Consider the following 54498-nt stretch of genomic DNA (forward strand, 5'->3'; position numbering starts at 1 on the left):
TCCACCAGCTGCCCGTCAGCTACGAGGCGACTTGGCTCTTACCTCGACCGGACTTTCACCGGCTAGTTGTGCCTAACTTGGCTAGGCGCGCAATCGTCGAGTAAAGGCGGTTTCCCCACGCGGGGAACCGCCTTTTTGCTTGAATCGCCGCGCTGCCAAGCTATCCTTGATCCCGCAACAACCGCTCGCCCGCGATGCCCGGCGTCGTCATCTGCACAGGGTCCAGAATTTCGTCCATCTCCTCTTGCGTCAGCAAGCCGCGCTCCAGAATAAGAGCCTTGACCGTCCGCCCCGTCGCCGTCGCCTCCTTCACGAGCTGCGCCGCGACGTCGTAACCGAGATGCGGATTAAGCGCGGTCACGATGCCGAAGCTCCGTTCGACGTATTCACGGCATCTTTCGCGATTCGCCTCCATTCCTTCCAAGGCGAAGCGGTTAAAGACGTCGAGCGCCCTTTGCAAAATTTGAAGCGACTGAAGCAGATTAAACGCGATGACGGGGCCCATGACGTTCAGTTCGAACTGTCCGGCTTCGCAAGCCATGCAGATCGTATGGTCGTTGCCCATCACTTGGAAGGCGGCCTGGTTCACGACTTCGGCCATGACCGGGTTCACTTTGCCAGGCATGATCGAGGAGCCCGGCTGTCTCGGAGGCAGATTCAGCTCGTTCAAGCCGACATGAGGGCCCGAAGCCATCAGCCGGATGTCGTTGCATATTTTGGACAGGTTCACCGCGCACACTTTAATGGACGCGGACAATTCCGTATAAGCGTCCGTGTTCTGCGTGGCGTCGACGAGATCGTCGGCCGATCTAACCTGGATGCCGAGATCGTCCGCGAGATGTCCGACGACGAGACGAATGTAATCTTTCGTGGCGTTAAGTCCGGTGCCGACCGCCGTCGCTCCCATGTTCACGGACAGAAGCCCTTCGCGCGCGCGTCCGATTCGGCCTATATCCCGCTCCAGCGCGTGGCCGTACGCGCCGAACTCTTGGCCCATCCGGATCGGCACGGCGTCCTGTAGATGCGTCCTTCCCATCTTCAGGACGTCGTCGAACTCGGCTTGCTTGGCCGCGAAGCCCGATCTCACTTCACGCATCGTCTCCAGCAGACGTCCCGTCAACGAATAGGCCGCGACCCGAAGCGCCGTCGGAATGACGTCGTTCGTCGATTGGGACATGTTCACGTGGTTGTTCGGATTACAATGGAAGTACTCGCCTTTGCGATGTCCCATGATCTCGAGCGCCCGGTTCGCGAGCACTTCGTTCATGTTCATGTTCATCGACGTTCCCGCGCCGCCTTGGATCGAATCGACGATGAACTGATCGGCCCATTGGCCTTGCGCCACTTCGTCGGCCGCCTGTACGATCGCTTGACCGATCGCATGGGGAAGGCGATTCAGCTCCATGTTCGCGCGAGCCGCCGCCTTCTTCACCTGCGCGATCGCGATCACGAGCCCCGCATGCATGGGGACGCCGGTAATCGGAAAGTTCTCCACCGCCCGAAGCGTCTGAACGCCGTAATACGCCGATTCGGGCACCTCTTTGCTCCCCAAGGAATCTTTCTCCGTTCGTCCGGCCATCGCGATCGCTTCCTCCCGCACAAGATTATGCTGCCTATATTCTACGCCAATTGGAACGCAAAAAAACCGAATCCGTTTCCCTGTCTTATAGGGAACGAATTCGGTTTATTCAGGTTAATCCTCTTCGTCTTCCAAAGCGCTTATCTGAGCGGCCCATTCGGCCCTGCGCTTCTCTTCCAAATACTCTTGCGTCATCCGGTCCCGCGCGCGCCCCTTCTCCTTCAACCTCTCGATGCCCGGTTGGATGAGCAGGTCGACCTCCGCCTGAACCGTAGCCGCGAGATCGTACCGGCTTTGCGATTCCAGATAAGAGCCCACTTCCATCAGCGCGTTATAACGGTCCAGTTCGTCTCGAGTCAACAGGCCCCGCACTTGCACGCTGCAATGTCTCATTAGAGGAATTTGCCTTTACGCAGCACCAACGGGATACCGCCGATGATGAACAGGTAGCGGATGTCGATCGCTTTTTTGAGCCATGCCGCTACGCGGCCTTTGTATTTTTTGCCGAACGCGATGCCGATCGCTTCGCCTTTGCCGAGCGAAGCTACCGTGCCTTTGTTCGTGAACGCGTATTTCTTGAGCGGTTGGTTGCGAATCGACGCGACCAGGTTGTGCGCGCAATTGACGCCTTGTTGCATCGCCATTTGCGCCGTCGGAGGATAAGGACGTCCCTCCGGGTTGAAGACGAGCGAGTTGTCGCCGAGAATATAGACGTTCTCGTGGCCAGGCGCTCTCAAGAATTCGTCGACCTTAACGCGGCCTCTCATCGTTTCGAAGCCGGCTTCTTCGATCAAGCGGTTGCCGCGAACGCCTCCGGTCCATATGACCGTCTGCGATTTGATCTCTTCGCCTTCGCCGACGACGACGCCGTCCGGCGTGCATTCTTTGATCGCCGTTCCGATGCGGAACGTAACGCCTTTCTTCTGGAGCACTTGCATCGCGTACTCGACCAGCTCGGGGTCAAAGCCCGGAAGCGCGGTAGGCGCCGCTTCGATGTTGACGATTTTGACGATCGACGGATCGACGTCGAATTGCTTGCACAGCTCCGGAATGCGATCGGCCAGCTCGCCGATGAATTCGATGCCCGTGAAACCGGCGCCGCCGACGACGAACGTCAAGTAATCCGTCCGGTGCGGCTCGCGCTTGAAGCGGGCGAATTGGTATTCGATATGCTCGCGGATCAAGCGAACGGAGTTGATGCTGCGAATGTTCATCGCATGTTCGCCGAGTCCCGGAATGCCGAACGTTTCAGGCTCGCCGCCGAGCCCGATGATCAGGTAGTCGTAAGAGAGCGTTCCGTCTTCCAGGATGACCTTCCGGTCTTGGGGACGGATTTGGACGACCGTCGATTTCACGAAGTCGATCTTGAATTCGTCGATCAGCTTGGAAATGTTCACGCGCGCGTTCTCCGGGTTGTCCGTACCCGCCGCCGGCATGTGAAGGTGAGTCGTAATGTAGTGGTAGTCGTGCTTATTCACCAAAGTAACGTCTGCCTCGTTATAATTCAATTCCTTCTGCAAGCGCAGGGAAGTCAGAACGCCCCCGTAGCCCGCGCCCAGAATGACGATTTTCGGTATGCTACTCATCGATGATCCCATCCAATCCTATATCTTTGTTTTTATTTGTGAAAATTCACACAAAGTCCTTCGTTAAGTCGCTAAACGAAGCTCTACAAAATCGATCATATCGGCTTTTCCAACAATTTTCAAGGTTCATTTTCACGAATTAATTTGGACATCCTTACAAAATCCTTTCCATGCCGAAAACGCGAGTTTATAATGGATACGTTTGGTTCCGTATGACGTTAGAGACATTATGACGGAGGTGTCACGTTTAATGAACCCATCCAACGGCACGACGACGACAACGGTAGACGTAGCGATCATCGGCGGAGGACCGGCGGGCATGTTCGCCGCGTTCTATGGCGGCATGAGGCAAATGTCCGTCAGCTTGATCGAGAGCATGCCCCAGCTGGGAGGCCAGCTTGCGGCATTGTATCCGGAGAAATATATATACGACGTCGCCGGATTTCCGAAAGTGACGGCGCAAGAGCTCGTCGACAATCTGAAAGCCCAGATGTCCTTGTTCCAAACCGCTATCTATTTGGAAGAGAAAGTTCTTCGGGTAACCAAGCTCGAAGACCGTCTCTTTGAAATTGTTACCGATAAGCGTTCGCACCATGCACGGGCCGTCATCATTACGGCGGGCGTCGGCGCTTTCGAGCCGCGCAAGTTGGAATTGCCGGAAGCGTCCGCCTTCGAGAAAACGAACCTTCATTACTTCGTCAGCGATCTCGAACGTTTCCGCGGGCAGAAAGTGCTGCTGACGGGCGGCGGCGATTCCGCGCTCGATTGGGCGCTCATGCTGGAGCCGATCGCGGAGCAAGTCATTCTCGTTCATCGCCGGGACAAGTTCCGGGCCCACGAGCATAGCGTCGAGCAGCTCATGCAATCTTCCGTCAAAGTCATTACCCCGGTCGAGATCACCGCGCTGCACGGCGAAGACAGAATCGCCCGGGTTACGCTGACGGACGTCAAGTCGGGGGCGACGACGGACCACGAGGTCGACTCCGTCATCGTCAACTTCGGCTTCGTCAGCTCTCTCGGTCCGATCGCGGAATGGGGCTTGAACATCGAAGGCGGTTCGATCGTCGTCGACTCCCGGATGGAGAGCAGCGTTCCCGGCATCTTCGCCGCGGGCGATATCACGACTTATGCCGGCAAGCTGAAGCTGATCGCCGTCGGATTCGGAGAAGCGCCGACCGCGATCAACAACGCCAAAGTGTACGTCGATCCGGACGCGAAGTTGTCTCCGGGACATAGCAGCAATATGAAAATATAACCGTCAAAAGGGCATCCTACCTTGGACTACCGGAAAAGATCCGGATCCGAGGAGGATGCCCTTTTGTTATGTCCCGTCTGCAACGCGTTGAGCCCCCTAGACGTCTCATGTCCGAACTGCGGTTCCTTCGCCGAAGACGAAGGTCGTTGGAGCGACTGGAGCGGCCCCTACTCTCCCTACGAAAGCACAAGCTTCGAGTCGCCGGATGGCATGCCGTCCGCGAACGGCGGATCTTGCCTCCATGCCGTGCGCTGTACCCGTTGCCAACAATCTTTCACCGCGGTGATCGCCGCCTGGCATTTCTAGATCGACCTTTCTTCGGGCAACGAAAGTCGGCGCCGTCTGATTTCGGATTTCAGCAGACGAAGGAATTCTAGGTCTAGCCTTAGACGCAACGCGTTACTGTAAGCGTCGAGCAACAGATCGTCGGACAATAATGGCAACATCGCCTTCACCCTTTCCCTATTGTTATAGGAAGTTCGTGAGGGCATCATAGCACGCGCCCGATTTTGCGGACAAGCTTGCGGTTATCCACATTCGACTGTGCGTATCTTGTGGGTAAATTGTTGAAAAATGGCTCCAGTCCGCTGTCGGTATTGTGAGAACTGTGGACGAAGTTATACACAGGTTTCGACGTCCATTTCACAATAAACAACTTTCATGACCGCAAAATATTCAATTAGCGGTTTCTATAGAAAAAAGTGTCGCCCTTCGGCGTTTACTGCGGTCGCGTATTGACTTCCAGCATCCAAATATGTCCGTTTCGGTCGATCCCATAGTCGTAGCCGAGCTGGCCGATACCCGGAAAACGGCTCTCCAACAGCTCCGTCGACGCTTTCGTCAAGCTTCGCATTTCGCGTTTCTTCGCGCCGACCAGCTTAGGGGACAAAGATCTCCGAATCCCTTGCGCCGCCGGCATTTGCGTACCTCCCCGGCACAGGTTCGTGACGAACAGTCCCGGTCTCGCCAATCTCCCCAACATGGACCGATACGTCCACACTCCCTTTTCTTTCACGTATTTGACGCGGTAATCGATCGGTCTTCCGCCGATCGTCGCCAACCGAATGCCGCGCTGGATCAAGTAAGCCCTCTTCTTCCGAGTAGCATTCAGCCCTTTCATCAAAGCGTCGAACCCGGCGTAAACGCGCTTGTTCGACTTGTGCGAGAGCCTGTAAGCGGATCCCGATTTTTCGATTTTGATGACGCCAACCCCGCCGCCGCCTCTAACCGGCTTCACCACGACCATGCCATAGCTTGCCAGCATGCTTCGCAAATTCGCCGCGCTAAGCAGCCTCGAGGCCGGAATATGGCGCGCGATATAAGGATTGGACAGCAACGCGTTCGCCTTCAGCCACTTGCTCGCCAGCTGCCGGCTGATCGTAACCTCCATAAAGTCGGGACTCCTTCCCTGAGGGTATATCTATACATACTCCTCCGGGCGGACAGGTTCTTGGATAGATGTCACCCGCTATTCGCCTTTTTCGGCGAATCCCCTTCATGAACGACTGGCTTCGCGAATAAACTCCGATGATGGCCATCGAATACAAGGAGGCTTGCGCGACCATGAACAAGCATCGTCGTTGGAGAATACCGTTACTGATCGCCGCGATCGGCTCGTTGCTGGCGGCGCTCTTGGGAGGTTGCGGTTCGGGCACGGCGAAGAACGCCAACGGACGCGATTTTCCGTTGTCGGACAATCGAGACGGCGTCAAAGTCCAATCGCCGGACGGCGACGTAACGGTCAAGGCGAATGAAGAAGGCGGTACCGTGGAAGTGAACGGAAAGGACGATAACGGGGAAACGTTCAAATACGAGGCGGGATCGTCCGAGTTGCCGGACGGATTTCCGAAGGAGCTGATCCCTCCGGGGAAGTCGACGGTCACGAGCACGCTGAAAACGACGACCGACGGCGGTTTCGGCTATTTCGTCGGGTTCGACTCTGATGCGAGCGTTAAAGAGACGGCGGATCACTATCGGAAGTCGCTAAAGGACAAAGGCTTCGACGTCAGCGAGTTCTCGAGCGAAGGCAACGTCAGCCTGATCGGCGGCAACGACAAAACGAGTTATTTGGTCGGCATCGGACCGAGAGCGGACGGCGGGGACGGCTGCACCGTAACGGTCACTTTCGGGGATAACGGGTAGTTCGCGGATTGTGTAGGGTTAAATCCGATCGTCTTAGTAGCTGCATACCGAAAGATTTATCGCTTCTTTGGCGGGGTACCCGGGAAATCGCCTCACCCATACGGCCGAAGCGCCTTTTTCCGCGTTGACGCATTTCTCGTACTCGTTCAGCAACGTATCCAGCGTTTGCGACAGGCGAAGCACCTCTTCGTCGGCGAGATCCGCGCCGTTCTGAACGAAAGCCAGCATCATTTCCGAACGTGCCCGCTCGATTTTCCTTCGCAACGCTCTCGATTTGCCGGACATCGCGATCCCTCCCTCTCATGCTTTCATCATAAACCGTAAATTTATGGAAAGTTCACGAGAAAAAGTTAAGAAAATGTTAGTAGCCGCGAACGAAAAAACTCCCTAACTGAAGTTCCATTTTTAAGGCCCCGTACAAAAATTAAGTCAATCGCAATCTGACATAACAAAAAAAAGAACGTGTGAAAGCCACACGCTCTTTCCATGTTGATATAATGTAATACTCTTTTAGTACTTCAAATTAGTAAAAGTACCACTTGAATTAATTGTTTGTGGGGAATAATAAGTACTAGTGCCATTTTTCATAATGAATTTAGTTAGATTTTCGGTTCCGGAGTATACGGTTTCGGTGTAAACCGACGTGCCAATTTTATACGTATACGAACCCGTCATATCAATATTTCCAACATTCTCGTATCCAACGCTAGACGTTGGGTTTTCTAGTATATATTCGGTCGCAGAATTGGCGGGATAATTAACCGGAATAGAAATACTTGAATAACTTCCAGTTGTAATGTTGGAAATGTAAATACTTGCGGTTGTTTCGCCTGCATTATACCCAACACTAACGTAATATTTATCCCCACCGTGGGCAGTAAGTCCTGTCAATTTATACGCAGCATCCGGATAGTTTTCATACCAGAAGAAAGGCGTACTAGACCCCGGTTCATTGTCACAAGCACCCGCTTGAATGATGTAGTTATTTGCACTATTCGTTAGCCCAGCCCATGTAGCCGTAGACGTGCTATTGCTTACATTTGTTGGGACATATGTAGTACCTACCGCTTTCGTGTATGTCCGTGCGGTCGTCACTTTGTAACCGGAGTAGTTAACAGTATTTACAGTCGAAGTAACTGCTCCAAACTCCAAGCCGATCTTTTCTACTGTAACATCAACTTTATTTTTTGATTTCACTGCTTCTGCCCAATTATCATATGCCTTTGTTCCTTCCTTGGGTTTTTCAGGTAACCCATAACGTTCCAGTTCGCTTGCAGAGGCGGTGAGTGGATTAAATCCCGCCAATGGTGTGGCGAAGTTTACAGCTTTCGGAGGGACACTTACGTTCGAACTGTTCGGTGCAGCAAAAGCATTTCCCATAAGTAGCAATGAAGCTAAACAACTAGCAGCAATACTCACAACTTTAAAGCCCCTTCTTTTTCCCATAATTCGATCACTCTCCCAATTTTGTTATTAAGTTCTGCACATAGTAAAACACAATCTATAAAACTTGTAAAGAAAATTTTAGGAGATTTCATCACAATTCGTTTAAATTTGTATTTTGTTGTAAAAATAAAACTCAAAAAAGGCGTAGCCGATTAACTAGAGGCTACACCCTTTATTTTTTTATTTCTGATTTTTAATAAAAATTCAGAAATGCATGTCGATTTCTTCGGGCACGACAATTACTCTCTTCGGAGTTGGTGGTGGCGTTTCTTTATTTATGTTCACAACGACTTGTTTCTGATTTGATGTATTTGCTTTTTTGTTACTTATCCCCTGAATCGAAAATGTCAGTCCGAGAACTATTACCAACGCCAATGCAGATCCGATTATTATCTTCATAATATCCCTCCCCGTGAAATTAGAAAAACCTGTATGTTATATATAACAACGAATCCGGGTAATTAGTTGCACAAATTCCAAAAAAAATTTTACTTCTTGGTAAAATCCTCCGAAATAGTCCCTATCGTTCACCCACCATTCAGTTTAAAAAATTCATAATACAAATTCAACAAACTCGGGAGTACGTAAATAACCGGCCTGCGTCCAATTCCGTAATCTAACCCGTGCGGTTATTTCCGGCTTAACGAGAACAAAGTCTTTATTTTCGCTGATCACGAGCGTTTTCGAAACGCCGTAGAATGCCCGTTTATGCGCTGACGGTGCCGTAAACTCGAGGATACCAACTTTTCTGTCCGCGTGTTGAAGCAGACATCCGAATTGATTCTTACGGTATCCGGCAATTTGTACGTTCGCATACGTATAGTTAATGATTTTGAGCCAGTTTGCGTCGCGCCGGCTACGTATTTACTCATTTTCTTTTTGCAGACGATTCCTTCGAGGTTTTTCTCGCGGATCGCGTTATACATGGATAGTCCCGCGCCTTCAACGTTGATTACGCGGCTAAAGTGGCGGTTATCGGAAAGGACGCGCGATAATATTTCCTTGCGCGCCATCAGTGGGCGATTCCGGAGATCCTCGCCCCGCTAGCGGAGAATATCGAATACGAAAAAGACTACAGGTTGCCGGATTGCCGCTTCCATTATCGCCATTGGTTTCTTCGTCATAAACCGTTCCATAACCATTTCGAAATCGATAGTGCCAACCGGATTAATACACGCGACTCGACGTCCAGTACAACGTCTGAATTGTCCGCAATCGGTACTTTATGGAGTTCCGAATTCTGACGAGTGACATCGTTATTATCGCGCGTATATAGTCGTACGATTCCGTTTTCCATGGATAGGATAAGACGGTGGCCGTCAATCTTCGGCACAAATATGTAACGAGCGTCGTCAAACGTTGACTCGCGTTTCTCAAGCAGCGTAGGCGCCAAAATATCCCGCCTTACTTGTCTCTTAATTGTAGCATCGGACGTTGGCGAGATAACCCGGTAAGTTTATGCATAGCAGGAAGCGTGCGAGGCATAATACGTGGTAAATCATGAAGGTGAATAACCCTGGCAGTCAATAATAACAACCAACTCGTAACTTTTCTTCGCCTAGACCGATGGGCAGGTGCGGCCCGTGCTTAATATCCGACTGCCAGAGAGCGTTTCGATACCATTTTTGGAACCGCCGTGCGGCAACGCCTTGGCTCGTGTACATCTGCATTTGACGGGAGCTATACCCGCGCTCGGTTTGCTTCACCTGCAAGGTGCTGCGTTTGATTTCGCTGGGCTTTGCCTTGCATTTCCACACCAGAATCTGAATGATCTAGCTGATGCTACGGCGGGGAACTTCCCGGCGAAGGAGAATTGCTCCTTCCAGCAACTGAGTGGCGCGATGGTTGTTAGGGCGGTCTTTCTTCCTCGCTGTCTTGGCTTAAGTCCCTCGAACTTCTCTGCTTGATACCGAGCTTCCGCTCTCTTAGCGCTTATAACGAGCTCTAGCGCTTGCTCTAGGGGAATCTCAGGGTAAACTTCTCCGTTCGTCCACCGGCCTGTACGCGCCTCTCACGCCTCTTTAACGACACAAAAAGACCTCCATAACGAATTAGTCGCGGACTACTATCGTCATAGAGGCCGTAATCCACAACCCATAAACGTACATTTAAGGGTTGTTAACGTACATGAATCGGGATTGTTAACGTACACTTCCCGCTCAACAATCCGCAATCACCGCATTAGCTAACGTATCGGCTAATGGATAAATCACCGTAGGGCGAACGAACTTGAAAACGTTGATATACCGGGCTCAGCAAGGCTCCGCGGCAGGGTTGCCGGCTTCTGTAGCCGTTCTGAAGCTCGATCCGCAGCCGCAAGTGGCGGTCGCGTTAGGGTTATTGATCGTGAAGCCTCCGCCCATGGCGGATTCCTTCCAATCGATCTGAAGCCCGTTCAAGTATTTCATGCTGTTGCCGTCCACGACGACTTTCACGCCGGAGACGCTGAGCTCGTTGTCGCCTTCGTTCAGCTCGTCATCGAAGCCCATGCCGTAGGAAAAGCCGCTGCAGCCGCCTTCTTGGACGCCGATTCGCAAAAACAAATTCGGCGCTTCCTCCGCGGCCAGCATTTCCTGAATTTTATCCGAAGCGGATTCGCTAATGTTGATCATGTCGGTTCCCTCCCCGTGCGTTTTCTGCCTCTAGTATACTCCAGAGTGCTTTACGCCTCAAGGGAGGCTTCGCCCGTAATTTGCTGTGCGATCGCCTTCAATTCGATTTTGCAGCGAAATTGTCCCGGCTCGTTCTGCAAAAAGTCCGCCAGCCTGCGGAAGACGTGCGCCAGCTCCACGCCCGAGCTTTCGGTATCGAGCTGGTAGCGGAACTGATCGGCGGACAAGCCCCTCGCGCGACCTCGCTCCAAATCCCTCGCTTCCGTCTCCTGCAATCTCTTCCATTCCTTCGACGGCTCGAATTTGTCCGCTTTCCGCACGATTTGTTCGTATATCCGCTGTTTTTTCAACCACATATAATACTGGATCGGATTGGACAGCTGCCATGCTTGAGACAAATCTTTGATCGTGTACGCCGCGCGATACTGTTGAAGCGTTTGGATTTTGTCCGCCTCTTCCAACTTCTCGAGTTCGCTTAGAGGCATGATATCCGGTTTCAATGCCATGCACCGCCTTATCTTCGTCTTTTTTACTACTAACATAACCATAAAATGTTTATTATTCAAGTTCATTCCCGAATTTGCCATCCTTTATACCTTTTCTATTACCAGTTGCCGCGAAAAGGGATGAGGATTATAATATGTTCAGTTGTTTACTCCGGAGAGCACCTGCGCGAACGATAAAGTTATTTTTTTCACAATCGTTGCGCACGGCATTTTCCACCGTTATTATCTATCATCGCATATACGGGAGGCGGCATTCATGACGCTCGTTACGACGCACTCCGATCGTCAAATGGCGGAGATCGCCGATAAAGTCCGAAATGGCGAACGACTTAGCCTAGAGGACGGCATTTTCCTTTATCGCTCCGACGATTTGCTGACGATCGGGCAACTCGCCAACGAAGTTAATTTGAGAAAGAACGGCAAAAAGGTTTATTTCATCGAGAATATGAGCCTTTATTTCACGAACGTGTGCGAAGCGCATTGTGCTTTCTGCAATTTCCGCAAGGACGAGGGCCAAGAAGGCGCCTACACGTTGTCTCCGCGGGAAATGATCGATTACGTGGAGCAGCACATCCATCCGGGCGTGCGGGAGTTCCATATCGTCGGCGGCCATAATCCTAACGTGCCCTTCGACTATTACGTCGAGTCGATTCGCGCGTTGAAGACGAAATATCCGCAAGTAACGATGAAAGCCTACACCGCGGCGGAGATCGATTTCTTCTCCCGCATCTCGGGCCTCGGCTATAAAGAAGTGCTCGAGAAGCTGATCGAAGCCGGCCTCGAGACGTTGACGGGCGGCGGCGCGGAGATTTTGTCCGATCAATACCGCAAAAAAATGCGGGTGAACAAAGCGAACATCGAGCAATATTTGGACGTACACCGGACGGCTCATCAGCTCGGCTTGCGCACGCATACGACAATGCTGTACGGCTCGGTCGAATCGCTCGAGGAGCGCATCCAGCATATGCTGCACATCCGCGACCTGCAGGACGAGACGAACGGCTTCCAAGTGTTCATTCCGCTCTCCATGCAGCCGATCAGCCCGAAAGCGAGCATTCGTCGCCGCAATTCCGCGTTCGACGACTTGAAGGCAATCGCCATTAGCAGGCTGATGCTCGACAATATCCAGCACATTAAGGCATACTTCATCAACATCGGCACGCAATTGACGCAAGTCGCATTGACGATGGGAGCTTCCGACGCCCACGGCACGATCGTCCGCGAGAAAATCAGCCACGCGGCGGGCGCGTTGACGCCGGACGGCATTACGCGCGAAGATCTGGTCTGGTTGATCAAAGGCGCGGGACGCATTCCGGTCGAACGCGATACGTTCTACAACGAAGTCAAAATATACGAGTAACGCCGAGTTCCCGTCGGGTAGACGGGGACTCTTCTGTGTCATACTACAGCTACAAAACAATTTCAAATGGATGTTCGAACTACCACTAAAAGGAGCACATCAGATGAGCAAGGTTGTCGTACTGGGCGGAGGATACGGAGGAATGATGGTCGTTCAGGAGCTTATCGAACAGCTTCCGAGCGACGTCCAAATCTTTCTCGTCGACCGCATGCCTTTTCAAGGACTGAAAACGGAATACTACGCATTGGCGGCGGGGACGGCTTCCGATCTCCAGATCCGCGTTCAATTCCCTTCCCACCCGCAGCTTCGATTGGTTTACGGCGATATTACCGATATCGACCTGGACGACAAAACCGTCCACATTACCGGTAACGACCCGCTTCCTTACGATTCGCTCGTCATCGCGCTCGGTTGCACGGACAATTACCACGGCATCGACGGCGCGGCCCAGCATACGTGCAGCATTCAATCGTTGTCGGCTACGCGAAGGACCTTCCAGCAAATCAACGACATCCGCCCTTACGGCCAATTGACGATCGTCGGAGGCGGTCTGAGCGGCGTCGAAGTAGCGGCCGAGCTGCGGGAAGCCCGCGCCGACATCAACATTCGGATTCTCGACCGCGGCGGTAGCGTCATGTCCGCGTTCCCGGGCAAGCTGCAGCAATACGTCGCCTCCTGGTTCCGCGAGCACGACGTCGAGATGCGATCCCATGTCGGCGTCACTTGTTTCGAGCAAGGCGTTATATTTAACGGGGACGAACCGATCCTGACGGACGTCACTTTATGGACCGCGGGCATACAGCCCGTCGAACTCGTGCAGCGGATGGACCTTCCGAAGGATCCGCAAGGCCGGCTCATCGTCAACCCGTACAATGAGTTGCCGAACGCGCCGCAAGTCTACGTCATCGGCGACTGCTCGAGTCAGCCGTTTTCCCCGAGCGCGCAGCTCGCGGGCGCGCAAGGCAAGCAAGTGGCCGAAATCATTCGCGCCCGCTGGGAAGACAAAGAACCGAAGATCGGCTCCGTCAAGTTGAAGGGGATGTTCGGTTCCTTGGGCAAAAAAGCGGGATTCGGATTAATGGGTTCGACGCCTTTGCTTGGCCGAATTCCGCGGATGATCAAAAGCGGCGTTCTCTGGAAGAGCAAGCGCCACTTCGGTTAAAGGTCGTCCAGCAGCTTGTCGAGCGCTTCCCGGTCGGCTTGCTGCCGCTTGATTTCCTCCACGACGAGAACGGCCAAGCTTTCCGCCGTTTCGGCGACGACGCTTTCTCCGTTCACGAGGGCGTATGGCGACAGGAAACATTCTCCGCAGTTGCCGAGACAGCCGTATTCAATCACTTCGATGTCGAGTTCCGGCAACGATTCCAGCTTCTTCAGCTCGATATCGGTGCCGTGCTGCGCGTTGCTGACGCAGAACTCCACGATGTTCATGGGTTCCACCGTTCCTTTCCGATTCACGTAATGGGCGACGATTAGGGCGTTCGTTACCGGTTTGAAAACTTGACTTTTTGTACTATAATAGAAGGTGAAAGGAGTGGATGATCATGAGTACGAATGCTCCAAGCACGCAGTATGACGAAGTCATCGACGTTCTCGATAAATTGCGTCCGTTCTTGCAACGCGACGGCGGGGACGTTGAGCTGGTCGATATTGAAGACGGCATCGTCAAGCTTCGCCTGATGGGCGCATGCGGCAGCTGCCCGAGTTCCACCATCACGCTCAAAGCCGGCATCGAGCGCGCTTTGCTCGAAGAAGTGGAAGGCATCCAAGAAGTCGTTCAAGTGTTCTGATTTTCTTCTTACGGAGTCAAGCAAAAACGCCTTCGGCGTCCTCAGGTCGCTGAAGCAGCTTTGCGGAGGTATCGGATTGGATAAGCGATATGCGTTAGCTTATCCAATCCGATATCCCGATAGGTCCTGCCCGGAGGCAGGGCTTTTTGTCATTTTTTGAGATGGGTCCGGATCGGATCCAGTCCTCCGGATACGTCGATCGTGTTTCCCGTAATGAAGTCGGATTCGGACAAGCACAGGAACGCGATCATCCTCGCCACGTCTTCTCCCGTGCCCGGCCTTCCCCGCGGCGATTCGTCGTCGAGCACGCCGGCCACGTCCGCGATGCTCTTCTCCTTGTTCCCTCCGCGAATGTCCCCCGGACAGATCATGTTGACCGTGATGCCGTTGGCCGCTTCTTCGACGGCGAGCGTCTTCGTGAACGAGACGAGCCCGACCTTGGCCGCGGCGTACACCGCGCGATGAGGCCAAGACCGCGCTTCCGACGCGTGACCGAAGCCGAAGTGAATGATTCTGCCCCATTGCCGGCTTCGCATGCCCGGAAGCACGCGATGGTCCATCAGCATCGTGCCGACGAGATTGCCGTTCATCAAGTAATGGATTTCTTCCGTACGGTAATCCGCGAACAGTCGCCTTTCCCGGATGAACGGACCGGCGTTGTTCACGAGAATGTCGACGCCCCCCAGCAAGCTTTCCGTCGCGGATACGAGCCTCTCGGCGTCCTCTTCCTTGGCGACGTCCGCTTGTACGGCGCACGCGCGGCGGCCAAGCGCTTCGATGTCGGCGACGAGCCGCTCCGCTTCCTCGCGGCTCGACACGTAATTGATGGCGACGTCGCAGCCGGCGGCGGCTAGCTCCAGCGCCGTCCTTCTGCCCAATCCCTTGGCGCTACCCGTAATGAGCGCCGTCTTGCCCAACAGCTTCACGCGGCTTCCCCCGTCCCCGTTATGCTTTATTCGATATGGCCAGCCATCTGCAAGCGAACCGGAAGGAAGCATCCAGCGAGCCTTTCGCGAAGCTCCAGCTCCCGTCCAGATCGGCCAGGTTCGCTTGCAAATTTTCCAGCGTCCTCGTCGACTGAATCCCGGCCGCCCGTTGGCTCAGATCGTCCCTGAGCTCGGCGTTCATCTGGTGTACCTCGAGATTCCGCCTATCCCGCAGCCGCCTCATCTGATCTTGATGCCGTTCCTTCAGCTCCGTCAACCGGCCCGTCATTTCCGGATGCCAGCCGTTCTCGCGCAAGTGGCGAAGCACCGTATAGTAGGAAAAATGGGCTTTGATCTTCTCCGTCTGCAAGCCGAGCAACCGATTCAGCAGCGTCCCCAGCTTGTCGAGAAGAGCGAATACCCGAATGTAAGCGTTCTTGTCGTAGTAGACGTGGCGGTAATATAGAAGCCTTTCCTCCGCGTCCAACTCGTCCACGTGATCGGTGCGGACTTGCGCGGCGTACTTGCGCGCCGCGTAGATGCTCTGCTCCAGCTCGTCCATCGAGCGAAGCAATCCTTCCGCCCAGATCGCGAGCGTATGGTAAGCCTGGGCCTGTTGGGGTCTCTTCCCGGCGATCCCTCGGGCCAGCAGGACGAACCGTTCCATCGCTTGCACCGTCTCCAAGGACTCTCCCGTCCATTGTCTCGGCTCTTCGCCGAACAATTGCCTAAGCATGCCTGGCTTCCCTCCCCTGCGAACGATTTTCCTAGGCGGACGATCCCGTCCCGTTGGACTCATTTCTCCATTGTAACGCAACGGAGACGGCAAGCTCAACCGATGTTATCGGGTAAACCGCCGTCTCCGCTATTCATGTCTCCAGATGCGAGTCGTGATGTGGATCGTTTTTATCGGGAATATTGTTTCGTTCGAATGGCAAGCAACACGAGCATGCTGAACAATGCCGAGATGATGACCGTATGAATCAAGCCGGTGAAGACGTAGACGTCCTCGTTGCCGAGCGTCAGCGAGAGAAGACCTCCGCTCAGCACTTGCAAGCACACGAGCGCGAGCGCTTTGTTGCCGATCGAGGCGAGCTCCGTCGTCCGTCCCGCCGCGCGGCGGACGTACAGAACGAGAATCGCGATGAGCACGAGAAGCACCAACGCCGCCACTCGATGCGCGAAAGCGACCGCCGTCGAGCCGGACAGCTCCGGAATGACGGCGCCGTTGCAAAGCGGCCATCCGTCGCATGCGCCGCCGGAGCTCGTGTGGCGAATGTAAGCGCCGAGGTAGACGACGCCGTAGCAGTAGACGAGAACCGCGACGATGCTGCGGTACAACGCCTTCGGCACGGTAACGCCGGGAGCCTTATGAGCCGCGGAGGACGAAGCTTTCGCGTCGCCTTCCTGCGTCTGGCGTTTCGCCAGCTTGTAGAGTAACCACGTGCATGTAAAAGCGAACAAAGAAATGCCGAAGTGAAGCGCGAGCACGATGGACGATTGTTCCCAGACGACGGCCATCGCGCCGAGCGCGGCCTGCATGACGGTGAACAGCAGCGCGCCGCCCGCGTACAGCAGGTTTTCTTTATGTTTGGCCGGTTTCCAGAAGGTCGTCGCGAGGAACGTCGCGCCCACGAGCATGCCAACGAGCCCGCTAATGATTCGGTGACTGTACTCCACCATCGATTCTACCGTGTACGCGGGGACGAACTTGCCGTTGCAAAGAGGCCAGTCCGTTCCGCAGCCTCGACCGGAATCGGTATTCGTAACGAGGACGCCCGCGATCAGCACGAGGAACATCCCGATGCACGTTAACAGCGTCATAATTCGATATTTTCGTGAGGTCATGCCCATCCCCGATTTCTTGTGAAAGTAAGCGCAATCTGTCTTCACCCATTATACAGAACCCCGTCAGGCAAAGCCATGTTCAAAATGTGACCGTTTTTTGGGCCACGTAACGGCATAGTTGCCAAGAAGACGGTCAAAAAAGCAAAAAGGGAGTCACTGGCCGTGACTCCGAGAAGGAAATGACACCCCTGTTCATTCCGAGAAACTGCGTTACTAGAATGCAGATCGCGTCTATGAATGACAAATCCCCGCTCTGTTGGGCGGGGAACATTATTTACCGAGGTTTCGATCGATCCAGGAACGAATGATTCCCTTCAATTTGCTTATTCTCATGATCGCAACCGTAGCGCTTTGCTCGTCGATCGTTTCGTTTTTGTCAAAATAAACGACGCCGTGCCGCTCATCGAAACGGCTGATCTTTCGCATATTGACTAGGTTCGTGCGGTCCAGCCGGAAGAAATCCAGTCCTTCCGTCCATTTCTCGTACAGGTTAAGCGACGGAACAAGCGGATAAAACCTGCCCTTGTCGGTATAGAACACGACCGTTCCGTCCTCGGTCTGGATATAACGCACATCCTGCATATCCATCATGATGACTTCGCCCTCGTTGTTTCTATCCCTTGTGACAGGTTGAATCATACACTCCACTCCATCGATTGTTCCCTAGTGGGGAACGGCTGCCGAATCGCTCCGGCAGCCGTTTAGTGCTTACTTCTTTAGCAGTTCGGCCGGTACTTCGGGACGGTGACCCGCAAACAGACATGCCGTTGTGACAAAAACAACGGCGGTCAAACCCAGCCCGAGGGCTAACAAACGAGCCAGCTTTTTACTCATGACGATTCACCCCCTTAATCGAAATAAGTGTAAGCGAAGCAATAAAAAAGGCCGTTGCGATAATATGGGATTGCAGGATCAGATTGGAGGCAGCGAGCACAAAAGCCGAATACTTCATCCATCGCAGCATTGGTTTAGAAATGCGCGTATTTTTCTCGAGATCGGCCGGAGCATATATCCATATTAGAACCAAACTAAAGGCGGTGAACAAATTCGTCAGCGTCTGGGATTCCGGAATAAAGGGGACCAGAGTGATGGCTCCAGTGGAAATCGCAACACATAAAATCGGCGGGCTCAGGTGATGGCCTCCCGCCAAAAATCGTATCGCAACAATGGATGCCAGTGACAGACAGGTTTCTTGAAACTTTCCGTCAAATATACCAATCAGAAGAGTCAAAAGAATAATTAAGCCATTCGTCAAAATGCCGATTAACGCAAACTTCATTACTTCACGGCTTACGTCTTTTTGTTCGTTTTGACGATAGAGATAGCCGCTGACCCGTTCCGATATCGCCTCAATCATCGGCCATTTCCCTTCTATAAGCAAGATTCATAATAATAAGAATGGTTAATAAGCACAATGCTATAATAAGGCTCATTAGCATGCCGCCGCTTAAAAATAAGTTTGCAGCCCCAGTAATAAGAAGACTAGCCGCAATGGAGACGAGGAGTAACATCAGGTTCAAACTCGTTAGCTTTAGTTTTATCCGTGAACCTTCAGGGACAAATGAAAAACCGAGCCTTTTTTGATTTACCCACAAAGCAAGAATTAGGGTAATGGAGGCGCAACCGGTTTGCATCATTTTGACATGGATCAGCGGTGTGACTATTTCTTCTAAAGAAAACCATATCTGCAGAACAAGCATCAACGTTGCTTGAATGACAATGTAAACCAAATAACCGGTTACGGTCATAAGCAATGAATAGAAAGGATGCACACGAAAAAGGAGCCAGAAAAGAACGATAAACAATAGTAGCATGACCAATGACGTATAGCTATATAAATGAAACACCAATCGCATTAGATAGGAAGACTGCGCCATAATGGCGGAAGCTAGAATAGCATAAGACAAATGACTCCTGATCGGGAACCGAAACAAAGCCATGATCAACACATACACGGTAAACGCTTCGTATGTATTTACCGAAAAATCAAGCAAAAAATCGCCCATCCGACTCCCCCGATGCCAATCGGTTGTGTATTCGCTTTCATTTTAACTCTATCTTTTCAAAAATGAAAGATTTTTCATAAAATAACCCAAAATAAAGAAAAAAACGCCTCCATCCCGATTGTCCGGGACAGAGGCGCTCTCGCTATAAACCACCCGTCAAACCGACGAAGACACAGCGGCCGATACCGCGACGGCGCGGTCCAAGAACTGTTCGATCTCCTCGCGGGATTTGCGGAGCTTGCTGACGAACCGGACGACTTCCTTGCCGCCGCGGAACGCGATAAAACTCGGAATGCCGAGAATGTTCAGCTCGCTGCACAGATCCGGCAAGTCGTCACGATCGATCTCGGCCATCGCCAGACGATCCGAGTATGCCGATTCCACGTCGCCGATGAACGGTTCCATGAAGTGGCAGTCCGCGCACCAGGTCGTCTTGAAGACGGCGACCGTCAAGCGGTCTTGGCCCACGAACTCGCGGAATGAAGCTTCGTCTTGAATGCGTTGCATATCGTTACCCCTCCAGTTGCGCTCGTTTATTGCTATTATAGCTCTCTTCCTTGCTTATGCAAGCGCGCGTAGGCGCATATTAGGGGTATCCGCCCGGGAAGGAAGACGACGAATGACGATAAAGAAGGAACGCCTTCGTTCCCTGTCCCGACTCGTTCGGATGCCCGCTAATCTAGCCGCGGGGCTGATCGCCAAAGGCGGAGCCGTCCGCAGCTCGCTTCGCTTGACGCGAAAGGGAAGCGGACTCCCCTTCGGACGGCCTTTGCCGCCGTTCTACTCGGCTTCGCTCCGCGACGGGCTAGTTGCTTCTTCCGACGGGCCGCTTCCGCCGCTGCCCCCCGAAGATGCCGCTCTCGTCGACTTTATCCGTTCGGAAACCGAGAAGCGCAATCGCAATAACATTACCCGAACGGCGGCTTACTTGGACATCTACCTCGCCCGTCCCGAGCTTCATTGGGCGTTGCTCGCCCATCTCGTCTCTCGCAACGGCGGCTGGAGCATGACGGACCTGCAAGGCGAGTGGCTGCCGGAATTGTTGGACACCGGATACCGGGAAGCCGCTTTCGGGTTGCTTGAAGCTTGCAACTCGCTCATATTCGGCGACGCTTATCCGCAATTATTGTTGTACATCGAGTCGAGACGGATCGGACGCGACCTGACGCCGCTTCTTCCCCGGTTCGGCGCGAGCGCGTTCATGAAGCCGTTCTGGCGGCGATTCATCGAGGACGGAAATCCGTTGCCCCTCTCCGAAGCTTTGATCGTGAACGAGCAGCATTTCATTCAATCGCGCGTCGTCGAAGACGAGTTCTTCGCAGAGAATGTGCTGAACGCGCCTGCCTTCCGCTTGCAGCCGCTCCTGCAGACGAACCAAATCGTGCTCCCTTTGCTTCCGGAAACAAACGATAACCGAACGAGCCTAACAAACAAGCCTCTAACGCTCGTAGGGCGCGTACTGGAGAATTTCCCGGACTTGCGGGAGCGCATCGCTTTCGGACGGTGCCTGTACCGGATTCTGTTCGGGTATCCGGCCGTGTTGTCGCGAGCGCTCGCGTTCGCGACATCGACTCCCCATAGCGGTTCGAGAAGCGATTACTGGCCGCTCCGGTTCTCGCCGGCGCCGGCACCGGCGCCGGTCCCGGGAGCACCCGCGAACGAAAAAGCCGGCGTCCCTCCCGTCGCGACGGGTAAGGACGCCGGCGGATCGCCGAACGCCGGATGGCGCAGTCCCCGGCTAGGGGACGCTTGGGAGGATCGGCCGCCGCGACCCTCTCTCGGGGCCGACTGGTTCGTCGGTTTGGAGCAACTGAAGCATCTGCGGCCTTGCCGGATGCCGCGAATCATCGACATGACCCATGAGCATCTGCTCGGCCAGAACAAGTTTCAGACGGCCGTGCTTCTCGAGCGCAGCTTCATGAACGGCGCGAGCAAGCGGCGAACCGGCCGAGGATAGGAAGCGATCTCTTCCGCGCTGACGACGCGCAGGAGGACGAGAAGCGCGGGATACAGCACGATCAGGGCGCACCCCATGACCGCGCAAGAAAGGAAGAACGCGATCTTCTGCGGCATCCCGCCGCAAAGAGCGAGCACCGCCCATTCCAGGAACGCGAGCGCGCCCGCGACGATTCCGCTCGCCGCCAGGAACGGCAACCAGCGATTGCCGAGCAGCTTGAACTTGGATCTCTTTTTCAAACTCAGCAAGTTAAACGAGAGCGCCCAGACGAAACATAGCGTCGTCGCGGCGATAATGCCGTACACGCCGAACAACGGCGCGAACGCGAAGCTCAGGACGACTTTCAGCGCGACGCCGGTAATCGCGTGCATCGTCGCTTTCTTCGGTTCGCCGATGCCGAGCAGGATGGAATTGGTGACCATCATCCCGATCTGGAACAACGTGCCGAGCGTCAGCATGGCGACGATCGAGCTGCCGTTCGCCTTCTCGAATAACAGCCCGTTCACGCTATAAGCGCCGACGCCGAGCAAGAGCACGACGGGCATGCCGCTATACAGCGCGATCCGCACCGCGAGAGATGCTTGGCGGCCGACTTGAACGTCGTCTCCTACCGCGTGGGAAGACGAAATCAAAGGAATGATCGACTGGCTGAGCGCGACGGCGAGAATGATCGGAATGCCGGCGATCGATTGCGCGTTCATGCCGTACACGGCCGCCCAATGGTTGATTTTCTCGAGCTCGAAGTGGCCAACGGTCAGCGACTTGATCATCATATTGTCGAGCGTATACAGCAACTGCACCGTAATCGCCGTCATGACGATCGGTATCGACAGGCTGAACAGCTCCCGGTAGATCGCCTTCAGGCTGACCGTGCGGGATGGATCCCGTTTGCCTTGCGGCTCTGCCTTGTCGCTGGCCTTCAGCTTACGCGCGTAATAGAGCATGACGGCGAACGCGCCGATGCTTCCGAAGACGCTGCCCAGCGAGGCGCCGGACGCGATGCCTTGTTCGTCGGTCTTGTCCATCGAATAGAAGATCGAAGCGATTAATACGGCCGCCACGACCCGAAGGATTTGTTCCGCGATTTGCGAGATGCCGCCCGCGGTCATGAATTGACGCCCTTGGAAATAGCCCCTCATCATGGCGATCAGGGGGAACAGCAAGAGCGACGGCGCGATCGCCCGGATGGCGGACGCCGCGTCCGGCTCCTTCAGGATCGAGTCCGCGATGAACGGCGCGACGATCCATAGTCCGACCGTGATAACGACGCCCGCGACGGCTCCGAACAGCAGAGCCGCCCGGTACACTTGCTGCGCTTCCCCTATGCGTCCGACCGCGTAGCGGCCCGAGACCATCTTGCTGACGGCGCTCGGAATACCCGCGGTCGCGACGACGAGCAGGAGCAAATAAATCGCGTTCGCGTTGTTGTAATAAATATTGCCGAGATCGTCCATCAAATAATCGAGCGGCACCCGTTGGAAAATCCCCAGCGCGCGCGCGACGAGAGCGGCTGCGGCGAGAATGAGCGTGCTCTTCAGTAAAGTGTCTTTTTTCAAAGTAACTCTTTGACCTCTTCCGCTTCGCGAATGACAGCAATTTATTGAATGGGTTCTAACGGCTGATGATTCCCTCGAATCGGACGCGCGCTACCCGAAGGAGCCGCCCACTTCGCTCCGTTGGCGATGACCCTCCGAACGATCGGATGATAATACGTCGGGTACGTCTCGTGACCCGGACGGAAATAAAAGATTTTCCCTTGCCCCCTGCGGAACGTGCAACCGCTGCGGAACACTTCGCCGCCTTCGAACCAGCTGACGAAGACGAGCTCGTCCGGCGCCGGAATATCGAAGTGCTCGCCGTACATTTCTTCCGGCTTCAGCTCGAAATGCTCCGGAATGCCCGCGGCGATCGGATGGGAAGGATCCACCGTCCAGATGCGTTCCTTCTCGCTGGCTTCCCGCCATTTCAAGTCGCAGCCGGTGCCCATCAATTTTTTGAAAATTTTCGAAAAATGACCGGAGTGAAGAACGATGAGTCCCATTCCGTTCAGAACGCGGTCGTGTACCCGGTCCACGACGGCGTCGTCCACTTCACCGTGAGCCATGTGCCCCCACCAGACGAGAACGTCCGTGGCGTCCAACGCTTCTTGCGTCAAGCCGTGCTCCGGCTCGGTCAGCGTCGCGGTCCGAACGTCGAAATCCGCTCCATGCTCGCGAAGCCCTTCCGCGATCGCTTCGTGAATGCCCTTCGGATAGACGCTGCGAACCAAGTCGTGGATATGCTCGTGCCTATACTCGTTCCATACGGTTACGCGGATCATCGAAACCTATCTCCCCTGCGATTTAATAAGCGATCAGCCAGACGACGAAAAGGACGATCATTGACAGCTGGGCGACGATCTTCACTACGGTGCTCGCGAGCAAGCCGACCATCGACCCCCAACCGACAAGCAGCGACCTCTTCATGTCGGACCCGTGAATCAGCTCCCCGAGGATGGCGCCGGCCAACGGCCCGATGATGAGTCCGAATGCCGGAATGACGAACGGTCCAATTAGGATGCCAAGCATGCTTCCGATGACGGACGCGCGCGAGCCCCCGTATTTCTTGACGCCCCAGGCGTTGACGAGATAGTCGGCGCCGAACAGCGCGATGACGATCACCGTCTGAAGAAACCAAAACCAGAAACCGAACGGTTCAAAAGTGAAAAACCATCCGTAAACGAAAAACGCCGCGTATATCGCCAGCGCTCCGGGCAGAATCGGATAGATCGCCCCGGCCATGCCGACGGCGAATAACGCCGATATGATCGTCCAGCCCACAACGTCCACCGCGGATCACGTCCTCAGCACGTATTGTCGGATAGCTTCCGCGACGCCGTTCTCCGTGTTGCTGCCGGTGACGACGTTCGCCGCCAGCTTCACTTCTTCCTGCGCGTTGCCCATCGCCACGCCGAGACCCGACGCGCGGATGGCCGCGATATCGTTCAAGCTGTCGCCCATCGACGCGACCTCGCTCATCTCGTAGCCGAGCATGCTGCATACTTCCATAAGCGCCGTCGCTTTCGATACGCCCATCGGGTTGATCTCGATGTTATACGGCGACGAATTGCTGATCTCCAAGCCTTCGCCTTCGCCGATCTCCCGGAGAATTTCTTGCAGAACCGGTACGTCCTCGGTGTAATAACCGAACTTCAGCCAATCGAGGGAAGGCACGTCGTCCACCCATTGTTCCTTGTTGTGAATGCCTCCGGTCGAATACGCCCAATACCAGACGTCATGGCGAAGGGCGATCTCGCGCAGCTTCGCGACCTTCTCCCAGTCCAGCAGCGTGCGGCGATGGATCTCGTGCGGCTTCGTCCAGATTTCGCCGCCGTTGACCGTGATCATCGGCGTATTCAGGCCGAGCTGCTCCACGATCGGAAGCGCGCTCGGGAAGCCGCGGCCGGTCGACACGCATACGGTCACGCCCGCTTCGGCCGCTCTTCTTACCCATTCCAGATTCGTCTCGCTGATCTCGCTCCGATCGTTCAGCAGCGTCCCGTCCAGGTCCAGCGCCAACAATTTGTAATTCCCCATAACGTCTGCCATTCGTTTCCGTCCACTCCTCGTTGCCGCTACGGTTCGACATATCACCGTCAATTCTAACACATTTGGGCGACGGAATCGAAACGATCATGACGAAGGGGCGGCCGGGAAGCCGCCCCTTCGGTTATACGCAACCTAGAATAGCCGCGGCCGCCAGCAATACCGCGACCCAAAGCAATCGCCTCCAAGGAGGAGGCCATCTTCTCCCCATCGTTCGGCACCGCCTTTCGGTCTTTTGTTTTTAATTTATGCAAAAGAATTTGCCTTGTGCAACACGTGGACTTGCCGATATACGCGAACAAAATAAAGCCCGCCTTCCGCACGCACGCGCGTTCCGATGGCGGGCTTTCCCGGATTACTGCGCTTGATTGCCTTCGTTGCCGTTGGCGCCTTCCGCCGCGTTTCCTTGCGCCGGAACGTTCGACCCCGTATCGGCCGGAGCTTGAACCGGCTTGCGAGGCGTCCCGTACAAGCCGACTTCCGCGTCGTACGCGTCGAAGATTTTTCTTGCGATCGGCGCCGCCCCCCAGCCGCCGTATCCGCCGTCCGGCACGACGACGGCGATCGCGAGCTTCGGATTCTCGGCGGGCGCGTACGCGATGAATACCGCGTTCTCGACGCGCGGCCGTTTGCCGACGTCCTGCTGGGATGTCCCCGTCTTCCTCAAAAACGTGTAGTTCACGCCCTCGAAGCCACTCACTTTAACTTGCGCCATACCGGCTTCGACCGCTTTCCAGTACGATTCCGGAAAATCCACCGTGTTCAGCACCTCGGGCTGGAACGGCTGCGTGACGTTGCCGTCCACGTCGCGAATCTCTCCGACGAATTGCGGCTTCATTCGCTTGCCGTGACTCGCGAGCGTTGCCGCGTATTGCGCGAGCTGCAGCGTCGTATATTTCGCCTGCTGTCCCCAGGAAGCCCGAATGAGCGCCGATTGTATGCTCTCCGTCTTCGCGGATTTCGTATAGTCGATGACGCCCGCCGACTCGCCCGGCAACCCGCTGCCCGTTGTTACGCCAAGGCCGAACATTTTCATATAATTATCCCAAATTTCAATGCCTTCCTGGCCTTTGCTTTTCAATTGGTTGCCGACCATGGCGGACATGAACGCGTTGGAAGACTTGGCGATCGCCTCCGTCGCGTTAATGCGACCGTTTGCCTTGCCATTCGCGTTGCGGATTTTGACCTCGTGGCCTTTTCTCCCGAACTCGAAATATCCGATGTCGTTATAGGTCGTACTCGTCGTGAACAGCTTCTCGTTCAAGCCGACGAGAATCGAAAGCGGCTTCTGGGTCGACCCGAGGTATACGAGCGACGAAGGATGGTTATTTCGCTCTGAATCATTCGCGTATGGCGCTTGCGCTTCCCGGATCGTGCCGTTATTTTGGAAAAACTGGATCGCGTCGTAATCCTTCTTGCTGATGCCGCCTTGCCAGATGGCCGGATCGTAATCCGGCATGCTCGCCATAGCCACGACTTTCCCCGTCTCGACTTCCATCGCCACCGCGTATCCCGTCGTAGGCGCCGTATTCTCGTATTGCTTGCCGGTCGCGTGCTGGACGAAATCGATCTGATCGATGATCGCCTTCTGCGTGACGAGCTGGATGTTCTTGTTGATCGTCAAGTACAGATTCTCGCCTTTGATCGGCTTCGTCAGCTTCATCGGCCCGATGATCTCGCCCAAGCTGTTCACCGGGAATTCCTTGACGCCGTTGCGGCCCCTCAGTTCGTCCTGGTACATCAGTTCGAGGCCGTCCACGCCGACGTCCTCGGAATCCAAGTATCTCAGCGTGTCGTCCGTCAAGTCTTTATTGATCTCTTTGTATCGATTGATCGTGTCCTTGACCCCGCTCAGCCTCTTCATATAGCCGACGAGCTGCACGGCGACCTTGTCTTTGCTGTATTGCCGGATGCTCTCCTCCACGACGTCGATTCCTTTGAAATCCTCGCGATGCTCGGAGAAATACGCGATCTCCTTCTGCGTCAGGCCGGTCTTGATCCGGCGAGGCTGGAACGAATAGTGGACGGCGCCCTTCAAGTCCATGTCGTCGTAGACGTCCTGAACCGTCAACGGCTTGACGGAGTTCGTGCCGAGCATGTTGAACACGCCCACCAGCTTCCCCGCCAGCTCCATGCCCTCATCATCTTTCATCTTCATGTCGAGGGTATAGTACAACGATTGCGTCGATAACGAATAAGCGATGGCGACTTGCCCCGTTGAATCATAGATGTTGCCGCGGATCGGCGGCACCGGCACCGTCTTCGAGCCGATCTCGTGCTCCTTCGCCCGAAGGGACTCGCCTTCGACGAACTGCAAATAGGCGAGCCGGACGATCAACGTCGAGAAAACGAAAAACGTCAAAAAGAAAAAGACGTTCAGGCGAAAACTGAAATGCCTTCTGTTCCGGATTTCCCGCTTCTGGGCTTCTTCCGTCAACTTATTGCTCATGCGGTCAATCCTCCTTGCTTCAAATGCGTATCGGCGAAGCCCGGCGGATCGAACCAATCCCCCGCGTTCGCCCAAGTGCAATCGAGAGGCGCCCAGCGCCCCGCGATACGGATTTCGTTCCATGCGTGCGAACCGTAGCCGCCTCGGCCGTCGTAGCCGAGACCGGTAACGACCCTGACCTCGAGTCCCGCCGCGCGGGCCATCGCCGCGTAGAGCCGCGCGTAATCGATGCAGACGCCTTTGCGCGTTCGGAACGTCGCCTCCGGATCTTGCTCCCGCCATACTCCCTCTTCGACGTAAGCGCGAACTTTATCGTCGTCGTAGGCGATCCGGCTGCCGACCCATTCGTATAACGCCCTGGCCTTCGCTTCTTCCCCCGCGACGTCCTTGGTCACCTCGGCGGCGGCCAGCGCGACGTCCTCCGGCAAGTTCGCGTCGATGACGTCGTACCGCTTCTGCCACAGCTGGCCGAGCTCGCCGGACATTTCCTTCGCGAACACGGGAAGCCGCTCTTCCAGCAGCCCGCCCGTCGCAGGGCGAATGACTTGGGAAGCGACTTCCCTATATAGACCCGATTGCTGAATGTAATCGGACATCGGCGCATTCGGGAAAATCGCGCAGTAAGCGAACAGTACCGCCGTCAGCAGAAGCGCGCGTCCGGCGCCCAGGGCGGCGCCGATCAGTCCTCCCGCCGATTTGCCGGCTGCGCCGCCGGACGGCACGACCGCGAACGGCACCGATACGACCGACGCCAGCGCCTTCGTCGCGAACCCCGTCAACGTCCGAACGATCGAATGAACGATCAGGAATAGCGCGGCGAAGCGCAACAGGGGCAAGTCTCGCAAGCCCGCGAGCACCGTATAACCGAATTGCGACCATTTGGACGCCTCCGGTCCCGGATTGGCCAAGTCCCGTTCGACGAGCCATTGCTGCAGGTGCGGCGACGCTTTCGCGGCGGCGAACGCCGCGAGCGCGATCGCCGCGACCGAGACGACCGCGGAAATCAGAAAAAAGACGAGCTGCTTGACGGAGCCCGAGGCGCCGCGCCGAAAGCCTCTATACATGGAAAAGGCCACCATGGCGAGCAGCATCCAGGTGACGAGATTGCGATCGAACAGCTCTCCCATGCCGTCCACGGCTTACTTCGCCGCGGCCCGGGCTTGGATGACGTATTCCTTTACCGCGCCTTCCATTTTCCAAGTGCCGAGCGATTGTCCGTGGAATTTCACCGATACTTCGCCGGAATTCGGAACGCCCGTCAGCTCCAGGTTCGTCGACTTGATCGAATAAGAGCCGTCCGCGTTGTCGGCGTAAGTCGCCTCGGCCGCTTCGCCCGCCATCGCTTTAATCGCCTGGTCCTTGACCTCGGAAGTCACCTTGTCCCCGATTTTCGTAACTTCCTTCTGAATATCATCTATGGTGTAACCGCCGTAAGCGCCGATTCCGATGACGATGGCCGCCACGAGCATCCATTTCACTACCGTCTTCACCAGCTTCATGACGACGAAGATCGCCACGATGGCGACGGCGATAACGACCCAATGATCCTGCGCGAACTGTACCCACGCGTCCGTATCGTAATTCATGATTGCTCCTCCGCTTCCCTTGCGCTAATTGGCTCGCAATATTCCCATTATAGCGTATCGCGAGACGCATCGTAAACGACCGTCATAACCAAGCCTTCAGACACGTACAAGTAGGATAGGCCGTCGCGCGGACGAGTGTCCCGGCCTTGATAAGGAGGTTATAGACGATGAAAACCGCCATATGGCTCTATTTATTCCTGTTCGTCGCTTTTTTCGATTTGCACGCCCAATATCCGATGCTGACCCCGTTCGCCGTATCGCTAGGCGCGGCGCCTTCGTTTATCGGCCTCGTCATGGGCATCTATTCGCTCACGCATCTTCCCGGCAACCTGATCGCGGGAGTCGCCGTCGACCGGTTCGGGAGCCGGCTATTCATCTCCGCCAGCCTCGTCGGCGCGGGCATCCTGCTCATCTTCCAGTCCCGGGTCACCGATCCCTGGCAACTCCTGTACGTTCGGTCCATCAGCGGCTTCGTGCTCGCTTTCTTGTCGCCCGCCTGCATGTCGCTGCTCGCCAAGCTGGCCAAAGACCATATCCACCAAGGCAAGCTCATGGCCGGCAACGGACTCGTCCATACGATCGCTTCCGTCGTCTCTCCGGCCGCCGGCGCCTATCTCGCGGCGACGATCGGTTTCGGCCGATCGTTCGCGATGCTTGGCTGGGTGCTGCTTCTCACGGGCATATTCGCCCTCTGGTTCATTAAGGACATGCCCCCCGCCCTCGTCTCGCCGTCCGACGCCAAGCTTCCGAAAGGCGCGTCGCCGCAACTCTCGCCGAAAGGCACCGAATCCAAAGCGGAGCCCGTCGCGCCCGGCTTTCCTTGGACGGTGTTCTCGCTTCCGATCGGGCTCGCGTGCGCGCAAGGCATACTCGCATTCGAGCTTCCGCTTCGCGGCTCCGACGCCGCTACGATCATGAGCACCGGCATCCTGTTCTCCATCATCAGCCTCGGCGCGCTCGTTACGCTCGGCTTGCTGTTCCTAAACCGGTATTTGCCTTATAAGCGCACCGTGTTCGGCGTCCTGTTGCTTGCCGTATGCTATTACGGATTAGCTTCCGGTTGGCCGCTGCCCCTGTCGGCGCTTCTGTTCGCAATAGGCATGGCCAAAGGCGTCATCTTCCCGGCGATGACTTCGTTCTTGCTTCAGTTAAGCGGACCGACGAGATACGGCAGAACGTTCTCGCTGCTTTCGATTTCGTTGTCGATCGGATCTTTCCTCGGGCCGATCACCGCCGGCGCCGTCAGGGAGTACTTCTCGCCCTATTTCCTGAGCTTCCTCGCGCTCATGATCGCGCTCGCCCTCTTGTTCCCGCGCTCGACGTATAAGGAAAATTGGCACGCGAACGCCCGCTCCGAGTTACCTCCGGCCGCATAACGCCGCTTCCGCTCGAATCGCCGATTTACTGGGTATTCGCACACGTCGAATCGTCGCCGCCCGCATAAGATGCATCATCGCCCATGCCCGCCCGGTTTTGCAGCGGACGGGACAAATCAGAGGCGACCTAGGAGTGACCGAGATGTCCCAATTCGCCGGAGGACACGGAGGACACGGTGCCGCGACGACGACGATCGTCCTCGTCCTGTTTATACTGCTCGTCATCGTGCTGCGTGCCGGTTAAAGGCCGCCGGTTCCCCGATCCGGAACCCATCGCGTCATCGAAGGGCCGCACCTCGCGCCGGTCGCCGGATACCCGGCCCTTCGATCCGTTCGTCTTTCGCCCCGCGGACAAGCTCTCATCGGCGTAATCTCGCCCCTCTTCGTGGTACAATAGAACGACAACGTCCGCGCCCGCCGGCGCGCTTAACCGGGGAGGCATTCAAATGGCACCAGTGGATATCGCGATCATCGTCGAAGGCAAGAACGACAAAAGCCGGCTCGCCCGCGTCCTCTCCCCCGAAGTTCCCGTTCATTGCACCTTCGGGACGCTGAATACGGACAAAATCGAGACGCTGCGCAAGGCGATCGGCGATCGGCAAGTGTATTTGTTCACGGACCCGGATTCGTCCGGCCGACGCATTCGGGGCGTGCTTCGCGACGTCTTCCCCGACGCCGAGCACATTTACACCCGCAAAGGCTATAGCGGCGTCGAAGGGACGCCCGAGGAATACTTGATCCAGCAGCTCGAGAAAGCCGGTCTGGAGGACTATATCCTGTATCCCGAGCCGCTTCCCTCCCCGACGTGGGAGTCGTCACCCTGAACCATATACGATCGCGGGAGCCCGAAAGTTGTTTCTGGCATCGATCAAAAGAAAAAATAACGCAACGTCCGCCGAAGTCTCGCTTCGTTCGAACGTTGCGTTATTTTCGCGTTACAGCAAGCTCTTGATTTGCTTCGCCATTTCTTTCGGCGATTTATTCTCGTCACCGTTGTCGAAGTAATCGTTGGCCGAGATATAATCCCGAATATGGCCTTCCTTGTCGAGCAGCGCGATGAAGTTCATGTGGCCGAAGTTCCCGTCGGGGTCCTTGTTCACCAGAATATCGTATTTGTTCGTCGCCAGGTCGGCCGTCGCCTTCTCGTCGCCGCGAAGGAACTTCCAGCCCGTCGTGTCGGCGCCGAATTGATCGGCGTACTTCTTCAGGTTGTCCGTCGTGTCCTTCGTCGGGTCTATCGTCACGGACAGGAATTCGACTTCGCTGCCGAACACGCCGTCTTTCTTGAGTTCGTCCTGTACCTGCGACATGATCGCCGTCGTCGGCGGGCATACGTCCGGGCAAGTCGCGAAGAAGAAGTACAAGAGCCTGACTTTCCCGTTCGTATTGCTCAGCGTGACCGTGTTGCCGTCGGTATCGAGGTAGGAAAACTCCGCCCCCGGTTTATCGTAAGGCAAATCCGCCGATTCGGACTTGTTCTGCTGGGCGATGATGTAATAGCCCATGACGAGGCACAGCGCGAGAAGCACCATCGAGAAGCCGTAACGCTGAATCCAAGTTTTCCGCGCCCTGGCCGGCTCGACGGCCACCGTCTCAGCCGCGTCGTTCCGCGCCATCTCATCCCGTTCGTTACCGTTATTTTGACTCATCCGATTACACTCCGTTCGTATCCAATATCATCGCCAAGAACATGACCATCAGATAGTTGATCGAGATCATGAAATCGGCTTTCGCCCACCGTTCGTCGTCTTTCGCCTTCAGTCCCGTCACGGCGTGCGCGAACCATACGACCGCGATGCCGACGGACAGGATCAGGAAGTAAATGCCGACGTAATCATAGGTATACATCAAGACGGACGCCGGTATGAGCAGCAAAATATAAGGTAGCATTTGCCACTTCGTCCGAGTAACGCCCTTCACGACCGGCAATAGCGGGAAGCCCGCGGCCCGGTACTCTTCCTTGCGCCGAATGGCGAGCGACCAGAAATGCGCCGGTTGCCATAAGAATAGCAGCGCGAACAAGATCCACGCTCCCATGTCCACATCGTTCGACACCGCGCAATATCCGATAACGGGAGGCATCGCGCCGGAGATCCCGCCGATCGACGTGCTCCAGGTCGAGCTGCGCTTCAGCCACATCGTATAGATGACGACGTAGACGAACATGCCGAGCAGTCCCAGCCAACCCGACAACGGGTTCAACAGCAGGAACAATATGGCAAGTCCGGCAATGCCGAGCACGATTCCGTAACCGAGCACGAAGCCCGGGGTCATCCGGTTTTGCGGCAGCGCCCGGTCGCGGGTTCTGGCCATTTTCATATCCAACTCGCGGTCCAAATAATTATTGAAAACGCATGAGGAAGCCATCGTCAAAGCGGAACCGATCAGCATCCACAGCAGATCCCAGCTCGCGATCCGATCCCAATCCCATTTGGAAGCGACCCAATAGCCGCCGAAAGCCGCGATGAGGTTCAAGCGTATGATGCGAGGCTTCGTTAAAGCCACCAGATCTTTAAGCACGGGGTTCCTCCTTTAGTCTTGCAGGCAAAGCGAATATTTCCTGACGTTTGTTCAATGATACCCCAAATCTTCAAGCATTGACAACGTTCGCCCCGCCGTGTTCATCAAATCGCCACCTGCTGTGAACAAGGTGCGAACGGGCAATAGCCAGCAATTTCGCCCGTGCACCCAGTCACACATTCCGTACCGCCTAAATACACTGTATTGCGACAATCGCCTACAAACCGTCGTTCGGCGCGGACGATATTCACGGAAGGGTGGCACGACAATTGGCCGTTATCAAAACGAATAGCGAGGATGTCAAAACGTTGGCCCGTCTCATGCGAGCCGAAGCCGAAGGCGAAGGCGAACTCGGCATGCTCATGGTCGGGAACGTGGGCGTCAACCGCATCCGCGGCAACTGCATGGACTTCAAAAACATTCGATCGGTCTCGGACATGACGTTCCAATCTCCGGGAGGCTTCGAGGCGGTGCAGAAATCGTATTTCTACCAGAAAGCCCGCGACAAGGATATCCGCCTCGCCGAGCGCGCCATTAACGGAGAACGCCATTGGCCCGCTTCCAACGCCCTCTGGTACTTCCGTCCGACCGGCGCTTGCCCGGATACTTGGTGGAGCCAAGACCATACCGGCAGGTTCAAATTGCACTGTTTCTATTCCCCGACTCCCGAAAACTGTCCGACGGTTTATTAATTTAAGGAGGATTTTCACATGTACAACAAAATGCCTTGGCCGGCTTACCCGCAAAACCAAATGATGCCGATGCAGCAAAACGCGACCATGCCGATGCAAATGCCGATGCAAACGCCGGGAATGGTGCAAGGCGTCATGACGGCTCCCCCGCTAGTGACGAACGGCATGCCGATCACGCCGAACGGTACCATCGTCCCGCTTCCCCCGACCGAGGAATCTTACGTCGAGAATATCCTGCGGATGAATCTCGGCAAAGTCGCGACGCTGTACATGACGTACGAGAACAATTCCGAGTGGAACGCGAAAATTTTCAAAGGCGTGCTCGAGGCGGCCGGCCGCGACCATATCATCATCAGCGATCCGGTCACGGGCAAGCGTTACTTGCTGCTGACGCTTAACCTCGACTACATTACGTTCGACGAGCCGCTGAACTATACGCTTCCGTTCGGTACCGGGGGAATCGGCCGCTAAAGCGCCGCCGGGAGGAACAGCCAGATCCTCACGCCTTCCCGGCCGCCTTTCGCCCAGCTTTCCATCTCACGCCAAGAACGCCCTTCCCGGCGTTCTTTTTCCATGTCGGCCGCTTCCGCCTCGTCCTTGGGCCTTCTGATTTCCACGAAAACGCCGGGCTGACCGGCGTTTTCCAGCAACTCGACGCCTCTCCATTGCTCCGGCCCGGCTTTCGTCCAAGCGGCGAAAGCCGGGCGATTGGCCTCCGGTATGACGTATTCGCAAAATAACAACATGGCGCGACGCATCCTTTTCTTCATATTTAAACGCCAAGACGACCATACTGTAGCCAAGACCGAACTTCGGCGAAGGAGGCTGAACCCATTGGATACCGGCACGCACTTCGTGTTCGGCTTAGGACTCGGCGGTTTGGCCATGATCGACCCCGTCATCGCGGACCAGGCTTACGGCCCGGTCGCCGTGCTGATCGGGACGATCGCGGGCTCTAACGCGCCTGACTTGGACAGCTTGCTCCGATTCAAAAGCAATGCCGATTATATCAAAAACCATCGCGGCTTGTCCCATTCTTTTCCGGCCATCGTCGGATGGTCGGCCCTCATTACCGCGCTCGTGTCGCTGGCCTTCAGAAGCATCCCCTGGTGGCATATCGGCATGTGGGTGCTGCTCGCGGTCGTCGTCCACGTATTCATCGATTTGTTCAATTCGTACGGCACGCAAGCTTATAGGCCGGTCAGCAAACAATGGGTCGCATGGAATATTATCCACATTTTCGACCCTTTTATTTTCGCGGCCCATCTCGTCGCCATTCTGCTATGGATTTCCGGATTCGCGGCGCCCCAAGCAATATTCCCCGTGCTGTACGGTTTGCTCGTCTTGTACTACGGTTGGCGCACGCTCGTCCATCGCCGCCTGTCCGGCAGAATCCCGCGGATCGACCCGGAGAACAAGCCAGGCGATCGTTACACGCTTCTCCCGACGCTTTCCCACCACCGGTGGAACGTCGTCCGGACGTCGAAGGATTGCACGTTCGGCATCGGGGAATGGGACAAAGGACGACTCAATTGGATCGACGTGCTGAAATGCGACGAGCATCCGGCCATCGAAGCGTCGAAGCAACACGAAGACGTGAAGGCTTTCCTTAGCGTCACGCCATTCCCGTGCGGGCACGTCAAACCGCAAACGTGGGGCTACGAAGTTCGCTGGGTCGACGTCCGTTACCGCTATCGCAAGCAGTACCCGTTCGTCGCCGTCGTCCTCTTGGACCTGGACATGAAACCGTTGCAGTCTTACGTCGGCTGGCTGAGCGAAGACCGGCTGGAAAAGCGGCTGCGCATGAACACCTATTGAACGTTTATAGGAAGAAACAGCGGGGAGCCTCGAAAGGAGGCTCCTCGCTTGACGTAATCCTTGCGCGCGCGCACAATAAGAAAAGCCTCGGGACAAATGGAAAAGCCCGAGGCTAGCCTCGGGCTTTCGGTGCAGGACTCAGTCCTTAGCGGCCACCGGAAAGTTGTTGCTCGGCGATTTGGACGAGCTTCTTCGTGATATAGCCACCGAGAGAACCCGCATCCCGGGACGTTACGTTACCGTAATATCCGTCGGCTGGGATCTGAACACCTAAAGATTGAGCTGCTTCGACTTTCATGCTTTGCAATGCGGCTTTGGCTTGCGGTACAACGAGCGAATTGTTTGACGCCATGAGTAAATTCTCCCTTCGTCTAGATTATTGGTTTGCAAGCTTGCCAACTTAGTATGCTAGATACGAAAGAAAATATGCGAGGTGTAACCTTGAGTAAAATTTTGTCGCTTTTTTTCGCGATTTTATCGATCGCTTTCCTAACCGCGGCTTCGTTCTCGATCAGCCACAGCGGCTGGCTGACGCTGCTGTTCGCCCTGCTGTTCGTCGCCACGGCGGGCTTCGGCTTCGTCGTCAAAGCCCGCTTGCGGAGAAAAAACCAGCCGAACGCTTAACGGCTCCTTGGTAAGAAGCCCATCGCTTCCTTCACGTTGCGAAGCGTCTCCTCCGCCACGACGTTGGCGCGTTCGGCGCCGTCCTTCAGGATGCGATGAATTTCGCCGGACGCCCTGACGTCGGCGTAAGTGCGTTGGAGCGGTTCTAGGGCCTGGACGACGACTTCGGCCAAATCCTTCTTGAACGCGCCGTAGCCTTGACCGTCGTAAGCGGCTTGCACTTGCTCGACCGTCTGCCCCGAGCACTGCGCGTAGATCGTCATCAGGTTGCTGACTTCCGGCTTATTCTGAACGTCGAACTGGATTTCCCGTCCCAAGTCCGTCTTGGCGCGGGATATTTTTTTGCGAATGTCGTCCGGCGAGTCGAGGAGCGTAATGAAGCTGCCCCCGTTCGGACTGCTCTTGCTCATCTTCTTCGTGCCGTCGTCGAGAGCCATGATTCTCGCCCCGACTTTCGGAATGAACGGCTCGGGCACGACGAGAATATCGCCGTAACGATAGTTGAAGCGTCCCGCCAAATCCCGGGTAAGCTCCAAATGCTGTTTCTGGTCGTCGCCGACCGGCACGAGGTTCGCGTTGTACAGCAGGATGTCCGCCGCCATTAAGGAAGGATAGACGAACAAGCCCGCGCCTACCGCTTCCTTGCCCTCCGATTTGTCCTTGAACTGCGTCATCCGCTCCAATTCGCCCATGTACGTCATCGTCGTCAACAACCAGCCGAGCTCCGCGTGCGCGGGCACGTGAGACTGCATGAAAATCGACGCCTTAGCCGGGTCGAGGCCGGCGGCCACGAACAATGCGGCTACCGATTCGCTCTGCTCCCGGAGCGCGGCCGGTTCCTGGGGAACCGTGATCGCGTGCAGGTCGACGACCATGTAGAAGCACTCGTGCTCGTCCTGAAGGGCGACGAAATTTTTCATCGCGCCGATGTAATTGCCGAGGGTCAGCTTGCCGCTCGGTTGAATGCCGGATAATACGCGTTGTTGGGTCATGGAAATCGAGCTCCTTTGGGGTTTTTATCGAAAAGTACGCAAAAAAAGCCTCTCTCCGCAAGGGACGAGAAAGCCGTGGTGCCACCCTTATTCGCATCGCGATTGCTTACCGCAATTCCGGCCGCTTACGCCGCGACGCCTTAAGTTCCGTTAACGGGGAACGACCGGAGAGCATAGGGCGTGCCGGGCGAAAGAAATTCCGCGTCCGCCGCGCCGTTTCGCGCTCGGCTCCGAGATCCATTCGGCGAGGCGGGCGTACCGGCTTCCAGCAATCTCCGGCTCTCTGTAATCGCCCTATCCCGGCGTACTTGTTCTCTTCATCGCCGATCGGTTTGATCGAGTTGTTAATCATTATACGCCCCGAGTCCGTATTGTCAACCCGCTCTTTCGCGAAGCGGGAGGGCTTGTTCTGTTCCGCCCGCGGTCAAGCATACGATAAAGGGATCGGCGATCGTTCGCCGCGTCTATTCTTAGCGGCAAGGAAGTGGGCCCGTGACGTTCGACTCCGCCAGATTGGAAACGCTGAAAATCGTGTTTCTTAGCATCGTCCTCGAAGCGTTGCCGTTCCTGCTCGTCGGGGTACTCGTGTCCGCGCTTCTGCAGGCTTTCGTGTCGGACGACCTCATCCGCAGATGGACGCCGAAGCACCCCGTCACGGGCGTCCTGTTCGGCACGTTGCTCGGCTTCGTTCTTCCCTTGTGCGAATGCGGCATGATCCCGATCGTGCGCAGGCTCATCCGCAAAGGCTTGCCCGCCTATATCGGCATCGTCTACATCGTCGCCGGGCCGATTCTGAATCCGGTCGTCGTCGGGGCCACTTATGCCGCCTTCCGCGCGGACGAGTCCATCGCTTTCTCGAGATTCGCCCTCGCCTTCCTCGTATCCGTCTCTCTCGGCTTTATCCTGTACGCGCGGATGAACCGAAACCCTTTAAAACCGGAAGCGCACATTCATTCACCCGCGCATAGCCATACGCATGTTCATACGAATGTTCATACGCATGGTCACTCGCATCATCACGAGCATAGTCGCGAGCACGCCGGAAACAGAGGCGCTCTTCGGAAGCTCGCCGACGTGAACGCCCACGCGGCGGAGGAATGGTTCGACATGGGCAAGTACTTGATTCTCGGCTCCCTCGTCACCGCCGTTCTGCAGACGTTCGTCTCCCGCGCTTCTTTCGCCGCCGTCGCCGATCACGAGCTGCCGGCCCATCTGTTCATGATGGGCTTCGCCTACGCGTTGTCGCTCTGCTCCACGTCGGACGCGTTCGTCGCCGCCTCGTTCGGTAACCTTTTCCCGCCCGCCGCTTTGCTTTCCTTTCTCGTCTTCGGGCCCATGCTCGATTTCAAAAACACGCTAATGATGCTGGGCGCTTTCCGCGCACGGTTCGTGCTTCGCTTCTCCTTGCTCGTCTTCGCGCTCGTGCTGGCCGGTTCGCTCTTATTCGATCGATTGGGCATCGTCTAAACGGGAGGTCGTATTCTCATGGTCCACCGACACCGCGCGGTCGCCGCGCATTACGCGATCAGGGCCGCGCTGCTAGCCGGGCTCGCTTACTACATCGTCCTTCTCGTCCGGACGGGAAGCCTCGATCTCTACATCGCGGATCGTATGCAACCGTACGTAAAATTGTCCGCCCTCGGTCTGTACGTTATCGCCTCCCAGCAGCTCTATTCGGCCGTCCGCGCGCTGAACGACGCCGATGTTCATGCCTTCGATTGCGGATGCGATCACGAGCACGAGCTCCCCTCTTTCCGGGGACGCGGAATTCTGCTCTACGGCTGGTTTGCTCTGCCGCTTGCATTCGGTTTCTTCGTTCCCGATGGACAACTAGGCAGCGTTCTCGCATCCGCCAAAGGCATGCAATTCGCTCCGGGACAAATCGTCCAGGCGGACGACGCATACGCCGCATACGGGCGCCGATTGTTTCGGCAACCGGCCGTTCGGATAAGCGACGACGATTTCGTCCCGACGCTAACGACGCTCGACCTGTACCGCGGCTCCTTCGTCGGCAGGACGATATCCGTCAGCGGGTTCGTCTTCCGGGAAGACGGGATGGGACCGGATCGGTTCGGCGTAGGCCGGTTCGCCATCTCGTGCTGTTCGGCGGATGTTACCCCTTACGGCTTATTGGTCTCGTTCGAGCGCGCCTCCTCCTTCGACACGGACGAATGGGTAATCGCGACCGGCAAGCTCTCGCTCGCGCGATACCGGGGAACCGAGGTGCTGCAGCTCGAAGTCGAAAAGGCGATGTCGATACCGGCGCCCTTCGAGCCCTACGTCTCCGCGGACGCGGACGTCCTCGTCCGGTTGGAGTAATGCGCCAATCGCGACGGGGAATGGAATCGTTTCCGGAAAATGCATAGCCCTCCCAAATAAGTCCATACTACGTTCAAAGGAGGTGAGCGATAGTGGCATCGCGTTCACGCAGCAGCAATTCCCTCGTCGTTCCTCAAAGCGCCTATGCCTTGGAGCAACTGAAGTTCGAGGTCGCGCAGGAACTCGGCATTCAATTGCCCAAAGACGGCTACTACGGCAATTTGTTGACACGGGAAGCCGGTTCCATCGGAGGCCAGATCACCCGTCGGCTCGTTCAAATGGCAGAGCAGCAATTGGCCGGCGGAAAGACTTACCGTTAATCTCGCCCCGAATCGCGCAAAAAACGGCAAGCTCCGAGGAGCTTGCCGTTTTCGTTATGTACGATGACCGTTACTCGCTTGCCGCTTCCTTGCGATCCCTGTTCTTCGGAGCGAAACGAAACATCATGTTCGCCATATTGTAGTTCGATTCGAATTGGACGCTCAAAAAAACTTTCCCGTTCTTGAGCGCGAAATCGTAACTGATTTCCCCGTGCGTCCAAATTTTCTTGTGCTTCAGCGCTTCGACCGCCATCTTCCTAAGACTCAGTACGTGCGAAGGGGTCATGCAGGAATTCTCTTGTGCGGAAGCGCCGCAATCGACCGGTAGATGCCTGATGCCGAATTTCCCCACCATGTCCTCGCGAATTTGCAGTACAATTGTACCCGCCGTCATGCCTTGCAGCTCCGCACCCATTTTTTCCAGCGCAACATCCACTTGCCGAGCTAAAGAAATTTGAACAGATCCCATTATTCTCCTCCTTTTTACTCATGTCGCACTTTTTGCAACTTTTTTCCTGTGCGACTTCGGACTCAGTATAATGGAAAATATTTAATAATTCAATCATTTTGTCTATTTATGGGATATTCAGTTGATTTTTTGTGTTTTTGGACGGGAAAACGGCTCTAAAGTGTTATGAATTCAGGCGGAGGAAGCCAAAAAAGCCGCCCGCGGGTCCTGCCGCGGGACGGCTTCGATCGTGCTTCGATCGATCTTGCCTCAGGATTCGATTAATTGCGCGAAAGCTTCGACGTCCGCTACCGAGCGGGCGACGGCCTCCCGCCAGAAGGCGGGCTCGTCGAGCGCCGCGCCCAGGTGTTCCTTGGCCAGCTGCTCGACCGTCATCGTGCCGGTATCGCGAAGAAGGCTGTCGTAGCGTTCGCTGAACGACGGCCCTTCCCGCTCGGCGACTGCGACGAGGCCGGTGCTGAACAAGTACCCGAACGTATACGGGAAATTATAGAATGGCACGTCCGTCAAGTAGAAATGCAGCTTGGCCGCCCAGAAATGGGGATGCCAGCCTTCCAACGACTCGTCGTACGCTTCCTTCTGCGCGGCGACCATCAACTCGTTCAAGCCCTCCGCCTCCAGCATGCCGGACGCGCGCGCCGCGTAAAATCGCGTTTCGAACAAAAATCTCGCGCGTATGTTCATGCAGAACGCGACCGCCCGTTGCAGCCGGTCGTCGAGAAGCGCCAGCTTCTCTTCCTTGCTCTCCGCCCGGCGAAGCAAGGCGTCGCTGACGAGCGCCTCGGCGAACGTCGAAGCCGTCTCCGCGACGTTCATCGCATAGTCCTGCGCGAACGGCGGCATTTCTTTCACCATCGAGTCGTGATACGCGTGGCCGAGCTCGTGGGCAAGCGTCGAGACGTTGCCCGGAGTGCCCGAATAGGTCATGAAGATCCGGCTCATCATACTGAGCGGGAAGTGCGTGCAGAAGCCGCCGGGCCGCTTGCCCGCGCGATCCTCCGCCTCGATCCAGCTATCGGCGAAAGCCGTGCGGGCAAGCTCCGCCATGTTCGGCGAGAACTGGGAGAACGCGTCCGTGATCACTTCCGCCGCTTCCGCGTAAGGAATTTTCGCTTGGCTCGACGCGATCGGCGCTTCGATATCGTGCCAAGACAACTTTTCCTTGCCGAGCAGCCTGGCTTTCAGGCTCAAATATTTTTTCAACGGTTCGACGCCCGTCTCGACGACGGCATCCCACATGGCGTCCAGCGTCGCGCGGCTCATCCGGTTCATGCGCAGCGGTTCGCGAAGCGGCTCGTCCCAGCCCCGCATGCCGTACAGCTTCAACCGGAAGCCGGCCAACCTGTTCAACGCGTCGGAAGCCAGATCGGCCTGTCCCGCCCAAGCGGCCTCCCACTTGGCGGACATAGCGGATCTGACGTCCGGATTCGGATCGTCCAGCTTGTTGGACGCTTGGCTGACCGACAAATTTTTGCTTTCCCCGTCCTCTTCCCATGGAATCGAGATTCGGCCGACGACCGTATTGTAATGTTCTCCCCAGCCGTGATAACCGTCTACCGCCAGTTCGCTCGCGACCGCCTCGAGCGCGGGCGGAAGCTTATCCTTCGCGGACTCCCGCCGTTCGCCGAGCAAATACCGCAGATCCGCCAGCACTTCTTCGCGCGTCCATTGCTCCCACGCCTCGTCCGGCACCGCGCCGAGCTTGGCGTCGTACAGGTCGCCCGCTTGCTTCAGCTTGGCCGACAGCGTCTGGACGCGTTCCGACCACGCGACCGCTTTCTTGTCCGACATATCTTGGGAAGCGACGCAAGAAACGAAAGCATCCGCTTCCCTTAATCTGGCCAGCGAAGCTTGCAGCTTCCCGGTCCATTCCGACAGCTTGGACGCGTCCGGCGTACCGTCGCCCGATCCGCGCAGATCGCTTAGCAACGAAGCCGCCATCGCGTCCGTCTCGTCGACGAACGCCGAATATTCGGACGACGAAGAACCGCCCGGGAACAACGACTCGAGATTCCATTTCAACGAATACGTATCTTTCATTTCATTCCACTCCGTTCCGTTGCGCTAAAGTCGTGCCCTGATGTATGTTATGACTATGCGAAAGGGGACATGCCCATGTCTATGTTGCCACTCCGTAATTGCTTGCCCTACGACATCGTCATGAACGACGTCGTCGCGCAGGAATGTCCGTTCTGCCGAAGCGCCAACGTGCTTCTTCCGCTGAAGCCGGACGACGTTTCTAGTATGTACGGCGGCCGCCGCAAAATCATGCTCGTCTTCCCATGCTGTCACGGGAGCGTGCGGATGATCGACGCAGACGCCGATTACTTGCTTGCGAACCGCCCGATCAGGGGCAAATAAGTTTACGCCTCATGTTGCTGCATTTCTTCCGGCAATTCCATGCCTTGTCCGGTCATCTCTTCTCGGATGGCTTGCCACTGCTCCCTGGAAGCGCGAATCATGGCCGCATCGACGATTTTCTTGTCTTGAATGACCCGCCCGAACCATCTGACGGCCTCCTGGAACAAGCCGAGTCGCTTATGCAGTTCCCCGATCAAATACATGAGACGGGCGTTGCTGATCGAATCCCGCTCCGTCTCGTACACCCTCACGTAAGCATCCTTCGCGAATTCGATGAAACGGATTTCTTGCTCTTTCTTTCCTTCGTAACGGTACAACCACGCGATGTGATGCAGAAGCGCCGCTATCACGCGATCCTTCTCTCCGATCGCTTGCGCCGTCAGCAGCGCGAGCTTATAACATTCCATCGCCGTTTCGAGCGTCCGTTCTCCGCCGTAATCGCGGTATTTCCATTGTTGGCCGATCTTCTCGTAGTACGCCGTTTTCATTTTCTGATTCAGACGCTCCGTCGAATTCTCGGTCGAGGTGAAGCCGCATTGCGGACATACTCTCACGACATAATAATCCGGATTAACCGTCTTGAAGTAAGAACAAAAGTCGGTATCCGTTCGGACCGCTTTCTTCAGACTTGGCCTGACCCTGGAAGTTTGAAAGCTGCTTTCGCAACAAATGCAATCGATCTTGATCTGGAATAACGGCTCCACGACAAGGCCTCCTAATGACTGGAAGATTCGGACTCGGTGTTGACGAAATGATGCGCGGGGCCGGACAATCGCTCGAGCGCGAGCTTGCGGACAGGTTCGGGCGCATCCGTCTCCGAGAGCGCGAGCGCCATGCAATCCAGCCAGGCGTTCGCCCGCTCGGGCGTGATCTCGAACGGCAAATGGCGCGCCCGCATCATCGGATGACCGTACTCGTTGGAATAAAGCGGAGGCCCGCCCATGAACTGCGTCAGAAACAAATATTGTTTTTCCATGACGGGCGTAATATCTTCGGGAAATAACGGAGCAAGAAGCGGATGCCGCTGCACCTTCGGGTAAAATCTCTCGACCAGATCCCGAATGCCGTCGGCTCCGCCGAGAGCTTCGTATAGCGTATCGTAGTTGGGCACGGGAACCTCCTGGGAACAAGAAAGGGATAGGCAAATCGTCCTACAAGGCTCTAAAACGCGATAAAGGACTACGCCGATTATACCACACGAGGTCCCTAGAGCGCATAGGCCGGGGAATATGAATAAAGTCCCGTAAACACAAAAATCGCCCGCTAGGGCGATTAGGAGCGGCGTCTGGGCCGGATCGGAGATCTGGGATTATATTTCTTCTTCGGGCGCAGCCAGCGACTCGCGAATGACGTATACGAAAGCGCATACAATCAAACCTGCAACGATTCCCGCCATTTGTCATCACTCCAGCTTCTCATTTGGAATTCAGGCTTGGGCTGCTCGATATGCGGCTACGTTTATCTGGTTCCATTGTAGCACAAACCCGCGACCGCATCACTACAAATTTGTAAACGGTTGCAGGAAATCGATTCCTCGCGGGGGACGAAAGTTTGTCCCTTATCGCTCATATAGTGGGACATAAAGCATTCCATGCTGGGAGGAAAAACAGTTGGCGACTACGCGGCTTTCCCCGCGCTTCGGCCCCCGCCTCCGCCGCCGCCGTTCGTTAATGGCCGGCGCGGTCGCGATCGGCGGTTTCTCTTTATTCATCGGCGCGCTCGCGCTCGCGTTCCCTCAAACCGCGCTGGACGCTTCGCTGCGGGGCGTTGCCGTCTGGTGGGACGTGCTGTTCCCGGCGTTGTTCCCTTTCTTCGTGCTATCGGAGCTCATGCTCGGCTTCGGCATCGTCCATATGGCGGGCACGTTGCTCGATCCGCTCATGCGCCCGTTGTTTCGACTGCCCGGCGTAGGCGGTTTCATCGTTGCGATGGGCTTCGCCTCCGGTTACCCGGTCGGCGCCAAGCTGACGTCCAGGCTCATGGATCAAAAGCTCGTCACGCGGTTCGAAGGAGAACGGCTCGTCGCCATGACGACGACTTCCGACCCGATCTTCTTGATGGGCGCCGTGTGCATCGGCTTCTTCGGCTCGCTGGAACCCGCGCCCGCGATAGCCGCCGCCCATTACGGCGGCGCGTTGCTGCTCGGCGTCGCCGGGCGGTTCCTCCGCGCCAAGCCGTCCATCGCGCCGACGGACGAAACCGTATCGGAAGCGGAGCCCCTCGACGCCACCGAGCCGATCGCCGTAAAGGGCGGGCGCTTGCGCGCGGCCATAGCCGCCATGCATCGGGCCCGCCTGGCGGACGGACGGCCCTTCGGCATTCTGTTGCAGCAATCGCTACTCTCTTCGCTCGGGCTGATGATGATCGTCGGCGGACTGGTCGTCTTCTTCTCCGCCGTGCTCGACCTGCTCGTGAACAGCGGCTTCCTTCTGCTGTTTCGGGACGCGACGGGACAAATGCTGAAGCTGATCGGCTTGTATCCGAACCTCGCTCCCGCCTTCGTGAACGGACTATTCGAAGTGACTCTCGGCGCGAAGGCGGCGGCGTCCGACGCGGCCATTCCGCTCGTGCACCGCGCCGCCGTCGCCGCTTTCGTGCTGTCATGGGCGGGGTTGTCCGTTCATGCCCAAGTGGCGGGACTCATGAGCGGAACCGGCTGGCGATACGCCCCGTTCGCTCGCACGCGGCTCGTCCACGGTCTCCTTTCCATGCTGCTCGTGTACGCGGTATGGCCGATCTTTCCCGCGGGCTCCTCGTCGAACGCCGCCTCTTCCGTCATTGCCAACGTAGGTACCGTTTCCGTTCCGGGGACCGTAGTCGCCGTATGGCAATCTCCCTTGTCGTCTTTCGGTCTGATCGGCTTGACGTTCGCCGGCGTTCTGGCGATCGTCGTCGTCGCGGGAACCATCGCGTCGGTCTCAAGCTCGATCCGGCGGCGGCGCGGCGCGTAAAGAAGCGCCGGAGAATTGCGGAGACGAGGATTGAATTCGACACCGTTATTGTTTATGATCGTATCAACAAGGCTTGTCGGAAGGAGCTCCCGAAATTGAAATACGCATTGCTGGACCGGGGAGACAAGTTGTCCCGCGAATTGGCGGAGCAGTTCCGTTCCCTCGCGAACGCCAAGGGTTTAGAGATGGACGAAGCGTCGCCCGAGATCGTCGTTTCCATCGGCGGAGACGGCACGTTGCTTCAGGCGTTCCACCGGTTCAAGAGCCAACTGGATCGCGTTTCCTTCATCGGCGTGCATACCGGGCACCTCGGTTTTTACGCGGATTGGCAGAAAGGGGAAATTTCCCAGTTGGTCGATCTGATGGCGAACTCCGAGCCGCGCCTGATCCAATATCCGCTCTTGCATGTCGTCATTACGACGGCCGAAGGATCGACGGAGTACCTAGCGCTGAACGAATTTTCGCTCAAAAGCGTGGACGGCACGTTCGTCGCCGCGATCCAGATCAACGACGTCCCCTTCGAAACGTTCCGCGGAGACGGCATCGTCATATCGACGCCTTCGGGTAGCACCGGCTACAATAAGAGCCTCGGAGGCGCCGTCATCCACCCTTCGCTGGAAGCGTTGCAGCTCGCGGAGATGGCTTCGATCAACAACCGGGTATATCGTACGCTAGGCTCGCCCGTCATTCTTCCGAAGCATCATCACTGCGACATTCTCCCGGACGCGGAAGACGAGCTGGCGATCGGCATCGATCATCTCGTCATGCAGATGAGCGGAGTCACTTCGATTCTGTGCAAAGTGGCGGACAACAAAATCTCCTTTGCCAGACATCGCCCGTTCCCGTTCTGGAATCGCGTGCGGGAAGCGTTCATCGGCTCTCCGTAACGGAATCCGTTACGGAGAAAGGCCATCCCGGTCGTCCGGGATGGCCTTTCTCCGTCTATGCGTCTATTCGCCCTGCCTCGGGGCGCCGGTCTCGGGGCGAGGACCGGCGTCCGGCCTGGCGTTCGGTTTCGGTCCGAAGCTCTTGCGCCTGCGGTTTTTGCCTCCGTGCCAACGATTGTCGCCTCGCGAGCCTTCTTGGCGCTCTTGCTGAGGTTGCAGCGGTTGAACCGCTTGCGGCTGACCGCCTCCCCTGTTGTCCGGGGAACGGTTCGCTTGAGCCTCTCCTCCGCCCTGCTGGCGCGGATGCTTGTTAAGCTGCTGACGGTTCGCTCCTTGGGCTCCGCCTTGGCCGCCCGAGGATGGCCTGCGATCGCCTTTGGTGCCGGAAGGTCCATGCTGGGATCTGCCTTGCCTGCTATCCTGGCCTTGCTTATAGCCGCTGCTCCGGGATCCGGAATAACCGCCCGAATGCGACGAGTCCCGGTTGCCGTTAGCGCTTGCAAGCCTACGCTCGGCATCCGCGGCCGCGCGGGCGACGGCGGACACGGTAATGTTCGGCACGCGGACGGGACCGCCCGCGCGCTCTTTCAACGGCCAGCGCAGGATCGGTCCGTTCGGAACGGCGGCCGCGGCCGCCGTCTCCGCTACCTGCTCGCCCGTTTCATTGAGGGCGACGATCGCTTCAGGCGACTCCTCTTGGGAAATCTCGGCATCGGGAGGCAGAGCGTTGCTGTCCATCTTGTTCAATACGAAGTGCGCGCAACCGAAGTTGCAGTACTCGTTGATGTAATCGACGAAGCTGGAAATCGACGATTCCTTCGTCGCGCGAGGATGGCCGTCCCGGTAAAAACCTCTCAGGCGTAGCTGATTGTAGCCCCAGTCGCCGACGATAAAATCGAAACGCTCCAACACTTCGCTGTATCTCTCGCGAAACGCTTCCGGATTCCATCCGTTCTTATACTCGTGCGTGAGCGAGTACGCGTTGCCTCCCGCCATGAAAATCATGTTAGGCTCTCCTCCAGAAGGCCGTTATTCCGGGCCTCCGCCGATTTGACTTGTTCGTGCGCGTGATAGGAGCTGCGAACGAACGGCGCGGATTCCACGTGGGAGAAGCCGCGTTTCAACCCTTCTTCCTTCAGAGCCTTGAACTCGTCCGGATGCACGTACCGGACGACGTCGAGGTGGGAAGGCGACGGTTGCAAATATTGGCCGAGCGTCAAGATGTTGCAGTCGACCGCGCGGAGATCTTCCATCGCCTGCAAAATTTCTTCGTAGGTTTCGCCGAGTCCGAGCATGATGCTTGATTTCGTCGGAATGTTCGGTTTCATTTCCTTCGCCCGCCGGATCAGTTCGAGCGACCTGCGATATTTCGCTTTCGCCCGTACCCGGTTGGACAGCCGTTCCACCGTCTCGATGTTATGGTTCAGAATGTCCGGTTGGACGTCCATGACGATCTGAAGCGAGTCCTTGTCCCCCAGGAAATCAGGGATGAGCACTTCGACGCTGCAGAACGGCATCCGCTTGCGGATCGCTTTGACTGTCGCGGCGAAGATCGAAGCCCCGCCGTCCTTCAGATCGTCCCTCGCGACGGAGGTGACGACGCAATGCTTCAACCCCATCTGCTCGGCCGCTTCGGCTACCCTTTCCGGTTCCTGAAGGTCCAGCTCGGTCGGCAGGCCCGTCTTGACTGCGCAGAACCGGCAAGCCCGCGTACAAATATCTCCCAGAATCATGAACGTGGCGGTACGGTTGGCCCAGCATTCGTATATATTCGGACAGCGCGCTTCCTCGCATACGGTATGAAGCGTCTTGCTGCGCATCACTTGCTTGAGTTCTTGATAAGGCTCGCCCGTGGTCAGCTTGATCTTAAGCCACTCGGGCTTGCGAGGCTTGGCGCCTGTCGTCATCGGAAATCCCCTCTTTCTGTCCCCCTTATTATAGCATGATTCGGATAAAAACCAATGATCTGTAAACCATACTCCCATACACGTACAGGCCATGATATCCGATCCGATATTCAGAACTGAGGGGGAATCTTTTTGCGACTTTACTGGCGAAGATGGAACGCCGCGCCGATGCGCCCAACCCGTGCCGCGTCCGCGCTCGTCGCCGCGTTGCTGGCCGCTTGCGGATTCGGCGCCGCCGGCCCCGGCACGGCATCCGCCGCGTCCGTAGTATTGCCTCATGCAATCGCGGCGACCCGTTCCTCGGATGTACCGTCGGGCGCCGAGATCTACCAGAAAAGAAAACAGCTGTACGACGCGATCTCCGCGAAGACGGGACTCGACTGGCAGATGGTGGCGGCGATCGACCAATACGAGAGGACGATGTCCCGCGCTCATCCGAAATCGAGACCGAAAAAGGACGATGCCGTCGTCGGCGTCTACGTGTCGGAGTCCGACTGGAGCGGTAACCTGAATCCCGACCCCGACGATGACAACCCTTCCTCGATCCGTTTCTTCTACGGCATCGGACGCGACGGATCCGGCGACGGCCGCGCCGAACGGGAGCAAGACGAAGACGCGCTCTATTCCGTTGCCGTCCAAGCGCTGAAGCAAGGCATCTCGGACGACGACTTCAGCATCGGACTCTGGGAGTATTACCACAATACGAGGGCCGTCCAACGCATATTGCAATACGCCAAGATGTACCGGCATTTCGACCGATTGGACTTGAGGGGAAGCGCCTTCCCGTTGCCCGTAGGCCATTCGTATTCGTTCCGTAGCACGTGGGGGAACGGCAGAAGCTGGGGAGGCTATCGGATTCACGAAGGCACCGACATTTTCGCCGGCCACGGCGTCACCGTCCGCAGCACCTGCTACGGCGTCGTCGAGATCAAGGGTTGGAACGCATTCGGCGGCTGGCGGATCGGCATCCGCGATCTCAACAACCTGTATCATTATTACGCGCATCTGTCCGGCTACGAGAAAAGCCTGAAAGTCGGCGATATCGTCAAACCGGGGCAAACGATCGGCTGGGTCGGCAGTTCCGGTTACGGAAAGCCGGGAACGCAAGGGAAATTCCCGCCGCATTTGCACTACGGCGTATACAGGGACCGGGGCTTGGTGGAATGGGCGTTCGATCCATATCCGCTGCTTAAGCGCTGGGAACGCGACGAATTCAAGTCACTTCGTAACAGGAAATAACGAGAAAGACCGCGTTTATCCTCCGGATAAAAGGCGGTCTTTTTCGTTATTGGGCGTTTTCGCTTTTCGGAAGCGCCGACTGCAACGCCGGAGGGTTGCCCGGCAATGCGATCGGCGGCGCCTGGGCCGCGCCGTTGCCGACGGGATTGCCATTCCCGTCGTAGTAATAGGCAGGGACGTCTCCGACGACAAGCGCGAAAGAAAGCGGAATCGACGTTTCGATCGTTTGGGCGTCCTGATCGAACGGAATGACAACCGCGATCTCGGTCCGGATACGAACGTCGACTTCCACGAGAACCATGTTGATGCCCATCTCGCTCTGCTTCGTCTGCACGTCCGCCTTCACCACGCTCGCCGGGTGGAATTTCACGGATACCGACGGTCCGATCGACGAAATGAACGGGCTATTGAGCGCGTGTCCGATCGGAATTCGCTCCGGCACGTCTTCATAATGCTTCAGGACGCCGGATACCGTTTCGATCGCTTTCGCCGTAATTGCCATCTGTTCCTTATAGTCGATTTCGAACCCCGTGATTTTACCCGCTTCGTTCGTCTTCCAACGAATCATTTTATCCGAATCGGCCATCTTCGCGATATTGTCCGTCAGCGCCGCGTTGATCGCTTCCGTCGCCATTTGGTTGACGCGCACCTTCGCCAGGAACATCAGCGGCTTGCGCAGCTCCCTATCGAGGAACAGCAAGCTCTCCACGACGGCGAACGCGACGAGGAACGCAACGATCAGCCAGAAATGGCGTCGTTTCATCCTCTTGCGGGGAGGAGGCGAATTCCATTTCTTCGCAGGTGTGAACCCGGACCTAGTCGGCGGCGAGAACCATCTCCGCGTTCCCCATTTACGGGGCGCCGGCCGGTAAGGGGAGCCGTTGACGTTGAGTTTGATGCCGGATCCCCATTTGCGCGGTTGCATTTTCGGAAGCGAGCCTCCACCCAGCAGATCGAAAGGAAACTTTCTTCCCCATTTTCTGCGCAACGTATTCCCTCCCCGAGTCGGTTCGGCGGGTCGTCCCCGTCATGGTTCAAGCTTATGCGGCTCGCGCGCGAAAAAGAAGCCGGGCGAATGCCCGGCTTCATGTTGTCGAGAAACCCGCGAGCTCTTTTGTATCCGAAAAGCCTCGCTCCATCGGACATGTTACGCATTCCCTGGGATTCGCTGCCGCCCGTTGAAGCGTCTCCTCCCGACAACCTGCAAAAGTGCAGTTTGTTCGGGGTAATCTTGTCAAAACGACTCAACAACCTGCAAAAATACATTTTGTCGAGTCGAAATGGAGCGTTTCTCACGAAAAGTAGTAAACAACCTGCATATTTGCAGGTTGTCTACGAACATTTGAATAAACGAGCCAAACAACCTGCATATTTGCACGTTGATTGCCTGTTGGGGCGAAAACGGCTAAGCGTAAACGGCAGATCGGCAAAAATACGATTGAGTAACCGTGGATAAGGACTTTCTCGACAGCCTGAGAAACCGGGCGAATGCCCGGCTTCTTGCACGACAGGTGTTTATTGCTTGGATAACCGCTTGAGAAGCTCAGCTTTTTGCGCTTCGAACCCGGGTTTTCCCAGCAGCGCGAACATATTGATTTTGTACGCCTCGACGCCCGGTTGATCGAACGGGTTCACCCCGAGCAGCAAGCCGCTGATGCCGCATGCTTTCTCGAAGAAATACACCATTTCCCCGTACGTGTATTCGTTCAGCTCGTCCAATTCGACGATCAGATTCGGAACGCCTCCGTCCACGTGGGCGAGCCTCGTGCCTTCCGCGGCCTTCTTGTTGACCTCGTCCATCGTCATGCCCGCGATGAAGTTCAAGCCGTCCAGATTGCCCGAGTCTTCGAGAATCGTCCACTCGACCCGCGGCTTTTTCACCGCCAGCACCGTCTCGATCAGATCCCTCCGGCCTTCTTGGACGTATTGTCCCATCGAATGCAAATCGGTCGTAAAGTCGACGGATGCCGGATAGAGACCCTTCTGGTCTTTGCCTTCGCTTTCGCCGAACAGCTGCTTCCACCATTCGGATACGAAATGCAAGGCCGGTTCGTAATTGGCCAGCAGCTCGATCGTTTTGCCTTTGCGATAAAGAGCGTTGCGAACGACCGCGTATTGATAGCTCTCGTTGGAAGCCAGATCCGGATTGTCGTATTTCTTCGCGGCGGCGGCCGCGCCGGCCATCATCCGATCGATGTCGAGTCCGGCTACCGCGATGGGGAGAAGGCCGACCGCGGTCAGGACGGAGTAGCGTCCGCCTACGTCGTCGGGAATGACGAACGTTTCATAGCCTTCTTCGTCGGCCAGCTTTTTAAGCGCACCCTTGGCTTTGTCCGTCGTCGCGTAGATGCGTTTGCGCGCTTCTTCTTTCCCGTATTTCTTCTCCATGTAATCCCGAAGAACGCGGAACGCGATCGCGGGCTCCGTCGTCGTCCCCGACTTGGAGATGACGTTCAGGGAAATGTCCTTGCCTTCAAGAAGCTCCAACAAGTGGGAGATATACGTGGAGCTGATGTTCTGGCCGGCGAAATACACTTGCGTATTGCCGTTCATCTGGTTGTGGAACGTATGGGAGAGCGCTTCGATCGCGGATCTGGCTCCCAGATAAGAACCGCCGATGCCGATGACGACCAAAGCTTCGGAGTTGCCGCGGATCCGCCCTGCCGCTTCCTTGATCCGAGCGAATTCTTCCTTGTCATATTGGAAAGGCAATTCGACCCAGCCCAGATAGTCGTTGCCCGGACCTCTCTTCTCGTGAAGCATGCGGTGCGCCGCCTCCACGAAATCTTGCGCATAGTCGACCTCGTGCTGCTGCATGAACGACAGCGCGTTGGAATAATCGAATCTGATAGTCATGTTCTCTTTCTCTCCTCCGTATGGTTGTCTTCTTGGTTCTACTATAATCGGGTTAGCAACCATAGAGGTAATTGATAGATTTAACAGGAGATATAGACATGGTCTATATCTAAACTTGTGTAAAAAATGCTTCATCGATTCCAGAGTGAGAACTTTAGCCGGTTTGCAAACGGTGCCATTCCAAGATGTCCTTATCCTGCTATTTTATGCGCTTGCTCCGGACAACCGATCTGCCGATCCAGGACATCGGCCGACGCTGCGGCTTCGAGAGTTGCGTTCTCCCTGGATTCTGCCGCTCGCTGAACCGCCTCCTTCAGACAACCTGCTAAAATGCAGTTTGTTCGGGGCAATCTCGCCAAAACGACTCAACAACCTGCAAATATACAGTTTGTTGAGTCGAAATGGGCGTTTCTCGCGAAAAGCAGAAAACAACCTGCATATTTGCAGGTTGTCCACGATCGTTGAATAAACGAGCCAAACAACCTGCATATTTGCAGGTTGTTTGACTGTTAGGGCGAAACGGCTATGTATAAACGGCGGATCGGAAAAATGCGATTTCACTGCCTCTTGATAAGCTGGGCTGTAATACCAGGCTTTGGCTAACGGTATGCTAGCCAGAATCGTAATGATCCCGGCGACTTACCTATTTAATGCTCAGAATGCCTAAATCGTAGGTAAATAGATTCGATAGCCGGTCACGCCATCCGCTGCCGCTGCGCTTCGAACAACAGCACCGTCGCCGCCATCGCGACGTTCAGCGACTCCGCCCGGCCGGTCATCGGGATAATCACATTCGCATGCGCGAATGCGCTAACGGCTTCCGACATGCCCGCTCCTTCGTTGCCGAAGACGAGCCAGACGTTGCGGCGGAAGTCATAATCGTAACAGGACCGCGCGGCTTGCAGGCTCGTGCCGACGACCGAGGCGCCGCGGGCGGCCGCTTCCGGAAGCAGATCTTGCAAATCCGCCTCCAGCACAGGTACGTGAAACAACGCCCCCATCGTCGCGCGAATCGTTTTCGGGTTGTACAGGTCGACCGTGCCTTTGCCCAAGACGACGGCGGTCGCCCCGCTCGCGGCGGCGCTTCTGACGATCGTGCCGACGTTGCCCGGATCTTGCACGCCGTCGAGCGCGACGACAAGCCCGCGGTCTCCCGCGCCGAATAGCGCTTCGGCGCTTGGCGGGCGCTTCAGCGCCACGGCGAAGATCGGCTGCGGCGTGCCCGTCTCGCTGCATTTGGCGATGACTTCCGGCGACACCGGATACCACCTCGGACCTTCTCCGTTCCCCGACGTCTCGATGTACGTCCCGAACTTCTCCAACGCGTCCGAGCCTTCGTCGAACGCGACGGCTTCGAGCGGCCAACCGGCATCGAGCGCTTCCTTGACGAGATGAACGCCTTCGAGAAGGAACTTCCCTTCCCGTTCCCGATGCTTGCGCTCCAGCAGCTTCGCCCAAGCTTTCGCCTTCGGGTTCGCCGCCGATTCGATGTATCCTTCTAGTTTAAGGCTCCGCATGCGCTTGCTCCAGTTTCGTTAAGAGATCGTTCTTGCCGACGATGACGAGCACGTCGTCCTTCAGCAAAGGCTCGTCCGCGCGGGGCGTAATGTTCATTTCCCCGCCCCGCTTCACCGCGAGCACGTTGCAATTGAATTTCTGGCGAATGTCCAATTGCTTGAGGTTTTTTCCGTACATAACGCTCGGCAGCTTCATCTCGACGATGCTGTAATCGGCGGATAGCTCGATATGCTCGAGAATGTTAGGCGAGATCAGATGATGGGCGACGCGTAGTCCCATGTCTCGCTCCGGGAACACGACCTTGTCCGCCCCGATCTTCCCGAGCACCTTGCCGTGAAGCTCGTTCTGCGCTTTGACTATGATATACGGAACGCCGAGATCCTTCAGGATCAGCGTCGTCAATATGCTGGATTGGATATCCTGGCCGATGGCGACGACGACGACGTCGAAATTGCGAATACCGAGGGCGAGCATCGCCTCCTCGTCCGTCGAATCCGCCGTGACGGCGTGAGTGACGGCGTGGGCGACGTCTTGGACGCGCTGCGCGTTATCGTCGACGGCGAGCACCTCGTAACCAAGCTCGGCCAAATATTTCGCGACGCTCGATCCGAACCGTCCCAATCCGATGATCGCGAACTGTTTTCTCGCATGGCGGGCGAACGTTTTTTTGGACAACGAAATCGTTCCTCCTATCGTCTCCCTGAATGGAGCCTTACGGCATTCATTATAGCATAACGGCGGCCGGGCATAACCGCCACGGCGATCGGGCAATCTACACGGGAAATTCGTTATTCGACCAGAGGAGGTTGTCCCATGGAACTGACTTTACGGCAAGCGATCGTTCAGAACATTCGGGGCAAAGATGCCGGCGAGCTCGCCGCTATCGTCGACGATGCGATCGATGGCGAAGATATGGCGCTGCCCGGCCTCGGCGTCGTGTTCGAGATGATCTGGAAGGGCAGTACCGATGCGGCCCGCAGCAAAATGATGAGCGTGCTGCACAAGAAGCTGAATCCC

At 56.3% G+C, this 54498-nt stretch carries 62 protein-coding genes (1 of these 62 only partly in view); 21 read left to right on the forward strand and 41 right to left on the reverse strand.

Annotated elements, in window-relative coordinates; translation table 11 throughout:
- Positions 1–160: 160 nt before the first annotated feature.
- The 3 genes from aspA to ACFPPD_RS14340 all read right to left on the reverse strand — a co-directional run bounded on the left by aspA (position 161) and on the right by ACFPPD_RS14340 (position 3165).
- Entirely contained in the window at positions 161–1579 is a 1419-nt protein-coding gene (aspA, locus tag ACFPPD_RS14330; protein WP_209749493.1) for an aspartate ammonia-lyase, read from the reverse strand.
- 114 nt (positions 1580–1693) lie between these two features.
- On the reverse strand, positions 1694–1972 hold the full coding sequence (locus ACFPPD_RS14335; protein ID WP_209749492.1) for a hypothetical protein: 279 nt from the start codon (positions 1970–1972) through the stop codon (positions 1694–1696).
- Positions 1972–3165 (reverse strand): NAD(P)/FAD-dependent oxidoreductase, encoded by a 1194-nt coding sequence (locus tag ACFPPD_RS14340; protein ID WP_209749491.1) that lies wholly within the window; start codon positions 3163–3165, stop codon positions 1972–1974. The genes ACFPPD_RS14335 and ACFPPD_RS14340 overlap by 1 nt, the downstream gene beginning before the upstream one ends.
- Positions 3166–3415: 250 nt before the next feature.
- On the opposite strand from ACFPPD_RS14340, the gene ACFPPD_RS14345 reads away from it, so the two are divergent.
- Positions 3416–4420, forward strand: a complete 1005-nt coding sequence (locus tag ACFPPD_RS14345; protein ID WP_209749490.1) for an NAD(P)/FAD-dependent oxidoreductase — start codon at positions 3416–3418, stop codon at positions 4418–4420.
- Between the two features lie 302 nt (positions 4421–4722).
- Here ACFPPD_RS14345 and sda read toward each other — a convergent pair whose 3' ends face one another.
- The gene (gene sda / locus ACFPPD_RS14350; RefSeq protein WP_378082526.1) at positions 4723–4914 is read right to left on the reverse strand and encodes a sporulation histidine kinase inhibitor Sda; all 192 of its coding nucleotides are present in this window, start codon (positions 4912–4914) and stop codon (positions 4723–4725) included.
- Positions 4915–5138: 224 nt separating this feature from the next.
- Entirely contained in the window at positions 5139–5810 is a 672-nt protein-coding gene (locus tag ACFPPD_RS14355) for a YheC/YheD family protein (RefSeq protein ID WP_209749489.1), read from the reverse strand.
- A 173-nt stretch (positions 5811–5983) separates the two neighbouring features.
- Here ACFPPD_RS14355 and ACFPPD_RS14360 point away from each other — a divergent pair, with 173 nt between their 5' ends.
- On the forward strand, positions 5984–6562 hold the full coding sequence (locus tag ACFPPD_RS14360) for a hypothetical protein (RefSeq protein ID WP_209749488.1): 579 nt from the start codon (positions 5984–5986) through the stop codon (positions 6560–6562).
- Between the two features lie 33 nt (positions 6563–6595).
- On the opposite strand, the gene ACFPPD_RS14365 is transcribed toward ACFPPD_RS14360, so the two are convergent.
- From ACFPPD_RS14365 to ACFPPD_RS14385, 5 genes are all read right to left on the reverse strand, one after another.
- Positions 6596–6847, reverse strand: a complete 252-nt coding sequence (locus tag ACFPPD_RS14365; protein WP_209749487.1) for a Spo0E family sporulation regulatory protein-aspartic acid phosphatase — start codon at positions 6845–6847, stop codon at positions 6596–6598.
- Positions 6848–7072: 225 nt separating this feature from the next.
- Positions 7073–8008, reverse strand: a complete 936-nt coding sequence (locus ACFPPD_RS14370) for a G1 family glutamic endopeptidase (RefSeq protein WP_209749486.1) — start codon at positions 8006–8008, stop codon at positions 7073–7075.
- 204 nt (positions 8009–8212) lie between these two features.
- Positions 8213–8407 (reverse strand): hypothetical protein, encoded by a 195-nt coding sequence (locus ACFPPD_RS14375; protein ID WP_209749485.1) that lies wholly within the window; start codon positions 8405–8407, stop codon positions 8213–8215.
- Positions 8408–10260: 1853 nt separating this feature from the next.
- Positions 10261–10620 (reverse strand): iron-sulfur cluster insertion protein ErpA, encoded by a 360-nt coding sequence (gene erpA, locus ACFPPD_RS14380; protein WP_209749484.1) that lies wholly within the window; start codon positions 10618–10620, stop codon positions 10261–10263.
- Between the two features lie 50 nt (positions 10621–10670).
- The gene (locus tag ACFPPD_RS14385; RefSeq protein WP_209749483.1) at positions 10671–11126 is read right to left on the reverse strand and encodes a hypothetical protein; all 456 of its coding nucleotides are present in this window, start codon (positions 11124–11126) and stop codon (positions 10671–10673) included.
- Between the two features lie 256 nt (positions 11127–11382).
- On the opposite strand from ACFPPD_RS14385, the gene mqnE reads away from it, so the two are divergent.
- Together mqnE and ACFPPD_RS14395 are read left to right on the forward strand one after the other, a co-directional pair.
- A complete protein-coding gene (mqnE, locus tag ACFPPD_RS14390) occupies positions 11383–12486 on the forward strand; it encodes an aminofutalosine synthase MqnE (protein WP_209749482.1) in 1104 nt (367 codons plus the stop codon).
- Positions 12487–12589: 103 nt separating this feature from the next.
- On the forward strand, positions 12590–13648 hold the full coding sequence (locus ACFPPD_RS14395) for an NAD(P)/FAD-dependent oxidoreductase (protein ID WP_209749481.1): 1059 nt from the start codon (positions 12590–12592) through the stop codon (positions 13646–13648).
- Here ACFPPD_RS14395 and ACFPPD_RS14400 read toward each other — a convergent pair.
- Complete coding sequence (locus ACFPPD_RS14400; RefSeq protein WP_209749480.1) at positions 13645–13917, reverse strand: YuzB family protein; 273 nt, start codon at positions 13915–13917, stop codon at positions 13645–13647. The genes ACFPPD_RS14395 and ACFPPD_RS14400 overlap by 4 nt on opposite strands.
- 113 nt (positions 13918–14030) lie before the next feature.
- Between ACFPPD_RS14400 and ACFPPD_RS14405 the strand changes: the two genes are divergently transcribed.
- A complete protein-coding gene (locus ACFPPD_RS14405) occupies positions 14031–14276 on the forward strand; it encodes a NifU family protein (protein WP_115994096.1) in 246 nt (81 codons plus the stop codon).
- Between the two features lie 149 nt (positions 14277–14425).
- On the opposite strand, the gene ACFPPD_RS14410 is transcribed toward ACFPPD_RS14405, so the two are convergent.
- The 8 genes from ACFPPD_RS14410 to ACFPPD_RS14445 all read right to left on the reverse strand — a co-directional run bounded on the left by ACFPPD_RS14410 (position 14426) and on the right by ACFPPD_RS14445 (position 19563).
- Positions 14426–15196, reverse strand: a complete 771-nt coding sequence (locus ACFPPD_RS14410; protein WP_209749503.1) for an SDR family oxidoreductase — start codon at positions 15194–15196, stop codon at positions 14426–14428.
- 25 nt (positions 15197–15221) lie between these two features.
- On the reverse strand, positions 15222–15938 hold the full coding sequence (locus tag ACFPPD_RS14415) for a Cthe_2314 family HEPN domain-containing protein (protein ID WP_209749479.1): 717 nt from the start codon (positions 15936–15938) through the stop codon (positions 15222–15224).
- A 170-nt stretch (positions 15939–16108) separates the two neighbouring features.
- Positions 16109–17026: a COX15/CtaA family protein gene (locus ACFPPD_RS14420; protein WP_378082530.1), complete on the reverse strand. Its 918-nt coding sequence runs from the start codon at positions 17024–17026 to the stop codon at positions 16109–16111.
- Between the two features lie 294 nt (positions 17027–17320).
- The gene (locus tag ACFPPD_RS14425) at positions 17321–17689 is read right to left on the reverse strand and encodes a LytTR family transcriptional regulator DNA-binding domain-containing protein (RefSeq protein WP_209749477.1); all 369 of its coding nucleotides are present in this window, start codon (positions 17687–17689) and stop codon (positions 17321–17323) included.
- A gap of 69 nt (positions 17690–17758) precedes the next feature.
- On the reverse strand, positions 17759–17884 hold the full coding sequence (locus ACFPPD_RS14430) for an AgrD family cyclic lactone autoinducer peptide (protein WP_209749476.1): 126 nt from the start codon (positions 17882–17884) through the stop codon (positions 17759–17761).
- On the reverse strand, positions 17877–18407 hold the full coding sequence (locus ACFPPD_RS14435) for an accessory gene regulator B family protein (protein ID WP_209749475.1): 531 nt from the start codon (positions 18405–18407) through the stop codon (positions 17877–17879). The genes ACFPPD_RS14430 and ACFPPD_RS14435 overlap by 8 nt, the downstream gene beginning before the upstream one ends.
- Positions 18400–19056, reverse strand: a complete 657-nt coding sequence (locus ACFPPD_RS14440) for a hypothetical protein (RefSeq protein ID WP_209749474.1) — start codon at positions 19054–19056, stop codon at positions 18400–18402. Before ACFPPD_RS14440 ends, ACFPPD_RS14435 begins: the two co-directional genes overlap by 8 nt.
- 156 nt (positions 19057–19212) lie before the next feature.
- Positions 19213–19563 carry a thioredoxin family protein gene (locus ACFPPD_RS14445; RefSeq protein WP_209749473.1) on the reverse strand — a complete coding sequence of 117 codons (351 nt, stop codon included), beginning with the start codon at positions 19561–19563 and terminating at the stop codon, positions 19213–19215.
- Positions 19564–19675: 112 nt separating this feature from the next.
- On the opposite strand from ACFPPD_RS14445, the gene ACFPPD_RS14450 reads away from it, so the two are divergent.
- Positions 19676–21013, forward strand: coding sequence for a DUF2515 family protein (locus tag ACFPPD_RS14450; protein ID WP_209749472.1), 1338 nt, complete (start codon positions 19676–19678; stop codon positions 21011–21013).
- On the opposite strand, the gene ACFPPD_RS14455 is transcribed toward ACFPPD_RS14450, so the two are convergent.
- From ACFPPD_RS14455 to ACFPPD_RS14485, 7 genes are all read right to left on the reverse strand, one after another.
- Complete coding sequence (locus ACFPPD_RS14455; RefSeq protein WP_378082533.1) at positions 20944–22569, reverse strand: putative polysaccharide biosynthesis protein; 1626 nt, start codon at positions 22567–22569, stop codon at positions 20944–20946. The genes ACFPPD_RS14450 and ACFPPD_RS14455 overlap by 70 nt on opposite strands.
- 41 nt (positions 22570–22610) lie before the next feature.
- Positions 22611–23333 (reverse strand): ThuA domain-containing protein, encoded by a 723-nt coding sequence (locus ACFPPD_RS14460; protein WP_209749471.1) that lies wholly within the window; start codon positions 23331–23333, stop codon positions 22611–22613.
- Positions 23334–23355: 22 nt separating this feature from the next.
- Entirely contained in the window at positions 23356–23841 is a 486-nt protein-coding gene (locus ACFPPD_RS14465; RefSeq protein ID WP_209749470.1) for a DUF456 domain-containing protein, read from the reverse strand.
- 6 nt (positions 23842–23847) lie between these two features.
- Positions 23848–24600: a Cof-type HAD-IIB family hydrolase gene (locus ACFPPD_RS14470; RefSeq protein WP_378082535.1), complete on the reverse strand. Its 753-nt coding sequence runs from the start codon at positions 24598–24600 to the stop codon at positions 23848–23850.
- Between the two features lie 352 nt (positions 24601–24952).
- A complete protein-coding gene (locus ACFPPD_RS14475) occupies positions 24953–27046 on the reverse strand; it encodes a peptidoglycan D,D-transpeptidase FtsI family protein (protein ID WP_209749469.1) in 2094 nt (697 codons plus the stop codon).
- The gene (locus ACFPPD_RS14480) at positions 27043–28173 is read right to left on the reverse strand and encodes a transglutaminase domain-containing protein (protein ID WP_209749500.1); all 1131 of its coding nucleotides are present in this window, start codon (positions 28171–28173) and stop codon (positions 27043–27045) included. The genes ACFPPD_RS14475 and ACFPPD_RS14480 overlap by 4 nt, the downstream gene beginning before the upstream one ends.
- A 12-nt stretch (positions 28174–28185) precedes the next feature.
- Positions 28186–28632 (reverse strand): hypothetical protein, encoded by a 447-nt coding sequence (locus ACFPPD_RS14485; RefSeq protein WP_209749468.1) that lies wholly within the window; start codon positions 28630–28632, stop codon positions 28186–28188.
- A gap of 167 nt (positions 28633–28799) precedes the next feature.
- On the opposite strand from ACFPPD_RS14485, the gene ACFPPD_RS14490 reads away from it, so the two are divergent.
- From ACFPPD_RS14490 to ACFPPD_RS14500, 3 genes are all read left to right on the forward strand, one after another.
- Entirely contained in the window at positions 28800–30008 is a 1209-nt protein-coding gene (locus ACFPPD_RS14490; RefSeq protein ID WP_209749467.1) for an MFS transporter, read from the forward strand.
- 142 nt (positions 30009–30150) lie between these two features.
- Complete coding sequence (locus tag ACFPPD_RS14495) at positions 30151–30252, forward strand: sporulation protein YjcZ (RefSeq protein ID WP_209749466.1); 102 nt, start codon at positions 30151–30153, stop codon at positions 30250–30252.
- Between the two features lie 211 nt (positions 30253–30463).
- Entirely contained in the window at positions 30464–30832 is a 369-nt protein-coding gene (locus ACFPPD_RS14500) for a toprim domain-containing protein (RefSeq protein ID WP_209749499.1), read from the forward strand.
- A 111-nt stretch (positions 30833–30943) separates the two neighbouring features.
- Here the strand turns inward: ACFPPD_RS14500 and ACFPPD_RS14505 are convergent, their stop codons facing one another.
- Positions 30944–31657: an SCO family protein gene (locus ACFPPD_RS14505; RefSeq protein ID WP_209749465.1), complete on the reverse strand. Its 714-nt coding sequence runs from the start codon at positions 31655–31657 to the stop codon at positions 30944–30946.
- Between the two features lie 4 nt (positions 31658–31661).
- Entirely contained in the window at positions 31662–32528 is an 867-nt protein-coding gene (cyoE, locus tag ACFPPD_RS14510; protein WP_209749464.1) for a heme o synthase, read from the reverse strand.
- A gap of 269 nt (positions 32529–32797) precedes the next feature.
- Between cyoE and ACFPPD_RS14515 the strand changes: the two genes are divergently transcribed.
- Positions 32798–33220: a cell wall hydrolase gene (locus ACFPPD_RS14515; RefSeq protein ID WP_209749463.1), complete on the forward strand. Its 423-nt coding sequence runs from the start codon at positions 32798–32800 to the stop codon at positions 33218–33220.
- An 18-nt stretch (positions 33221–33238) separates the two neighbouring features.
- The gene (gerQ, locus tag ACFPPD_RS14520) at positions 33239–33691 is read left to right on the forward strand and encodes a spore coat protein GerQ (protein WP_209749462.1); all 453 of its coding nucleotides are present in this window, start codon (positions 33239–33241) and stop codon (positions 33689–33691) included.
- On the opposite strand, the gene ACFPPD_RS14525 is transcribed toward gerQ, so the two are convergent.
- Positions 33688–33966: a hypothetical protein gene (locus tag ACFPPD_RS14525; RefSeq protein WP_209749461.1), complete on the reverse strand. Its 279-nt coding sequence runs from the start codon at positions 33964–33966 to the stop codon at positions 33688–33690. The genes gerQ and ACFPPD_RS14525 overlap by 4 nt on opposite strands.
- An 88-nt stretch (positions 33967–34054) precedes the next feature.
- On the opposite strand from ACFPPD_RS14525, the gene ACFPPD_RS14530 reads away from it, so the two are divergent.
- Entirely contained in the window at positions 34055–35038 is a 984-nt protein-coding gene (locus tag ACFPPD_RS14530) for a metal-dependent hydrolase (RefSeq protein ID WP_209749460.1), read from the forward strand.
- A 145-nt stretch (positions 35039–35183) separates the two neighbouring features.
- Here ACFPPD_RS14530 and ACFPPD_RS14535 read toward each other — a convergent pair whose 3' ends face one another.
- Positions 35184–35390, reverse strand: a complete 207-nt coding sequence (locus ACFPPD_RS14535; RefSeq protein ID WP_209749459.1) for a small, acid-soluble spore protein, alpha/beta type — start codon at positions 35388–35390, stop codon at positions 35184–35186.
- Positions 35391–35479: 89 nt separating this feature from the next.
- Here ACFPPD_RS14535 and ACFPPD_RS14540 point away from each other — a divergent pair, with 89 nt between their 5' ends.
- Positions 35480–35662 carry a DUF5325 family protein gene (locus tag ACFPPD_RS14540; protein WP_209749458.1) on the forward strand — a complete coding sequence of 61 codons (183 nt, stop codon included), beginning with the start codon at positions 35480–35482 and terminating at the stop codon, positions 35660–35662.
- Here the strand turns inward: ACFPPD_RS14540 and trpS are convergent.
- Positions 35659–36654: a tryptophan--tRNA ligase gene (gene trpS, locus ACFPPD_RS14545; protein ID WP_209749457.1), complete on the reverse strand. Its 996-nt coding sequence runs from the start codon at positions 36652–36654 to the stop codon at positions 35659–35661. The two genes, ACFPPD_RS14540 and trpS, sit on opposite strands and share 4 nt — an antisense overlap.
- A 492-nt stretch (positions 36655–37146) precedes the next feature.
- Here trpS and ACFPPD_RS14550 point away from each other — a divergent pair, with 492 nt between their 5' ends.
- From ACFPPD_RS14550 to ACFPPD_RS14560, 3 genes are all read left to right on the forward strand, one after another.
- A complete protein-coding gene (locus ACFPPD_RS14550; protein ID WP_209749456.1) occupies positions 37147–38121 on the forward strand; it encodes a permease in 975 nt (324 codons plus the stop codon).
- Positions 38122–38139: 18 nt separating this feature from the next.
- On the forward strand, positions 38140–38973 hold the full coding sequence (locus ACFPPD_RS14555; protein ID WP_209749455.1) for a TIGR03943 family putative permease subunit: 834 nt from the start codon (positions 38140–38142) through the stop codon (positions 38971–38973).
- Between the two features lie 89 nt (positions 38974–39062).
- Positions 39063–39293 (forward strand): small, acid-soluble spore protein, alpha/beta type, encoded by a 231-nt coding sequence (locus tag ACFPPD_RS14560; RefSeq protein WP_209749498.1) that lies wholly within the window; start codon positions 39063–39065, stop codon positions 39291–39293.
- Positions 39294–39363: 70 nt separating this feature from the next.
- Here the strand turns inward: ACFPPD_RS14560 and ACFPPD_RS14565 are convergent, their stop codons facing one another.
- Both ACFPPD_RS14565 and ACFPPD_RS14570 read right to left on the reverse strand, forming a co-directional pair.
- Positions 39364–39762, reverse strand: a complete 399-nt coding sequence (locus ACFPPD_RS14565; protein WP_209749454.1) for an O-methyltransferase — start codon at positions 39760–39762, stop codon at positions 39364–39366.
- Positions 39763–40011: 249 nt separating this feature from the next.
- Complete coding sequence (locus ACFPPD_RS14570; protein ID WP_209749453.1) at positions 40012–41802, reverse strand: M3 family oligoendopeptidase; 1791 nt, start codon at positions 41800–41802, stop codon at positions 40012–40014.
- A 75-nt stretch (positions 41803–41877) separates the two neighbouring features.
- Here ACFPPD_RS14570 and ACFPPD_RS14575 point away from each other — a divergent pair, with 75 nt between their 5' ends.
- Positions 41878–42123: a hypothetical protein gene (locus ACFPPD_RS14575; protein ID WP_378082538.1), complete on the forward strand. Its 246-nt coding sequence runs from the start codon at positions 41878–41880 to the stop codon at positions 42121–42123.
- 2 nt (positions 42124–42125) lie between these two features.
- On the opposite strand, the gene ACFPPD_RS14580 is transcribed toward ACFPPD_RS14575, so the two are convergent.
- On the reverse strand, positions 42126–42827 hold the full coding sequence (locus tag ACFPPD_RS14580) for a DUF2225 domain-containing protein (RefSeq protein WP_209749452.1): 702 nt from the start codon (positions 42825–42827) through the stop codon (positions 42126–42128).
- An 11-nt stretch (positions 42828–42838) separates the two neighbouring features.
- Positions 42839–43234, reverse strand: a complete 396-nt coding sequence (locus tag ACFPPD_RS14585) for a globin domain-containing protein (RefSeq protein ID WP_209749451.1) — start codon at positions 43232–43234, stop codon at positions 42839–42841.
- A 499-nt stretch (positions 43235–43733) separates the two neighbouring features.
- Between ACFPPD_RS14585 and ACFPPD_RS14590 the strand changes: the two genes are divergently transcribed.
- Positions 43734–45074: a nucleoside recognition domain-containing protein gene (locus tag ACFPPD_RS14590; protein WP_209749450.1), complete on the forward strand. Its 1341-nt coding sequence runs from the start codon at positions 43734–43736 to the stop codon at positions 45072–45074.
- Positions 45075–45169: 95 nt separating this feature from the next.
- A complete protein-coding gene (locus tag ACFPPD_RS14595; RefSeq protein WP_209749449.1) occupies positions 45170–45961 on the forward strand; it encodes an NAD kinase in 792 nt (263 codons plus the stop codon).
- Positions 45962–46024: 63 nt separating this feature from the next.
- On the opposite strand, the gene ACFPPD_RS14600 is transcribed toward ACFPPD_RS14595, so the two are convergent.
- A complete protein-coding gene (locus ACFPPD_RS14600) occupies positions 46025–46966 on the reverse strand; it encodes a YutD family protein (protein WP_378082539.1) in 942 nt (313 codons plus the stop codon).
- Positions 46963–47868 (reverse strand): lipoyl synthase, encoded by a 906-nt coding sequence (gene lipA, locus ACFPPD_RS14605; protein ID WP_209749448.1) that lies wholly within the window; start codon positions 47866–47868, stop codon positions 46963–46965. Before lipA ends, ACFPPD_RS14600 begins: the two co-directional genes overlap by 4 nt.
- A gap of 168 nt (positions 47869–48036) precedes the next feature.
- Here lipA and ACFPPD_RS14610 point away from each other — a divergent pair, with 168 nt between their 5' ends.
- Entirely contained in the window at positions 48037–49107 is a 1071-nt protein-coding gene (locus tag ACFPPD_RS14610; RefSeq protein ID WP_209749496.1) for a M23 family metallopeptidase, read from the forward strand.
- 46 nt (positions 49108–49153) lie between these two features.
- Here the strand turns inward: ACFPPD_RS14610 and yunB are convergent, their stop codons facing one another.
- The 4 genes from yunB to ACFPPD_RS14630 all read right to left on the reverse strand — a co-directional run bounded on the left by yunB (position 49154) and on the right by ACFPPD_RS14630 (position 54156).
- Positions 49154–50095 (reverse strand): sporulation protein YunB, encoded by a 942-nt coding sequence (gene yunB, locus ACFPPD_RS14615; protein ID WP_378082541.1) that lies wholly within the window; start codon positions 50093–50095, stop codon positions 49154–49156.
- Positions 50096–50622: 527 nt separating this feature from the next.
- Positions 50623–51963 carry a glucose-6-phosphate isomerase gene (locus ACFPPD_RS14620; protein WP_209749447.1) on the reverse strand — a complete coding sequence of 447 codons (1341 nt, stop codon included), beginning with the start codon at positions 51961–51963 and terminating at the stop codon, positions 50623–50625.
- Between the two features lie 695 nt (positions 51964–52658).
- On the reverse strand, positions 52659–53480 hold the full coding sequence (locus ACFPPD_RS14625; protein ID WP_209749446.1) for a TrmH family RNA methyltransferase: 822 nt from the start codon (positions 53478–53480) through the stop codon (positions 52659–52661).
- Positions 53467–54156: a potassium channel family protein gene (locus ACFPPD_RS14630; RefSeq protein ID WP_209749445.1), complete on the reverse strand. Its 690-nt coding sequence runs from the start codon at positions 54154–54156 to the stop codon at positions 53467–53469. Before ACFPPD_RS14630 ends, ACFPPD_RS14625 begins: the two co-directional genes overlap by 14 nt.
- A gap of 138 nt (positions 54157–54294) precedes the next feature.
- Between ACFPPD_RS14630 and sspI the strand changes: the two genes are divergently transcribed.
- Positions 54295–54498, forward strand: the 5' portion of a protein-coding gene (sspI, locus tag ACFPPD_RS14635) for a small acid-soluble spore protein SspI (RefSeq protein ID WP_209749444.1). 33 nt of this gene lie beyond the right edge of the window; only the first 204 of its 237 coding nucleotides appear in the window; its start codon is at positions 54295–54297; its stop codon lies beyond the right edge, outside the window.

Origin of the sequence: Cohnella suwonensis, assembly GCF_042655365.1 — a bacterium.
Taxonomy (GTDB): domain Bacteria; phylum Bacillota; class Bacilli; order Paenibacillales; family Paenibacillaceae; genus Cohnella; species Cohnella suwonensis.

Excerpts from the sequence above, each read along its gene's own strand:
- ACFPPD_RS14355 (WP_209749489.1), bottom strand. The coding sequence starts at position 5,810 with ATGGAGGTTACGATCAGCCGGCAGCTGGCGAGCAAGTGGCTGAAGGCG.
- ACFPPD_RS14425 (WP_209749477.1), bottom strand. The coding sequence starts at position 17,689 with ATGATTCAACCTGTCACAAGGGATAGAAACAACGAGGGCGAAGTCATC.
- gerQ (WP_209749462.1), top strand. The coding sequence starts at position 33,239 with ATGTACAACAAAATGCCTTGGCCGGCTTACCCGCAAAACCAAATGATG.
- ACFPPD_RS14490 (WP_209749467.1), top strand. The coding sequence starts at position 28,800 with ATGAAAACCGCCATATGGCTCTATTTATTCCTGTTCGTCGCTTTTTTC.
- ACFPPD_RS14360 (WP_209749488.1), top strand. The coding sequence starts at position 5,984 with ATGAACAAGCATCGTCGTTGGAGAATACCGTTACTGATCGCCGCGATC.
- ACFPPD_RS14565 (WP_209749454.1), bottom strand. The coding sequence starts at position 39,762 with ATGGGATCTGTTCAAATTTCTTTAGCTCGGCAAGTGGATGTTGCGCTG.
- ACFPPD_RS14625 (WP_209749446.1), bottom strand. The coding sequence starts at position 53,480 with ATGCGGAGCCTTAAACTAGAAGGATACATCGAATCGGCGGCGAACCCG.
- ACFPPD_RS14395 (WP_209749481.1), top strand. The coding sequence starts at position 12,590 with ATGAGCAAGGTTGTCGTACTGGGCGGAGGATACGGAGGAATGATGGTC.
- ACFPPD_RS14450 (WP_209749472.1), top strand. The coding sequence starts at position 19,676 with ATGACGATAAAGAAGGAACGCCTTCGTTCCCTGTCCCGACTCGTTCGG.
- ACFPPD_RS14570 (WP_209749453.1), bottom strand. The coding sequence starts at position 41,802 with ATGAAAGATACGTATTCGTTGAAATGGAATCTCGAGTCGTTGTTCCCG.
- ACFPPD_RS14445 (WP_209749473.1), bottom strand. The coding sequence starts at position 19,563 with ATGCAACGCATTCAAGACGAAGCTTCATTCCGCGAGTTCGTGGGCCAA.
- ACFPPD_RS14525 (WP_209749461.1), bottom strand. The coding sequence starts at position 33,966 with ATGTTGTTATTTTGCGAATACGTCATACCGGAGGCCAATCGCCCGGCT.
- ACFPPD_RS14555 (WP_209749455.1), top strand. The coding sequence starts at position 38,140 with ATGGTCCACCGACACCGCGCGGTCGCCGCGCATTACGCGATCAGGGCC.
- ACFPPD_RS14475 (WP_209749469.1), bottom strand. The coding sequence starts at position 27,046 with ATGAGCAATAAGTTGACGGAAGAAGCCCAGAAGCGGGAAATCCGGAAC.
- ACFPPD_RS14335 (WP_209749492.1), bottom strand. The coding sequence starts at position 1,972 with ATGAGACATTGCAGCGTGCAAGTGCGGGGCCTGTTGACTCGAGACGAA.
- ACFPPD_RS14535 (WP_209749459.1), bottom strand. The coding sequence starts at position 35,390 with ATGGCGTCAAACAATTCGCTCGTTGTACCGCAAGCCAAAGCCGCATTG.
- trpS (WP_209749457.1), bottom strand. The coding sequence starts at position 36,654 with ATGACCCAACAACGCGTATTATCCGGCATTCAACCGAGCGGCAAGCTG.
- ACFPPD_RS14505 (WP_209749465.1), bottom strand. The coding sequence starts at position 31,657 with ATGAGTCAAAATAACGGTAACGAACGGGATGAGATGGCGCGGAACGAC.
- ACFPPD_RS14370 (WP_209749486.1), bottom strand. The coding sequence starts at position 8,008 with ATGGGAAAAAGAAGGGGCTTTAAAGTTGTGAGTATTGCTGCTAGTTGT.
- ACFPPD_RS14575 (WP_378082538.1), top strand. The coding sequence starts at position 41,878 with ATGTCTATGTTGCCACTCCGTAATTGCTTGCCCTACGACATCGTCATG.
- ACFPPD_RS14470 (WP_378082535.1), bottom strand. The coding sequence starts at position 24,600 with ATGGCAGACGTTATGGGGAATTACAAATTGTTGGCGCTGGACCTGGAC.
- ACFPPD_RS14485 (WP_209749468.1), bottom strand. The coding sequence starts at position 28,632 with ATGAATTACGATACGGACGCGTGGGTACAGTTCGCGCAGGATCATTGG.
- ACFPPD_RS14375 (WP_209749485.1), bottom strand. The coding sequence starts at position 8,407 with ATGAAGATAATAATCGGATCTGCATTGGCGTTGGTAATAGTTCTCGGA.
- sda (WP_378082526.1), bottom strand. The coding sequence starts at position 4,914 with ATGATGCCCTCACGAACTTCCTATAACAATAGGGAAAGGGTGAAGGCG.
- ACFPPD_RS14345 (WP_209749490.1), top strand. The coding sequence starts at position 3,416 with ATGAACCCATCCAACGGCACGACGACGACAACGGTAGACGTAGCGATC.
- aspA (WP_209749493.1), bottom strand. The coding sequence starts at position 1,579 with ATGGCCGGACGAACGGAGAAAGATTCCTTGGGGAGCAAAGAGGTGCCC.
- ACFPPD_RS14365 (WP_209749487.1), bottom strand. The coding sequence starts at position 6,847 with ATGTCCGGCAAATCGAGAGCGTTGCGAAGGAAAATCGAGCGGGCACGT.
- ACFPPD_RS14435 (WP_209749475.1), bottom strand. The coding sequence starts at position 18,407 with ATGATTGAGGCGATATCGGAACGGGTCAGCGGCTATCTCTATCGTCAA.
- ACFPPD_RS14610 (WP_209749496.1), top strand. The coding sequence starts at position 48,037 with ATGCGCCCAACCCGTGCCGCGTCCGCGCTCGTCGCCGCGTTGCTGGCC.
- ACFPPD_RS14495 (WP_209749466.1), top strand. The coding sequence starts at position 30,151 with ATGTCCCAATTCGCCGGAGGACACGGAGGACACGGTGCCGCGACGACG.
- ACFPPD_RS14440 (WP_209749474.1), bottom strand. The coding sequence starts at position 19,056 with ATGGGCGATTTTTTGCTTGATTTTTCGGTAAATACATACGAAGCGTTT.
- ACFPPD_RS14385 (WP_209749483.1), bottom strand. The coding sequence starts at position 11,126 with ATGGCATTGAAACCGGATATCATGCCTCTAAGCGAACTCGAGAAGTTG.
- ACFPPD_RS14400 (WP_209749480.1), bottom strand. The coding sequence starts at position 13,917 with ATGAACATCGTGGAGTTCTGCGTCAGCAACGCGCAGCACGGCACCGAT.
- ACFPPD_RS14415 (WP_209749479.1), bottom strand. The coding sequence starts at position 15,938 with ATGCTTAGGCAATTGTTCGGCGAAGAGCCGAGACAATGGACGGGAGAG.
- ACFPPD_RS14420 (WP_378082530.1), bottom strand. The coding sequence starts at position 17,026 with ATGACGCTGTTAACGTGCATCGGGATGTTCCTCGTGCTGATCGCGGGC.
- ACFPPD_RS14340 (WP_209749491.1), bottom strand. The coding sequence starts at position 3,165 with ATGAGTAGCATACCGAAAATCGTCATTCTGGGCGCGGGCTACGGGGGC.
- ACFPPD_RS14460 (WP_209749471.1), bottom strand. The coding sequence starts at position 23,333 with ATGATCCGCGTAACCGTATGGAACGAGTATAGGCACGAGCATATCCAC.
- lipA (WP_209749448.1), bottom strand. The coding sequence starts at position 47,868 with ATGACGACAGGCGCCAAGCCTCGCAAGCCCGAGTGGCTTAAGATCAAG.
- ACFPPD_RS14480 (WP_209749500.1), bottom strand. The coding sequence starts at position 28,173 with ATGGGAGAGCTGTTCGATCGCAATCTCGTCACCTGGATGCTGCTCGCC.
- ACFPPD_RS14405 (WP_115994096.1), top strand. The coding sequence starts at position 14,031 with ATGAGTACGAATGCTCCAAGCACGCAGTATGACGAAGTCATCGACGTT.
- erpA (WP_209749484.1), bottom strand. The coding sequence starts at position 10,620 with ATGATCAACATTAGCGAATCCGCTTCGGATAAAATTCAGGAAATGCTG.
- ACFPPD_RS14600 (WP_378082539.1), bottom strand. The coding sequence starts at position 46,966 with ATGATTTTCATGGCGGGAGGCAACGCGTACTCGCTCACGCACGAGTAT.
- ACFPPD_RS14620 (WP_209749447.1), bottom strand. The coding sequence starts at position 51,963 with ATGACTATCAGATTCGATTATTCCAACGCGCTGTCGTTCATGCAGCAG.
- ACFPPD_RS14430 (WP_209749476.1), bottom strand. The coding sequence starts at position 17,884 with ATGAGTAAAAAGCTGGCTCGTTTGTTAGCCCTCGGGCTGGGTTTGACC.
- mqnE (WP_209749482.1), top strand. The coding sequence starts at position 11,383 with ATGACGCTCGTTACGACGCACTCCGATCGTCAAATGGCGGAGATCGCC.